Annotated in this window: 47 protein-coding genes and 1 pseudogene (1 of these 48 only partly in view); 29 read left to right on the top strand and 19 right to left on the bottom strand. The window is 72.8% G+C overall.

Going from position 1 to position 57,671, the window contains the following annotated elements; all coding sequences use genetic code 11:
* The 7 genes and pseudogenes from AB0M79_RS00590 to AB0M79_RS00560 form a co-directional block, all read left to right on the top strand.
* Positions 1 to 1,189, top strand: the 3' portion of a protein-coding gene (locus tag AB0M79_RS00590; protein WP_364206365.1) for a discoidin domain-containing protein. The gene continues 1,460 nt to the left of window position 1, outside the view; 1,189 of the gene's 2,649 nt are visible here — the last part of the coding sequence; its start codon lies beyond the left edge, outside the window; the stop codon is at positions 1,187 to 1,189.
* Positions 1,190 to 1,276: 87 nt separating this feature from the next.
* On the top strand, positions 1,277 to 2,188 hold the full coding sequence (locus AB0M79_RS00585; RefSeq protein WP_364206363.1) for a bifunctional helix-turn-helix transcriptional regulator/GNAT family N-acetyltransferase: 912 nt from the start codon (positions 1,277 to 1,279) through the stop codon (positions 2,186 to 2,188).
* A 14-nt stretch (positions 2,189 to 2,202) separates the two neighbouring features.
* Positions 2,203 to 2,910, top strand: coding sequence for an RraA family protein (locus tag AB0M79_RS00580; RefSeq protein ID WP_364206361.1), 708 nt, complete (start codon positions 2,203 to 2,205; stop codon positions 2,908 to 2,910).
* Between the two features lie 25 nt (positions 2,911 to 2,935).
* Positions 2,936 to 3,472: a hypothetical protein gene (locus AB0M79_RS00575; RefSeq protein ID WP_364206359.1), complete on the top strand. Its 537-nt coding sequence runs from the start codon at positions 2,936 to 2,938 to the stop codon at positions 3,470 to 3,472.
* A gap of 83 nt (positions 3,473 to 3,555) precedes the next feature.
* Positions 3,556 to 4,410 (top strand): S1 family peptidase, encoded by an 855-nt coding sequence (locus AB0M79_RS00570; protein ID WP_364206357.1) that lies wholly within the window; start codon positions 3,556 to 3,558, stop codon positions 4,408 to 4,410.
* Between the two features lie 65 nt (positions 4,411 to 4,475).
* Positions 4,476 to 4,586, top strand: a pseudogene (locus AB0M79_RS00565) (restriction endonuclease); the annotation flags it as partial.
* 113 nt (positions 4,587 to 4,699) lie between these two features.
* A complete protein-coding gene (locus AB0M79_RS00560) occupies positions 4,700 to 5,728 on the top strand; it encodes a VOC family protein (protein ID WP_364206355.1) in 1,029 nt (342 codons plus the stop codon).
* 89 nt (positions 5,729 to 5,817) lie between these two features.
* Here AB0M79_RS00560 and AB0M79_RS00555 read toward each other — a convergent pair whose 3' ends face one another.
* The gene (locus AB0M79_RS00555; RefSeq protein ID WP_364206353.1) at positions 5,818 to 7,221 is read right to left on the bottom strand and encodes a GH1 family beta-glucosidase; all 1,404 of its coding nucleotides are present in this window, start codon (positions 7,219 to 7,221) and stop codon (positions 5,818 to 5,820) included.
* Positions 7,222 to 7,493: 272 nt separating this feature from the next.
* Here AB0M79_RS00555 and AB0M79_RS00550 point away from each other — a divergent pair, with 272 nt between their 5' ends.
* The 3 genes from AB0M79_RS00550 to AB0M79_RS00540 all read left to right on the top strand — a co-directional run bounded on the left by AB0M79_RS00550 (position 7,494) and on the right by AB0M79_RS00540 (position 12,997).
* Positions 7,494 to 10,967: a discoidin domain-containing protein gene (locus AB0M79_RS00550; RefSeq protein ID WP_364206351.1), complete on the top strand. Its 3,474-nt coding sequence runs from the start codon at positions 7,494 to 7,496 to the stop codon at positions 10,965 to 10,967.
* A 124-nt stretch (positions 10,968 to 11,091) separates the two neighbouring features.
* Positions 11,092 to 12,153 carry a LacI family DNA-binding transcriptional regulator gene (locus AB0M79_RS00545; protein WP_364206349.1) on the top strand — a complete coding sequence of 354 codons (1,062 nt, stop codon included), beginning with the start codon at positions 11,092 to 11,094 and terminating at the stop codon, positions 12,151 to 12,153.
* Between the two features lie 58 nt (positions 12,154 to 12,211).
* Entirely contained in the window at positions 12,212 to 12,997 is a 786-nt protein-coding gene (locus AB0M79_RS00540; RefSeq protein WP_364207582.1) for a methyltransferase domain-containing protein, read from the top strand.
* Between the two features lie 9 nt (positions 12,998 to 13,006).
* On the opposite strand, the gene AB0M79_RS00535 is transcribed toward AB0M79_RS00540, so the two are convergent.
* Positions 13,007 to 13,615, bottom strand: a complete 609-nt coding sequence (locus AB0M79_RS00535) for a TetR/AcrR family transcriptional regulator (protein ID WP_364206347.1) — start codon at positions 13,613 to 13,615, stop codon at positions 13,007 to 13,009.
* 72 nt (positions 13,616 to 13,687) lie between these two features.
* Here AB0M79_RS00535 and AB0M79_RS00530 point away from each other — a divergent pair, with 72 nt between their 5' ends.
* Positions 13,688 to 15,565 carry an ABC transporter ATP-binding protein gene (locus AB0M79_RS00530; protein WP_364206345.1) on the top strand — a complete coding sequence of 626 codons (1,878 nt, stop codon included), beginning with the start codon at positions 13,688 to 13,690 and terminating at the stop codon, positions 15,563 to 15,565.
* A 620-nt stretch (positions 15,566 to 16,185) separates the two neighbouring features.
* Here AB0M79_RS00530 and AB0M79_RS00525 read toward each other — a convergent pair.
* The 4 genes from AB0M79_RS00525 to AB0M79_RS00510 form a co-directional block, all read right to left on the bottom strand.
* Positions 16,186 to 17,598 carry a glycosyl hydrolase family 18 protein gene (locus tag AB0M79_RS00525; protein ID WP_364206343.1) on the bottom strand — a complete coding sequence of 471 codons (1,413 nt, stop codon included), beginning with the start codon at positions 17,596 to 17,598 and terminating at the stop codon, positions 16,186 to 16,188.
* A 175-nt stretch (positions 17,599 to 17,773) separates the two neighbouring features.
* Positions 17,774 to 18,589: an SGNH/GDSL hydrolase family protein gene (locus tag AB0M79_RS00520; RefSeq protein WP_364206341.1), complete on the bottom strand. Its 816-nt coding sequence runs from the start codon at positions 18,587 to 18,589 to the stop codon at positions 17,774 to 17,776.
* Positions 18,590 to 18,685: 96 nt separating this feature from the next.
* Positions 18,686 to 19,528 carry a peptidoglycan DD-metalloendopeptidase family protein gene (locus AB0M79_RS00515; RefSeq protein WP_364206339.1) on the bottom strand — a complete coding sequence of 281 codons (843 nt, stop codon included), beginning with the start codon at positions 19,526 to 19,528 and terminating at the stop codon, positions 18,686 to 18,688.
* 153 nt (positions 19,529 to 19,681) lie between these two features.
* The gene (locus AB0M79_RS00510) at positions 19,682 to 20,428 is read right to left on the bottom strand and encodes a VWA domain-containing protein (protein ID WP_364206337.1); all 747 of its coding nucleotides are present in this window, start codon (positions 20,426 to 20,428) and stop codon (positions 19,682 to 19,684) included.
* A 490-nt stretch (positions 20,429 to 20,918) separates the two neighbouring features.
* On the opposite strand from AB0M79_RS00510, the gene AB0M79_RS00505 reads away from it, so the two are divergent.
* The 3 genes from AB0M79_RS00505 (at position 20,919) to AB0M79_RS00495 (ending at position 23,989) form a co-directional block, all read left to right on the top strand.
* The gene (locus AB0M79_RS00505) at positions 20,919 to 22,142 is read left to right on the top strand and encodes a biotin carboxylase (protein ID WP_364206334.1); all 1,224 of its coding nucleotides are present in this window, start codon (positions 20,919 to 20,921) and stop codon (positions 22,140 to 22,142) included.
* Between the two features lie 93 nt (positions 22,143 to 22,235).
* On the top strand, positions 22,236 to 22,979 hold the full coding sequence (locus AB0M79_RS00500) for a GNAT family N-acetyltransferase (RefSeq protein ID WP_364206331.1): 744 nt from the start codon (positions 22,236 to 22,238) through the stop codon (positions 22,977 to 22,979).
* Between the two features lie 47 nt (positions 22,980 to 23,026).
* A complete protein-coding gene (locus AB0M79_RS00495) occupies positions 23,027 to 23,989 on the top strand; it encodes a quinone oxidoreductase (RefSeq protein WP_364206328.1) in 963 nt (320 codons plus the stop codon).
* A 66-nt stretch (positions 23,990 to 24,055) separates the two neighbouring features.
* On the opposite strand, the gene AB0M79_RS00490 is transcribed toward AB0M79_RS00495, so the two are convergent.
* Entirely contained in the window at positions 24,056 to 28,354 is a 4,299-nt protein-coding gene (locus AB0M79_RS00490; protein WP_364206325.1) for a discoidin domain-containing protein, read from the bottom strand.
* Between the two features lie 518 nt (positions 28,355 to 28,872).
* Between AB0M79_RS00490 and AB0M79_RS00485 the strand changes: the two genes are divergently transcribed.
* From AB0M79_RS00485 to AB0M79_RS00475, 3 genes are all read left to right on the top strand, one after another.
* Positions 28,873 to 29,739 carry an ATP-grasp domain-containing protein gene (locus tag AB0M79_RS00485; protein ID WP_364206322.1) on the top strand — a complete coding sequence of 289 codons (867 nt, stop codon included), beginning with the start codon at positions 28,873 to 28,875 and terminating at the stop codon, positions 29,737 to 29,739.
* A gap of 120 nt (positions 29,740 to 29,859) precedes the next feature.
* Positions 29,860 to 30,171 carry an STAS domain-containing protein gene (locus AB0M79_RS00480; RefSeq protein ID WP_357537329.1) on the top strand — a complete coding sequence of 104 codons (312 nt, stop codon included), beginning with the start codon at positions 29,860 to 29,862 and terminating at the stop codon, positions 30,169 to 30,171.
* 13 nt (positions 30,172 to 30,184) lie between these two features.
* Positions 30,185 to 30,631: a response regulator gene (locus tag AB0M79_RS00475; RefSeq protein WP_357537327.1), complete on the top strand. Its 447-nt coding sequence runs from the start codon at positions 30,185 to 30,187 to the stop codon at positions 30,629 to 30,631.
* Here AB0M79_RS00475 and AB0M79_RS00470 read toward each other — a convergent pair.
* Positions 30,625 to 31,974, bottom strand: a complete 1,350-nt coding sequence (locus AB0M79_RS00470) for an ATP-binding protein (RefSeq protein WP_364206318.1) — start codon at positions 31,972 to 31,974, stop codon at positions 30,625 to 30,627. The two genes, AB0M79_RS00475 and AB0M79_RS00470, sit on opposite strands and share 7 nt — an antisense overlap.
* Positions 31,971 to 32,663, bottom strand: coding sequence for a response regulator transcription factor (locus AB0M79_RS00465; RefSeq protein WP_364206315.1), 693 nt, complete (start codon positions 32,661 to 32,663; stop codon positions 31,971 to 31,973). The genes AB0M79_RS00470 and AB0M79_RS00465 overlap by 4 nt, the downstream gene beginning before the upstream one ends.
* Positions 32,664 to 32,698: 35 nt before the next feature.
* Here AB0M79_RS00465 and AB0M79_RS00460 point away from each other — a divergent pair, with 35 nt between their 5' ends.
* Positions 32,699 to 33,304, top strand: coding sequence for a hypothetical protein (locus AB0M79_RS00460; protein WP_364206312.1), 606 nt, complete (start codon positions 32,699 to 32,701; stop codon positions 33,302 to 33,304).
* Positions 33,305 to 33,314: 10 nt separating this feature from the next.
* On the opposite strand, the gene AB0M79_RS00455 is transcribed toward AB0M79_RS00460, so the two are convergent.
* On the bottom strand, positions 33,315 to 34,091 hold the full coding sequence (locus AB0M79_RS00455) for an ABC transporter permease (RefSeq protein WP_364206309.1): 777 nt from the start codon (positions 34,089 to 34,091) through the stop codon (positions 33,315 to 33,317).
* A complete protein-coding gene (locus tag AB0M79_RS00450; protein WP_364206306.1) occupies positions 34,088 to 35,095 on the bottom strand; it encodes an ATP-binding cassette domain-containing protein in 1,008 nt (335 codons plus the stop codon). Before AB0M79_RS00450 ends, AB0M79_RS00455 begins: the two co-directional genes overlap by 4 nt.
* Positions 35,096 to 35,200: 105 nt before the next feature.
* On the opposite strand from AB0M79_RS00450, the gene AB0M79_RS00445 reads away from it, so the two are divergent.
* Together AB0M79_RS00445 and AB0M79_RS00440 are read left to right on the top strand one after the other, a co-directional pair.
* Positions 35,201 to 35,971 (top strand): TetR/AcrR family transcriptional regulator, encoded by a 771-nt coding sequence (locus tag AB0M79_RS00445; protein ID WP_364206303.1) that lies wholly within the window; start codon positions 35,201 to 35,203, stop codon positions 35,969 to 35,971.
* 48 nt (positions 35,972 to 36,019) lie between these two features.
* Positions 36,020 to 36,667, top strand: coding sequence for a hypothetical protein (locus AB0M79_RS00440; protein ID WP_364206300.1), 648 nt, complete (start codon positions 36,020 to 36,022; stop codon positions 36,665 to 36,667).
* Here AB0M79_RS00440 and AB0M79_RS00435 read toward each other — a convergent pair.
* Both AB0M79_RS00435 and AB0M79_RS00430 read right to left on the bottom strand, forming a co-directional pair.
* The gene (locus AB0M79_RS00435; protein ID WP_364206297.1) at positions 36,610 to 37,752 is read right to left on the bottom strand and encodes a glycosyltransferase family 9 protein; all 1,143 of its coding nucleotides are present in this window, start codon (positions 37,750 to 37,752) and stop codon (positions 36,610 to 36,612) included. The two genes, AB0M79_RS00440 and AB0M79_RS00435, sit on opposite strands and share 58 nt — an antisense overlap.
* Entirely contained in the window at positions 37,745 to 38,917 is a 1,173-nt protein-coding gene (locus tag AB0M79_RS00430) for a glycosyltransferase family 4 protein (RefSeq protein ID WP_364206294.1), read from the bottom strand. The genes AB0M79_RS00435 and AB0M79_RS00430 overlap by 8 nt, the downstream gene beginning before the upstream one ends.
* Positions 38,918 to 39,090: 173 nt before the next feature.
* Between AB0M79_RS00430 and AB0M79_RS00425 the strand changes: the two genes are divergently transcribed.
* Positions 39,091 to 39,861 (top strand): enoyl-CoA hydratase/isomerase family protein, encoded by a 771-nt coding sequence (locus AB0M79_RS00425; protein WP_357537308.1) that lies wholly within the window; start codon positions 39,091 to 39,093, stop codon positions 39,859 to 39,861.
* A 9-nt stretch (positions 39,862 to 39,870) separates the two neighbouring features.
* Here the strand turns inward: AB0M79_RS00425 and AB0M79_RS00420 are convergent, their stop codons facing one another.
* Both AB0M79_RS00420 and AB0M79_RS00415 read right to left on the bottom strand, forming a co-directional pair.
* Entirely contained in the window at positions 39,871 to 40,494 is a 624-nt protein-coding gene (locus AB0M79_RS00420; RefSeq protein ID WP_364206290.1) for a LysE family translocator, read from the bottom strand.
* A gap of 70 nt (positions 40,495 to 40,564) precedes the next feature.
* Complete coding sequence (locus AB0M79_RS00415; RefSeq protein WP_364206287.1) at positions 40,565 to 43,687, bottom strand: amino acid adenylation domain-containing protein; 3,123 nt, start codon at positions 43,685 to 43,687, stop codon at positions 40,565 to 40,567.
* Between the two features lie 211 nt (positions 43,688 to 43,898).
* Between AB0M79_RS00415 and AB0M79_RS00410 the strand changes: the two genes are divergently transcribed.
* From AB0M79_RS00410 to AB0M79_RS00400, 3 genes are read left to right on the top strand one after another with little or no spacing between them, the layout of a single operon-like run.
* Entirely contained in the window at positions 43,899 to 45,077 is a 1,179-nt protein-coding gene (locus AB0M79_RS00410) for an argininosuccinate synthase domain-containing protein (RefSeq protein ID WP_364206284.1), read from the top strand.
* Positions 45,078 to 45,130: 53 nt separating this feature from the next.
* Positions 45,131 to 46,114: an aldo/keto reductase gene (locus AB0M79_RS00405; protein WP_364206281.1), complete on the top strand. Its 984-nt coding sequence runs from the start codon at positions 45,131 to 45,133 to the stop codon at positions 46,112 to 46,114.
* Positions 46,111 to 46,863 (top strand): hypothetical protein, encoded by a 753-nt coding sequence (locus tag AB0M79_RS00400; protein ID WP_364206278.1) that lies wholly within the window; start codon positions 46,111 to 46,113, stop codon positions 46,861 to 46,863. The genes AB0M79_RS00405 and AB0M79_RS00400 overlap by 4 nt, the downstream gene beginning before the upstream one ends.
* A gap of 264 nt (positions 46,864 to 47,127) precedes the next feature.
* On the opposite strand, the gene AB0M79_RS00395 is transcribed toward AB0M79_RS00400, so the two are convergent.
* Entirely contained in the window at positions 47,128 to 48,015 is an 888-nt protein-coding gene (locus tag AB0M79_RS00395; RefSeq protein WP_364206275.1) for a universal stress protein, read from the bottom strand.
* Between the two features lie 207 nt (positions 48,016 to 48,222).
* On the opposite strand from AB0M79_RS00395, the gene AB0M79_RS00390 reads away from it, so the two are divergent.
* Positions 48,223 to 48,876: a CBS domain-containing protein gene (locus AB0M79_RS00390; RefSeq protein ID WP_364206272.1), complete on the top strand. Its 654-nt coding sequence runs from the start codon at positions 48,223 to 48,225 to the stop codon at positions 48,874 to 48,876.
* A 168-nt stretch (positions 48,877 to 49,044) separates the two neighbouring features.
* On the opposite strand, the gene AB0M79_RS00385 is transcribed toward AB0M79_RS00390, so the two are convergent.
* Together AB0M79_RS00385 and AB0M79_RS00380 are read right to left on the bottom strand one after the other, a co-directional pair.
* The gene (locus AB0M79_RS00385) at positions 49,045 to 49,926 is read right to left on the bottom strand and encodes a universal stress protein (protein ID WP_364206269.1); all 882 of its coding nucleotides are present in this window, start codon (positions 49,924 to 49,926) and stop codon (positions 49,045 to 49,047) included.
* 200 nt (positions 49,927 to 50,126) lie between these two features.
* Positions 50,127 to 50,324, bottom strand: coding sequence for a ferredoxin (locus AB0M79_RS00380; protein WP_357537293.1), 198 nt, complete (start codon positions 50,322 to 50,324; stop codon positions 50,127 to 50,129).
* 317 nt (positions 50,325 to 50,641) lie between these two features.
* On the opposite strand from AB0M79_RS00380, the gene AB0M79_RS00375 reads away from it, so the two are divergent.
* Both AB0M79_RS00375 and AB0M79_RS00370 read left to right on the top strand, forming a co-directional pair.
* Positions 50,642 to 51,586, top strand: coding sequence for a serine/threonine-protein kinase (locus AB0M79_RS00375; protein ID WP_364206266.1), 945 nt, complete (start codon positions 50,642 to 50,644; stop codon positions 51,584 to 51,586).
* Positions 51,587 to 51,874: 288 nt separating this feature from the next.
* Positions 51,875 to 54,022, top strand: coding sequence for a fibronectin type III domain-containing protein (locus tag AB0M79_RS00370; RefSeq protein WP_364206263.1), 2,148 nt, complete (start codon positions 51,875 to 51,877; stop codon positions 54,020 to 54,022).
* 91 nt (positions 54,023 to 54,113) lie between these two features.
* On the opposite strand, the gene AB0M79_RS00365 is transcribed toward AB0M79_RS00370, so the two are convergent.
* Complete coding sequence (locus tag AB0M79_RS00365; protein WP_364206260.1) at positions 54,114 to 54,407, bottom strand: hypothetical protein; 294 nt, start codon at positions 54,405 to 54,407, stop codon at positions 54,114 to 54,116.
* A gap of 370 nt (positions 54,408 to 54,777) precedes the next feature.
* Between AB0M79_RS00365 and AB0M79_RS00360 the strand changes: the two genes are divergently transcribed.
* Both AB0M79_RS00360 and AB0M79_RS00355 read left to right on the top strand, forming a co-directional pair.
* Positions 54,778 to 56,568: a carbohydrate-binding module family 20 domain-containing protein gene (locus AB0M79_RS00360; RefSeq protein ID WP_364206257.1), complete on the top strand. Its 1,791-nt coding sequence runs from the start codon at positions 54,778 to 54,780 to the stop codon at positions 56,566 to 56,568.
* Between the two features lie 180 nt (positions 56,569 to 56,748).
* Entirely contained in the window at positions 56,749 to 57,564 is an 816-nt protein-coding gene (locus AB0M79_RS00355; RefSeq protein WP_364206254.1) for a hypothetical protein, read from the top strand.
* The last annotated feature ends 107 nt before the right edge of the window (positions 57,565 to 57,671 follow it).

Genomic DNA, 57,671 nt, shown 5'->3' with positions numbered 1-57,671 from the left:
GGTGGTCTCCGGTTCGCAGCAGCAGTGGTTCTCCCGCAACAGCGAGTTCGGCGCCTGGACCGGATCGGTCTGGAACATGGTCTTCACCGGGGTCACCGGCGCCCCGCCGCCGCACTTCCCGAACCCCTCGCACACCGTGATCAACCAGACCCCGGTCGTACGGGAGAAGCCGTTCCTCTACGTCGACGGCACCGGTGAGTACCGGGTCTTCGTGCCGGGGCTGCGTACCAACTCGCAGGGCACGAGCTGGTACGGCAAGACCCCGGTCGGTACGTCCATCTCGCTGAGCCAGTTCTTCATCGTCCGGCCCGGCACCGCCGCGGCGACCGTGAACGCGGCCCTGGCCCAGGGGAAGAACCTGCTCTTCACCCCCGGCGTGCACCGGGTCGACCAGACCATCCAGATCAACCGCGCCGACACCGTCGTACTCGGACTCGGCCTGGCCACCCTGCAGCCGCAGGGCGGCGTCGTGCCGATGAAGGTCGCCGACGTCGGCGGGGTCAAGGTGGCCGGCATCATGTTCGAGGCCGACCAGGTCAACTCGCCGATGCTGATGGAGGTCGGGCCGCCCGGCTCGTCCGCCGACAACTCGGCGAACCCGATCTCGCTGCACGACGTCTTCTTCCGGATCGGCGGCCCGGGCGTCGGCCGGGCCACGACCACGCTGACCATCAACAGCGACGACGTGATCGGCGACCACCTGTGGCTGTGGCGGGCCGACCACGGCGCGGGCGTCGGCTGGACCGTCAACACCGCCGACACCGGACTGATCGTCAACGGTGACGACGTCACCATGTACGGCCTCTTCGTCGAGCACTACCAGAAGTACCAGACCATCTGGAACGGCAACCGTGGCCGGACCTACTTCTACCAGAACGAGATGCCGTACGACCCGCCGAACCAGGCGGCCTGGATGAACGGTTCGTCGCGCGGCTACGCCGCGTACAAGGTGGCCGACACCGTCGACACCCACCAGGCGTGGGGCCTCGGCAGCTACTGCGTCTTCACCTCCGACGCGTCCATCGTGGCCGACCGTGCCTTCGAGGTGCCCAACCGGCCCGGCGTCCGCTTCACCAACATGGTGACCGTGTCGCTGGGTGGCGTGGGCACCATCAACCGGATCATCAACGACACCGGTCCGACGGCGAACTCGACGACACCCACGGTCTACCTGACCAACTATCCGTAGCCGTACCCGATCGTCCGCCCGGGACCGTGACGCGGTCCCGGGCGGACACCGTTGATCCGGCCGACATTCTCTGACTAGAGTCAGAGAATGCACGCTGAGTGGATCGAACAGGTCCGGCGCTTCAACCGGACCGTCACCCAACGCGTCGGCGCCCTCGACGACGCCTTTCTCTCCCGCGACCGGCCGCTCGGCCAGGCCCGGCTGCTCTGGGAGATCGGCACCGGCGCCAGCGAGGTACGCGACCTGCGCGCCCGCCTCGACCTCGATTCCGGCTACCTCAGCCGGCTGCTGCGCGCACTACAGGCCGACGGGCTGGTCGTCGTCGAGGCGGCCGACGCCGACGGCCGCGTACGCGAGGTCCGGCTCACCGCCGACGGCCGGACCGAACTGGCCGAACTGGACCGGCGCTCCGACGAACTCGCCGCCTCGATACTCCAGCCGCTCAACGAGCACCAGCGCGACCGCCTCGTCACCGCCATGGCCGATGTCGAGCGCCTGCTCACCGCCTCCATGGTCCGCATCGACCCCGTCGACCCCGGCCACCCGGCCGTGCGGCACTGCCTCCAGGCGTTCTTCGCCGAACTCGCCGGCCGCTTCGAGGAGGGCTTCGACCCCGGCGTCAGCCGCACCGCCGACCACACCCAGATCACCCCGCCGGCCGGGCTGCTGCTCGTCGCCACCCTGCACGACGAGCCGGTCGGCTGCGGCGCGTTCCGGCTGCGCCCGGGGCCGCCCGGCACCGTGCCGCCCGGGCCCGACGGGTACGCCGAACTGAAGCACATGTGGGTGTCACCCGCCGTACGGGGGCTGGGACTCGGTCGTCGCCTCATCGCCGAACTGGAGGCCCACGCCGCCGCGGCCGGGGTGCGTACGGTCCGGCTCGACACCCACCGTGCCCTGGTCGAGGCGGTCGGCCTCTACAAGGCGGCTGGATACCGCGAGATCGACGCGTACAACGACGAGCCGTACGCCGACCACTGGTTCGAGAAGACCCTCTGAAAGGAGCGGGTGGCATGGACCACCAGGAACTCCAGCGCCGGTTCGCGACCCTGACCAGCGCGCACGTCGCCGACGCCTGCATCCGGGCCCAGGTCCCGGTACGGTGCGCGCCGGCCGCCGTGCGGGCCGTCGACCCCGGCAGCCGGGTGGCCGGACGGGTGCTGCCGACCCGGCACGCCGGCAGCGTCGACATCTTCCTCGAGGCGTTCGAGAGCGCCGCGACCGGTGACGTCCTCGTGGTCGACAACGGCGGCCGGCTCGACGAGAGTTGCGTCGGCGACCTGGTGGTGCTGGAGGCCGCGAGCGCCGGCCTGTCCGGCGTCGTCATCTGGGGGCTGCACCGCGACACCGTCGACATCCGGGCGATCGGGCTGCCCGTCTTCAGCGTCGGCACGACCCCGACCGGCCCGCAACGGCTCGACGACCGGCCGTACGACGCCCTGAAGTCCGCGACGGTCGGCGAGTGGACGGTCGACGGTGCCGACCTCGTCCTCGGCGACGACGACGGGGTGCTGTTCGTGCCGGCCAGCAGTGCCGGCGACGTCCTTGCCCTGGCCGAGAAGATCCGGGACACCGAACGCCGCCAGGCCGACCGGATCCGGGCCGGGGTGTCGCTGCGCGAGCAGGTACGGTTCGCCGACTACCTCGCCGACCGCCGGGAGACGCCGACCCGGACGTTCCGCGACCACCTGCGCGCCGTCGGCGGCGCCATCGAGGAATGACGCACCCGGCCGCTATGGTGCCGGGGTGCGCGACGACGAACTGCTCGGCCTGATCCGCGACACCCCCTGGATCGCCGACCTGCTGGCCCGCTTCGACTTCGACACCGGCCGGGTGGAGAACGGTCCACCCGAGCCGGTGCGCCTGCCGAACGGCGCCCCGCTCGAGATGGTCGCCGGTGACGCCTCGGGCGGGGCGTTCCTGCTCGCCGGCACCGGCGACCGGCGGCCGGTGGTCTACGCCGGCTCCGAGGGGCAGGGTGGCCTCGTCGCGGCCGGCCTGCGCGACGCGCTCGCCCTGGTCGTCGGGCTTCCCAGCATCCACGACGCGCTCGGCGTCCCCGTCGGCGAGGACGGCGGCCGGAAGCTGCGGGCCTGGCTGGCGGAGGCCGACGACGAGATCCGCGAGGACCTGCCCGACCTCGACGCCGACCGGGCCCGGTTGCGTGCCGCGCTCGATCTTCCGGAGGCCGACGGCCTGCTCGAGGCGCTGCACGCCGCCGCGGCCGACGAGGCATACCGGCCGGTCAGCGACCGCGGCGATCGTTACGAATCGATGCTCTGACCGGCGCGGCGGGTGTTTGAAAGCTGGTCGATGCAGGTGGATGCTGTATTGCATCTATCTACATCGATCAGTCGGAGGTCCGTATGCGCCGTCTCCCGATCCTCGCCCTTCTCGCGGTGGTGTTGCTCGCCGTCCCGACCGCGGCCCACGCCAGACCGACCGCACCCGATCCGGCCCGCGCCACGGCGATCCTCGCCGAGGTGCGCACCGCCGGCACGGCCTGGCTCCTCGATCCCGCCACCGGGCGGATGACCCTCACCGTCGACGACACGGTCGGTGCCGCGCGGCTCGCCGTGCTGCGGGCGGCCGCCGGCCGGGCCGGCGCCGTCGTACGCCACGAGCCCGGCCGCCTCACCACCCTCATCGCCGGCGGGGAAGCCATCTACACACCCCCGGCCGGGCGGTGCTCGCTCGGCGCGAACGTCAGCCGCGGCGGCGTGGCCTACTTCGTGACCGCCGGACACTGCACCGCGGTCGGCAGCACCTGGTACGCGGCCGGAGATCCGATGCCCCAGCTCGGCACCCGTGTCGGGAGCAGCTTCCCGGTCGACGACTACGGTCTGGTCCGCTACACCAACACCGCCGTGCCGCACCCGAGCGCCGTCCACACCTACCCGGGGCAGCTCACCCTCACCGGGGCCGGCGGCGCCTACGTCGGCCAGCGCGTGTGCCGCAGCGGCTCCACGACCGGGGTCCGGTGCGGGACGGTCACCGGCCTGAACGTGACCGTGCACTACGCCCAGGGCTCGGTGTACGGACTGATCCGCACCAACATCTGCGCCGAGCCGGGCGACAGCGGCGGGCCGCTCTACGACCCGGCCACCGGCAAGCTGCTCGGCATCCTCTCCGGCGGCAGCGGGAACTGCACCTCCGGTGGCACCACCTACTACCAGCCGATCCTGGAGGTCCTTGCCGCGTACGGCGTGACCGTCCCCTGACCGCACCGCCGCCCCGGTCCCGCCGCCCCGGTCCGCCCGGACCGGGGCGGCGCAAGGCCGTGTGCGACGTGCACGGCGTCCCGCTCGGCGCCCGGCCGGGGATCCGGATGCCGGCCGCCGACCACCTGCGCTGGCATCGCCGCTGGGTCTTCAAGGGTGAGGCGCTGGCCGCGTAGCCGGGCGGACGCGCCTCGTCGTGATCGTGTTCCCGCGACTTAGTTGTACGCTCAACTACAGGCGCGGGTCGCGCGCCGCCCGACGCCCTGCCGCGACGAAGGGATCACACCCCGTGCCCAAAGCCACCCGCCGTCCGCCGGCCAGAACCTCCGCCGCCCGCCGACCCCGCCGACGCGACCGGAAACGGTCCTGGATCTCCGGTGCCGCCGTGCTCGTGGTGATCGGCGTCGTGGCCGCGCTCGGGTGGCACCTCACCCGCCCCGGCGCCGCCGACGAGGGCACGCGGCCACCGGTGAGCGCGCTCGGCGCCGGCACCCGGATGGGGCCGGTGGAACTGCGTACCGCCGACCTCGACGCGCTGCGCGGGTTCTACACCGAGGGCGTCGGGCTCAGCGTGGTCAGCCAGGACGACCGGGAGGTGATCCTCGGCGTCGACGGGAGCCGGCTGCTGCGGCTCGTCGCCGCGGAGGCGCCCGCCGACGACCCCGGGCAGGCCGGCCTCTACCACTCGGCGTTCCTCTTCCCGGACGAGGCGGCCCTCGCCGAGGCCCTCCTGCGTACCGCCCGGGTGGCGCCCACCGCCTTCCAGGGCGCCTCCGACCACCGCGTCAGCCAGGCGTTCTACTTCGCCGACCCGGAGGGCAACGGCGTCGAACTCTACGTCGACCGGCCGCGCGAGCAGTGGCGCTGGCAGGACGGGCTCGTGGTCATGGGCAGTGCCGCCATCGACCCGAACGCGTTCGTCGCCGAGCACCGGGGCCGGGGCGCCACCGGGCCGGACGCGGGCGCCGTGACGATGGGGCACGTCCACCTGCGCGGCGGCGACCTGGCACAGGCCGAATCCTTCTACGCCGACACCCTCGGCTTCGCCGTCACCGCCCGCAGCGACGGCGCGCTGTTCCTCGCCGCCGACGGATACCACCACCATCTGGCGGTCAACACCTGGTCGTCGGCCGGGGCCGGCACCCGGCCGGACTCGCTCGGGCTCGGGTCGGTGGCCGTCCACGTCGCCGGGAGCGGCGAACTCGACGCGCTGGAGCGGCGGCTGACCGGCGCCGGGGTGGCGTACGAGCGCGGCGACGGGTCCGTCGTCGTCCACGATCCGTGGGGCACCCGGGTGACGGTCAGCGTGGCCGGCTGACCGGTGGGTGGCCCGGCCGCCGTGGGAAGCGGCCGGGCCACCGGGCGGGTGCCGCTCGCCCTTTCACGGCACCCTGCGAAGCCGCCCGCCTACCGGTGGGGGAGACCGCCGGCCGCGATCACGTCCCGGTACCAGTGGGCGCTGTCCTTCAGCGTCCGTACCTGGGTGTCGTAGTCGACGTGGACGATGCCGAACCGCTTGCTGTAGCCGTACGCCCATTCGAAGTTGTCCAGCAGCGACCAGACGAAGTAGCCGCGCAGGTCGACGCCGGCGGCGATCGCCTCGTGCGCGGCGGCCAGGTGTGCGCGCAGGTAGGCGACGCGGTCCGGGTCGGCGACCCGGCCGTCCGGGCCGACCTCGTCGGGGAACGAGGCGCCGTTCTCGGTGACGTACACCGGCAGGTCGCCGTAGTCGCGCCGGAACCGCAGCAGCAGGTCGCGCAGCCCGGTCGGGTCGATCGACCAGCCCATGCCGGTGGTCGGCCCGGGCGTGGGGTGGAACGCGACGTCCTCGCCGGTCGGGTACGGCGTGCCGGCGTCGACCCGGCCGGCGGGGGCGGCCCCGACCAGGTCGGGCTGGTAGTAGTTGACGCCCAGCGCGTCGACCGGGGCGGCGATGACGGCGAGATCGCCGTCGTGGACGTACGACCAGTCGGTGAGTGTCGCGGTGTCGGCCTGGATGTCGGCGGGATAGCCACCCCGGAAGATCGGGTCGAGGAAGAGCCGGTTGAGCAGGCCGTCGATCCGCCGGGCGGCGTCGAGGTCGGCGGGCGCGTCGCTGACCGGGCGGACGGCACCGGCGTTGAGCGCGATCGAGACCTGGGACCCGGGGGCGGCGGCCCGCAGGGCCTGGACGGCGCGGCCGTGGGCGAGCAGCAGGTGGTGCGCGGCGGTCAGCGCCTGCCGGTGACCCCGCCGGCCGGGGGCGTGGCCACCGGAGCCGTAGCCGAGGAACGCCGAGCACCAGGGCTCGTTGAGCGTGTTCCACATCGACACCCGGTCGCCGAGCCGGCCGGCGACGGCGGCGGCGTAGTCGGCGAACCGGCCGGCGGTGTCGCGGTTGGTCCAGCCGCCGGTGTCCTCGAGTTCCTGCGGCAGGTCCCAGTGGTAGAGCGTGGCGACCGGGCGGATGCCGGCGGCGAGCAGGGCGTCGACCAGGCGTTCGTAGAAGTCGAGGCCGGCCGGGTTGATCCCGCCGCCGGCCGCCCGGACCCGGGGCCAGGCGATGGAGAACCGGTAGGCCGCCAGCCCGATCCGGGTCATCAGGCCGATGTCCTCGGGGTATCGGTGGTAGTGGTCGGCGGCGCGTTCCCCGGTGTCGCCGCGGTCGGTGCGGCCGGGGGTGGCGGCGAACGTGTCCCAGATGGACGGGGTACGGCCGTCGGCGGCCACCGCGCCCTCGATCTGGTAGGCGGCGGTCGCCGCACCCCACCAGAACCCGGGCGGGAACCGCATCTCGGCAGCCTGTGCCGCCGGCACCGCCAGCGTGCTCATCCGATCACACCACTTTCCTTGTCCGACGGAGCCTTGGACGGGCCGGGTGGGAGAGCGCTCTCCAGCCAGCCTCCAGATTGCCGGGCGGACGGAACCCGTGTCAAGGAGGCGTTCCGGGCCGGCCGGCGCCCGCGAGGGCGGGCGGTCGCGTACATCGATGCTCTTGACATGTCTGAAAAGTGGGCGTAACACTTCCTGCAACTATGGAGAGCGCTCTCCGACTCCGGTCGCCGCCTCCCCGCCCGCGTCGTCGCACAGGCAGGAGTACCCCCGTGAAACCGGCATCCCCGCATACCGCCTGGCCACGCCAGGCCCGGTCACCGTCCCTGCCCCGCGGGTGGCGGGCCCTGATCCCGGTCGTCGCCCTCGCGGTCGCGGCCGTCTACGCGCTGGTCGCGCCGCCGCGCGCGGTCGCCGCGGATACGTTGTTGTCGTTGGATCGGCCGGCGTTGGCGTCGTCGGTGCAGGGTGTGGATCTGGCGGCGTCGAATGCGTTCGATGGTGATCCGGGTTCGCGGTGGGGTTCGGTGTGGGCTGATCCGCAGTGGGTTCGGGTTGATCTGGGATCGTCGGCGTCGGTGTCGCGGGTGGTGTTGCGGTGGGAGGGTGCGTTCGCGCGGTCGTTCCAGGTTCAGACGTCGGATGACGGCACCACCTGGACGTCGATCTACTCGACGACGTCGGGTGTGGGTGGTGTGCAGTCGCTTGATGTCAGCGGCACGGGTCGGTATGTGCGGATGTATGGCACGGTGCGGTCGTCGGGGTACGGCTACTCGCTTTACGAGTTCGAGGTGTACGGCACGCTCGGCGGCGGCCCGACCCCGACCCCGACGCCGAACCCGGGCGCGTGCGGGACCACCAACGTCGCGCAGGGGCGGCCGGCCACGGCCTCCTCGGCGGAGGCCGGTGACACCCAGGCCGGTGCCGCGGTCGACGGCAACACCGGCACCCGCTGGTCGAGCCAGTACGCCGACCCGCAGTGGCTGCGCGTCGACCTCGGCCAGACCCGCACCATCTGCCAGGTGGTTCTCGCGTGGGAGGGGGCGTACGGCCGCGCCTTCCAGATCCAGACCTCGAACGACGGCAACACCTGGACGAGCATCTACTCCACCACCACCGGCACCGGCGGCACCCAGACCCTGAACGTGTCAGGGAGCGGCCGCTACATCCGCATGTACGGCACCGCGCGGGGCACCGGATACGGCTATTCACTGTGGGAGTTCCGGGTCTTCGCCACCGGCGGCCCCGGCCCCGGCCCGACCGACCCGCCCGGCAACTGGCAGATCGTCTGGAGCGACGACTTCACCGGCGCCGCCGGCACCTCGCCGTCGGCCGCCAACTGGCTGCTGCGCACCGGCACCCAGTACCCCGGCGGCGCCGCCAACTGGGGCACCGGCTCGGTCGAGACCGCGACCGCGTCGACGAACAACGTCTACCTCGACGGCGGCGGCCGGCTCAACATCCGCGCCATCCGCGACGGCGCCGGCAACTGGACCTCCGGCCGGATCGAGACGCAACGCGCCGACTTCACCCCGCAACGCGGCGAAATGCTGAAGTTCAGCGCCGTCGTGAAGCAGCCGGACGTCGCCAACCAACTCGGCTACTGGCCGGCGTTCCGGGCCACCGGCGCGGCGTTCCGGGGCAACTTCAACAACTGGCCGACGATCGGCGAGACCGACATCCTCAGCGGCGTCAACGGCCGCAACCAACTCTCCCAGACCCTGCACTGCGGCACCGCCCCCGGCGGGGTCTGCAACGAGTACGACGGACGGACCAGCGGCCTGGCCACCTGCTCCGGCTGCCAGACCGGATACCGCGAGTACAGCCAGGTGATCGACCGGACCAAGACCGACGAGGAGATCCGCTTCTACCTCGACGGCCGGCAGACCTGGGTCGTCCGGCAGAGCCAGGTCGGCGTCGCCGCCTGGCAGGCGGCCGTACACCACGGCTTCTACCTGCGGTTCGACCTGGCGATCGGCGGCCTCTACCCGAGCGGCGTCGCCGGGTTCACGGTGCCCACCCCGGACACCACCTCCGGCGGCATCCTGAGCATCGACTCCGTCTCGGTCGCCCGCGCCACCGGCACCACCGCGCCGGCGATGACCGACCCGCCGGTGCCGGCCGGACCGAGCGTCGTACGGGTCACCGGCGGCCAGGGCAACTGGCAGCTCCAGGTCAACGGCGCGCCGTACGAGGTCAAGGGGTTGACCTGGGGGCCGCCGCAGAACGCCGGCGACGGCTACCTGCGCGACCTGGCGAACATGGGCGTCAACACGATCCGCACCTGGGGCGTCGACGACGCGCAGACCCCGGCGCTGCTCGACACCGCCGCCCGGCACGGCATCAAGGTCATCGTCGGGCACTGGCTCAACCAGGGGGCCGACTACGTCAACGACACCGCGTACAAGACGTCGGTGAAGAACGAGATCGTGGCCCGGGTCAACGCGCTCAAGGGCCGCCAGGGCGTGCTGATGTGGGACGTCGGCAACGAGGTCATCCTCACCATGCAGGACCACGGGCTGTCGGCCGCCGAGGTCGAGGCGCGCCGGGTCGCGTACGCGCGGTTCGTCAACGAGGTCACGCTGGCCATCCAGGCGGCCGACCCGAACCACCCGGTCACCTCCACCGACGCCTACACCCACGCGTGGACGTACTACAAGGCGCACTCGCCGGCGCTGAACCTGCTGGCGGTCAACTCGTACGGGGCGATCGGGACCGTGAAACCGGACTGGATCGCCGGCGGCCACACCAGGCCGTACATCGTGACCGAGGCCGGGCCGGACGGCGAGTGGGAGGTGCCGAACGACGTCAACGGCGTGCCGACCGAGCCGACCGACCTGCAGAAGCGGGACATGTACACCGCGAGCTGGAACGCCGTGAAGTCGCACCCCGGCGTGGCGCTCGGTGCCACCGAGTTCCACTACGGACTGGAGAACGACTTCGGCGGCGTCTGGCTCAACGTGACGACCGGCGGCTGGCGCCGGCACGGCTACCACTCGCTCAAGCGCGCCTACAGTGGACAGACCTCGGCCAACACGCCACCGGAGATCACGAGCATGACGGTCGGCTCGCAGACCGCGGTGCCGGCCGGGGGAGAGTTCACCGTCTCGGTGAACGCCACCGACCCGCAGGCCGACCTGATCCGCTACAACCTGATGTTCAGCGACAAGCACGTGACCGGCAACCGCGGCTTCTCCAACGTCACGTTCACCCAGACCGGCGACGGCCAGTTCCGGGTCCGCGCACCCGAGCAGCTCGGCGTGTGGAAGGTCTACGTCTACGCGTACGACGGCCACGGCAACGTCGGCATCGAGCAACGGTCGTTCCGGGTGGTGCCGCCGACCCCGCCGGGCACCAACGTGGCCCGCGGCCGGCCGGTCACCGCGTCGTCGTACCAGCCGACCGGGACCAACGGCCCGCAACTGCCGGCGTACGCCGTCGACGGCGACCACAACACCCGGTGGGCCAGCGAGTGGGTGCCGACCGCGTGGTTGCAGGTCGACCTCGGCGCGGTCACCAGCTTCAACCACGTGCAGCTCGCGTGGGAGGGCGCGTACGCCAGGGCGTACCAGGTCCAGACGTCGAACGACGGCAGCACCTGGACCACCGTCTACGGCACGACGTCCGGCAACGGCGGGTTCGACAGCCTGAACGTCACCGGCTCCGGCCGGTACGTGCGGGTCAACGGCACCGAACGCGCCACGACGTACGGCTACTCGCTGTGGGAGTTCGGCGTCTACCGCTGAGGTCCACGTCTCCGTCTCCGGTCCGCCCGCGCCGGGCGGGCCGGAGACGTGTGGCGCGGCGGTTCAACCGGCCGGGCGATGACATAGGAGAGCGCTCTCCTTACCGCGTGCTATAAATGCCGCCATGAGCAGTGGGGGGACGAGTAACGCCACGCCCGGACAGCGGCTGCCCACCCTCGAGGACGTCGCCGCCGTCGCCGGCGTCTCGCGGGCCACCGTCTCCCGGGTCATCAACGGCATCCGCAACGTCGACCCGCAACTGCACGAGGTCGTCTGGAACGCCGTCGCCCAGACCGGGTACCTACCCAACCGCGCCGCCCGGTCCCTGGTCACCCGGCGCACCGGCACCGTCGCACTGGTCGTCTCCGACTCCGAGACCCACGACGACGATCCGTTCATGAGCCGGTTCTTCGCCGACCCCTACTTCGGCCGGGTCGTCGGCGGCCTGATGAGCGTGCTGCGTCCTAAGGGGATCCAGCTCGCCCTGCTGATGGTCGGCACCCCCGACGCCCACGCCCGGCTCGTCGGCGACCTGCGCCAGGGCCAGCTCGACGGCGCCGTGCTGCTGTCCATGTACGCCGAGGACACCCTGCCACGGTTGCTCGCCGACGCCGGTGTCGCCGCCGTCATGATCGGCCGTCCGGCCCGGCCGATGCCGCTCAGCTACGTCGACCTCGCCAACGACGCCGGCGGCGCGCTCGCCGCCGGCCACCTGGTCGCCCGCGGCTGCCAGCGGATCGGCATGATCTCCGGCCCGGTCGACGTACCCGCCAGCCACGACCGCAGCACCGGCTTCCGGCAGGCCCTCGCCCGCCACGGCCACGCCTACATCCCGTCGGTCGCCGGCAACTTCACCCACGACAGCGGCGAGCAGGCAATGCGCCAGCTCCTCGCCGGGAACCCCGGCCTCGACGGCGTCTTCGTCGCCAACGACCTGATGGCCACCGGGGCGCTCGCCGCGCTGCGCGAGGCCGACCTGCGGGTGCCCGACGACATCGCCGTGGTCGGCTTCGACGACAGCAGCGCCGCGCTGGCCGCCCGGCCGCCGCTGACCACCATCCGGCACCCGCTGGAGGACATGGCCGCGCAGGGCGCCCGGCTGCTGCTGGCCCGCGTCGACGACCCCGACCTGCGGGTCACCTCGGCCATCTTCGAGCCGACCCTGGTCGTCCGCGGCTCCGCCTAGCGTCCGCCGCCCGCTCCGGCGGCTAGCATCCGGGGAATGCGGCACGCGGAGTTCACCGATCCGCGGGACCGGCCGGCTGGCACTCCGCCTCGCCGCCGCCGGCCACCGCGTCACCGGGGCCGATCCGGCCCACGCGTCCCTGGCCGCCGCCCGGGCCAAGCCGGGCGCCGACCGGGTGACCTGGATCGAGGGTACGGCCGCCGTCCTGCCCCGGCGGGCGTTCGACGTCGCGGTCATGACCAGCCACGTCGCGCAGTTCCTCGTCACCGACGCGCAGTGGCGGGACACCATCGGGGCCGTGGCCGGGGCGCTGGTCCCGGGCGGGCGGCTGCTCTTCGACTCGCGCGACCCGGCGGCCCGGGAGTGGGAGCGGTGGAACCCGGTCGACTTTCGCCGCCGGGTGTCGCTGCCCGACGGTTCCCGGGTCGGGATCTGGACCGAGGTCACCGCCGTACGAGACGGGGTGGTCAGCTTCACCCGGCACTACACCCTGCCGCACGCCGTGCTGCGGAGCACCGCGACGCTGCGGTTCCGGACCGAGGACGAGCTGCGGTCCACACTGGAGGCGGCCGGGCTGGTGGTAGAACGCGTCCACGGCGGCTGGGAGCGGCAGCCGGTGGGCGCCGGCGACGGGGAGTTCATCGTCGTCGCCCGCCGGTCCGCCGGGTCGCGCAACGGTGACCGGCGCGGCCGGTGGGTCGTGTGGCGCCAGGACGACAACGGCAACCGCTACGAGGTCGCCCGCCGGGAACTGCGCGCCGACGCCGACGACCTGGCCGCCGCGATGGAGGCGCGTGGGCACAAGCAGACGTACTGGGTGGCGGCCGCCGACCGGCCGGGGTAGGGGCGCCGGTCAGCGCGGGCCGGCGAGTGCTCCCTCGAAGGTGCGCAGGGTCAGCCGCAGCACCTCGTACCGCGCCAGGTTGCCCTGCGTCGTCACGCTCCACGCGGTGTAGAGATGCGCCCACAGGATGCTCTCCAGCCAGTACGCCGGCAGGCCGGGATCGATCGATCCGTCGTGCTGGCCCCGCCGTACGGCGGCCTCGAGCGCCGGGGTGCACTGACCGGCCGGCTCGGACCCGCCGGCGCCCGTAGCCGGCTCGTCAGGCCCGGGGCAGGGCACCTCTGCCGTCCCCTGCAGTTCGTCGAACACCAGCGAGAGCAGGTCGCCGAGTTCGAAGTACTCCTGACAGAGCCGGAGCAGCGCCTCGGCGCCGGTGCCCTCGTCGAGACGGGCCCGGGTGATCGCCTGTTCGAGCCGGAGTTCGCCCTCGGCGTCGATCGCCGCGATCAGTTCGGCGCGGTCGGCGAAGTAGCGGTGCAGCGTCGTCCGGCCCACGCCGGCGGCGGTGGCGATCTCCCCGAGGGTTGCCGCGCGGTCCTGCGCGAGCAGCCCGATCGCGGCGTCGATGATCGCCTGCCGGGTGCGGGCGCGGGTGGCGGACTGCTGCTGATCACTCACGTGATGAGCGTATAACGTTCCTATCCGGTAATCCACTTGACCGTAGTGGAACATCTGTGTTCCAGTTGGGCAGTGACTGATACCGCGCCTCCCGTACCGTCAGCTCCGACCGCACCACCCGACGCCGGCGGCCGGTTCCCCCGGCTGCGGCTGCTCGCCTCGTTCGTCGCCCCGCACTGGCGGGTGCTGCTGCTCGGCCTGGTGCTCGGCCTGATCGCCAACGCCGCCGGCCTGGCCACCCCGATGGTCACCAAGTGGGTCCTCGACTCCCTCGGCGCCTCCGCGTCGATGACCGGCCCGATCAGCGTGCTGCTGGTCCTCGTCGTGGTCGGCGCCGCCATCTCGCTCTGGCAGTGGATCCTGCTCGGCACGCTCGCCGAACGGGTCGTGCTCGACGCCCGCACCTCGATCGTCCGGCGCTACTTCGCCGCCCGGATCGGTGCCCTCACCCGGCGCCCGACCGGTGAACTCGTCACCCGGGTCACCTCCGACACCGGGCTGCTGCACGAGGCGTCCAGCAGCATCGTCGGCCTGGTCAACGGCGCCCTGGCCCTGGTCGGCACCCTCGTCCTGATGGGCGTGCTCGACCTGGTCCTGCTCGGCTGCACCATCGCCGCCGTCATCGTCGTCGGCATCATCATGGCCACCCTCATGCCCTCGATCGCCAAGGCCCAGGAGCAGGCGCAGGAGTCGGTCGGCAAGCTCGGCGGCGCGCTCGAGGGAGCCCTGCGCGCCATCCGTACGGTCAAGGCCAGCCGCGCCGAGGCCCGCCAGGGCGACAAGATCATCACCACCGCCCGGGAGTCCGCCAGCCACGCCGTCCGCGCCGCCCGGCGTACGGCCCAGGTCTGGACCATCGCCTGGACCGGCATCCAACTGTCGATCATCGTGATCCTCGGCATCGGAGCCTGGCGCGCCGAACTCGGCCTGCTGGAGATCTCCAGCCTGATCGCGTTCCTCCTCTACGCCTTCCAGCTCATGGGCCCGATCACCGAACTGACCCAGAACGTCACCGCGCTCCAGGCCGGCATCGCCGCCGCCGCCCGCATCCGCGAGATCGAGGCGATCGAACTCGAACACCGCGACCCGGTCCGGCCCGCCGGCCCGGCCGCCGCCGAACCCGCCCGCCCCGACGGGCCCGTGCTCGCCCTCCGGGACGTCTCCGCCCGGTACGGCCCCGACAGCCCGCACGTCGTCCGCGACGTCACGCTCGAGGTGCCACGACGCGGCCACATCGCGATCGTCGGCCCCTCCGGCGCCGGCAAGACCACCCTGTTCTCCCTCCTGCTGCGCTTCCTCGAACCGGAGCACGGCGAAATCCAGCTCGACGGCCGGCCGTACGCCAGCTACACCAACGACGAGATCCGGGCCCGGCTCGCGTACGTCGAACAGGAAACCCCGGTCGTGCCCGGCACCATCCGCGACAACCTGCTCTTCACCCACCCCGACGCCAGCGACGACGAACTGCGCGCCGTACTGGCCGCCGTGCAACTCGACGAGAAGGTCGCCGCGCTCGACGACGGCCTCGACACCGACCTGACCACCAGCCAGGTCTCCGGCGGGCAGCGGCAACGCATCGCCCTGGCCCGGGCCATCCTGCGCACCCCGGACGTGCTCCTGCTCGACGAGGCGACCGCCCAGGTCGACGGCCTGACCGAGGCGGCACTGCACCGGTGCATCCAGGAACGGGCCGCGACCGGCGCCGTCGTCACCATCGCCCACCGGCTGTCCACCGTGCTCGACGCCGACCAGATCGCGGTCATGGAGGGCGGGCAGATCCGGGCCCGGGGCACCCACGCCGAGCTGTACGCCACCGACGACCTCTACCGCCAGCTCATCGAGGCCCTGCGGATCGCCGCCGACGGCGGCAAGCCACCGGCCCACGTCCCCGCGGAACGCATCACACCCGTCGCCGACCCCGTCATTCATCCCGACCCCGCCCTGGCTTGATGGCCGGCCCCGCCTCCGGCGGGGTTGGTTCGCTCCAAGTTGGCTGGTCCTGCGTCCAGCTGGGCCCGCTCGCTTATCCGTCGCCGGTTAGGTGGCTGGCGCCCAGATCACAACGAACGACGCAGCGCGCACCCACATCGGCCCTCGTTCGACGGCCCGGCCGAGGGACCGCACGGCAGGAAGAACGCTGATCTGAGCAGCAGGGACCTTACCCGTCCGAGATAAGGTCTCTCCCGCCCAGATCAACAGATGGCACGACGATCCCGACCAGCCTGACACCTGACGATCAGGCCAGTGCGCTACCAACGGCCACGATCGGCGGAGCAAGCGGCGGACCGCGGTAGACCGCGCCACAGTCGCGAGTCGACCGAGCGCCGCCGCACCGTCTGGAGCCCGGGAACACGCGGCGAAGCCGTCATGCCCGCAGAGCGAAGACGGTGCATCAGGCGGCGCGAAGCGGAGCGAGCCGGCCCCGCCGGGGGCGAGGTCGGCCAACTCCGGGCGGGGACCAGCCAACTCGGAGCGATGCAGCCCTGCCGGAGGCGGGACCAGCCAACTTGGAGCGAGCCGGCCCCGCCGGGGGGCGGGGCCGGCCAGCTCAGCCGAGGAGGCCAGCAAGGTCAGCTTGGCAACACCCAGCGTTGGTTGGCGCCGGCGAAGCAGTCCCAGATCTGCAGGCGGGTGCCGTCGGCGGAGCTGTTGTTGGAGGCGTCCAGGCACTTGTTGGACTGCGGGTTGCGCAGGGTGCCGTTGGACTGGGCCTGCCAGACCTGCGCACCGGTGCCGTTGCAGTCCCAGAGTTGGACGAGCGCGCCGTTGGCGGTGGAGCCGCTGGCGACGTCGGCGCACTTGCTCAGCGCCCGCAGGGTGCCGTCGGTGCCGACGGTCCAGCGTTGCGCGTTGGTGCCGTTGCAGGTCCAGAGCTGGATGGCGGTGCCGTTGGCGGTGGCGGCGGAGGCGACGTCGACGCACTTGCCGGCGATGCCGGTGATCTGGCCGGTCCGGCCGCCGGGCGGGTTGCCGCCCATGATGGTTTCGTAGATGGCGCTGACCAGCGACGTCGAGTTGTTGGTGTCCTGGGACAGTTCCCAGTTCATCATGCCGCCGGCGTTGGCCAGGGCCCACTGGGTCTTGCGCCGGATCGTCGGCAGGCCGTTGTAGCACTGCTGGGCGCCGTTGACGGTGGTGCAGTCGCGGTTGGCGTTGGCCGGGTCCATCGCGACGAGGCTGGCGTAGGTGTGGTAGCCGGGGCGGCTGTAGAACGGCACGCCGAGGACGGCCTTGCCGGCCGGGAGGCCGCGGGACTTCCAGAAGTTGACGCTGTTGATCGACCAGTCGTAGTTGGCGTGTGGGCTGCCGCCGTCGTACGCCATGATGTTGAGCCAGTCGACGTAGCCGAAGACGGCGGGCTGTACGCCGTTGGCGGTGCCGCCCTCGGAGACGACGGCGGCGGTCAGGAGTTTGCCCTGGGGGCGCAGCGCGTTGCTGAGCTGCTGCATGAGCAGTGTGAAGTTGTTGGCCGAGGTGCCGGGGTCGGGATACTCCCAGTCCATGTCGACGCCGTCGAGGCCGTACTGGTTGACGAAGCTCACGACGCTGTTGACGAAGGTGGTGCGGGTGCCGGCGCTGCTGGCGAGGGCTTCGAAGGCGGAGTCGTCGCCGTTGTTCCAGCCGCCGATGGCGATCGACACCTTGACGTTGTTGGCGCGGCCGAGCGACACCAGTTGGGTCAGCTTCGACGGGTTCTCCACCGGCCGCAGGGTGCCGTTGGCGTTGGGGAGGACGAACGCGTAGTTGATGTGGGTGAGTTTGCCGTACTGCACGCTGTTGACGTTGCCGGCCCAGGACGGCATGTAGCCGACGCTCTTGAAGCCGTTGGGGAGGACGACGGCTTCGGCGGGGGCGGCCGGGGCCAGCGCGGTGAGTGCGCCGGTGGCGGCCGTCAGCAGCGCGACCGCGCCGGCCAGGAGTCGGGTACGGGACGGGCGCGGCCGGTGTGGGGCGGCGCCGCCTGGGTGCGTGGATCCGGACATCGGCGATCCCTTCAGGGACGGGAAGAGGGAACTGGCTGGGCGTACGCCGATCGCCGCATCGGTCGTACTCGATTGATCCCAGAAATATTAGGAAAGTTAACTATTGAAGTCAATGTGTGCCGGGCGCGCGAAAGGGGCGCCGACCGGTGGCCGGCGCCCCTGCGGTGGTGGATCGTCAGCTCTTCGCGGCGAGGGTCGCGGCGCTCCGGAAGACCGGCAGGTAGCCGCCGGACTGCCCGTTGGCGGTCGGGTGGTAGGAGACGCCGATGTCGGCGAAGTTGACCGCGTGCAGCCACTTGTCGCCACTGCACAGCTGGTGGCCGATGAAGCGCGGCCGTACGTCGCCGAAGGTGAAGCCGTGCCGGGCGGCCGCCGCCGAGATGATGTCGTTGGCCAGGTTGATGCCCGAGTTGATCTTCGCGCGGGACTGCTCGCTCAGGCCGAGGCAGATCGGGGTACCGAGCTGGTAGAAGGTCGGGTAGCCGAGCACCACCACGTCGGCGTTCGGGGCCCGGTTCTTGATTCCGTTGTAGACGTTGTCGAGCCAGCCCGGCAGTGAGGTGCGGGCCAGGTTCTCCGCGTTGGTCACCGCGGCGAGGCAGGCGTTGGTGCCGGCCAGCGCGCAGGTCGTCATGATGTTGGCGAACCCGACGTCGTTGCCGCCGATGACCACGCTGACCAGCGTGGTGGTCGCGCTGAGCGCGGAGAGTTGGTTGTTGACGACGTCGCCGGTCTTGGCGCCGGAGCAGGCGACCGAGCGGTACGAGGCGGGGGCGTTCGTGTTGGCCCAGAGTTGGGGGAACGCGTTGAGGCTGCGCTTGCAGCCGCCGCTCTCGGCGGTGTAGCTGCCGGCGCCGACGCCGGAGGCGTACGAGTCGCCGAGGGAGACGTAGTGCTCGCCGGCGGCCTGGGCGGGGGTCGCCAGTCCGAGCGCGACGACGGCGCCGGCCACGAGACCGGCGAGCAGTGTGGCGGTGCGGGTACGGGCCATGTGTTTCTCCTGGTCTGGGTGGGGGACGGCGGTGGTTATTTCATAGCATTTGACCGATGGATTGGGAAGCATCCCATTTGGGATATTCCATTGAGGTCAGTCCCAGCGGTCCTCGTTGAGGAACCGCGCCACGCCGCGCCAGGAGTTCGGTCCCATCACCCCGTCGATCGGGCCGGTGTAGCCGTAGCGCGCGGCCAGGCGCTGCAGTGCCGCCCAGGTGTTGGGCCCGGGTACGCCGTCGATCGGTCCGGTGTAGCCGTGATGGTCACGCAGTTCGCGCTGCATGGCGGCGTACGTGTTGACGCCCGGTACGCCGTCGATCGGCCCGGTGTAGCCGGCCTCGATCCGCAGCCAGTTCTGCGCCCGCTTCCAGAAGATGGTGCCGGGGATGCCGTCCTGGGCGGTCGACGTCTTCGGCAGCCGGCCACCGCCGCCGAGCCCGGCCAGATAGTCGAGCGGGTTGATCCGCTGGCCGCTCGGGTTGATCATGTGCCAGTGCACGTGCGGTCCGGTCGATGACCCCGACCCGGGCGCCCCGGCGGCGCCGCCGGAGCGTCCGACGACCACGCCGGCACCCACCACCGCGCCGTTGCCGAGGACGAAGGCCGACAGGTGCATGTACTGGCTGCGGTAGCCGTTGGGATGGTGGATCGTGACGGTGTGCCCGCCGGTGCCGTTGTTCGGGATGTTCTGTATCGAGCCACCACCGCAGGCGGGCAGGTTGGTGCCGACCGGCATCGGGTAGTCGATGCCGCCCAGCGACCCGCGGTTGAGGTGCGCCTGCCAACCGTCGGAGATCGGCCGGCCGGCGAACGGGTTGTAGAAGTTCGAGGCGTGCGCCGGGGTGGCGACGGCCAGGCCACCGCCGACGACGGCGATGCCCGCGGCCGTGCCCCGGAAGAGGGTGCGTCGGCTGAATCCGGGGGTCGGTCCGGCCATGCTGCGCTCCTGTCGGTCGTGGCCTCCCCGTCACGGCCAACCAGGGCTGTGCCAGCCCTGAACGAGCGCTAACCTTATCGATATGTATGAGTGTGGATCAACCCTTTGGCTATCCCCGACCGGCTGGATATCCGGTGGGAGCGCTCCGGGCGGTCAGGTCGTGGGGAGTACGCCCGCGGCGCGGGCCGACACCAGCCACTGCGGGAACTCACCCATCAGCTGGTCGTAGAGTGAGCCGGCGGGGATCGACCGCGGCTCGGTGCCGGCGGCGAAGAACCCGGCGTTGTCGACGATCCGCTTCCCCGGCACCGGCAGGTCGTCGAGCCGGCGCAGGAACGTGAACTCGTCGTCGCCGAAGCCGATGAACTGCCAGAAGATCGGGAGCCGGGCGGCGTCGCACAGCGTACGGGTGGCGGCCGTGCGCGACGTCGGCGATCCGTCGGTCTGGAAGACCACGAACGCCGGTGCCCGGCTGCCCGACGCCCGGTAGTGCGCGATCACCGCCTGCATCGCGGCGGCATAGTCGGTCCGGCCCATCGGGCCGATGCCGGCCCGGATCCGGTCGACGGCGCCGGCGTGGTCGCCCACCGACACCTCGACCGGCCGGTGCGCCACGGTGTCGAAGAAGACGACCGGCACCGAGCCGTCGTCGTCGAAGTGGGCGGCGAGGGCGAGGACCTGTTCGGCGAGCCCCTGCACCGAGCCGTCGCGGAAGTACGGGCGCATCGACCCCGAGTGGTCGATGACCAGGTAGACGGCGGCCCGCTGGCCGGTGAGCCGGAACTTGTCCAGACTCACCCGCGCGCTCTTGTAGAGGTCGACCAGGGCCGGGGCGGCGGCCTGGAACTTGTCGAGGCTGATCGCCGGTCCGCTCGTGGTCTTGTCGTGGTCGATCGGCATGCTGTCCTCCGGGGGCGGCTGCGGTCCGCCCATCATGCGCGAGGGCCGGTGCGACCGCGGCCACCCGGCCGTCCGGCGTGTCGGTCGCCCGGGTCCGCCCGGCGCATGTCCGTCCAATCTGGTCAATTGCCGACGGTGAATGTCTGCGAGTGATCGTGGATTCGTCTGTCGTTAACCGCAGAGATTCCCACCTAACAATGTTTACATTATGTCCTGTCAATGTGTATGTATCTGGCATGAGGGTCGTGAAATTGCATCGGAGTCTGGTCTGAGCGCTTCCCAGGGCGGTTATCGGCTCGGTACCATCTGCGACGCCGAATGCTTGCCGCGAATGCGTCCGACCGGTCACCGACCAAGCGGTATCCGCCGACCATCGCCCTCCCCGGGCGAGCTGTGGAGGTTTCGTCATGCCTGCTCGCATCCAGCACGCCGCAGCGGCCCGGCGGCCCGATCCGAAACGCCGGCCGGCCGCGGGCACCGGGGTCGCCGGATGACCACCCTCCTCATCGGGCACGCCCCGCAACTGCTGCGCGACCATCACCATCCGCCCCGCTCTGTGCTGCTGGTGGAGACGCCGCAGACCATCGCCCGCCGCGGCCTCTACCGGGCGCCCGCCGACCACGCCGCCGTCGCGGCCGTGGTGCCGGTGCGCCGGCTGGAGACCGAGACCGTCCTGTCCGCGCTGACCGCCTTCGCGCCCGATGCCGCCGTCGACCGGGTGGTGCCCGGCACCGAGGCCGGGGTGCTCGCCGCCGCCGGGGTGGCCCGGTTCCTGAGCCTGCCCGGGGCCGGCCTGCGGGCCGCCACCGTGTTCCGCGACAAGATCGCGTTGCGCGAGACGGCCGTCGAGGCGGGACTGTGCCAGCCGGCGTGGGCCGAGGTCACCCCCGCCACCGACCTCCGCGCGGTCTGCGCCGAACTCGGCGGCGACGGGTTCGTGCTCAAGCCCGCCGCGGCGGCCGACCGGGTCGGCGTCACGTACTTCGACCCGGCCGCCGACCCGGCCGCCGCCTGGCACGAGACGACCACCGCCGTGCCGCCGGGGAACGGCCGGCGCCGGACCCGCTACCTGGTCGAGCAGCGGCTGACCGGCGCCGGGGTCGGCGTCCAGTGCCTGGTCCACGACGGCGAGATCGTCTTCACCGCCGTCACCGACCGGCACCGCCAGCCGGGTGGGCATCCGGCCGAGATCGGCCACCAGGTGCCCGGCCCGCGCGGCTCGGCCCAGCGGGACCGGCTGACGACGTCGATGCGGCGCCTGGTCGAGGCGGCCGGGCTGGGGTACGGGATCCTGCACGGCGACTGGATCCTCACCGACCACGGGCCGGCCCTGCTCGGCTGCGCCGCCCGCATCCCCGGCGACCGGATCATGGAACTGCTCGAACTCGCCTACGAGAGCCCGCTGACCGCCCACTACCTCGAACTCATGGCGGGCAACCGCCCGACGCCGCCCCGCGACGCCACGCGCGGCGCCGCCATCCGCTACCTGACCGCCGATCCGGGCACCGTCCGCGAGGTGATCGGCGCCACCGACGCCGGCGGGCTGGCCGGCGTACACGGGCTGGTCGTCGACGCCACGTACGGCCGGCGGATCGGCCCGGCCCGGCCGGCCGGGAACCGGGTCGGATACGTCGTCACCACCGGTCCCGGTGCCGACGACGCCTGGGACCTCGCGGGTCAGGCCGCCGGGCTGGTGAAGATCGCGGTACGGTGATCGACGGCCGGAGCCGACCGGCGGCACCGCGACAGGAGCACCACTGATGCGAGCGAACGGCGTCACCCGCGCCGACCGGCCGGCGGGTGTCCGGTGAGCGGTCCCGGCGTCCTGGTCGACGGGGCGGCGTCCGGCGCCGACGGTGTCCATCCGCTGGACAACCCGGTGTGGTCGGCGCTGACCGGCCCGCACGCCCCGCTGGCCACGGCGCACGGCCGGGCGGCGGCCTACCCGGCCGAGATCACGCCGTTCGTCGGCCTCGCCGACGCCCGCGACCCCGCCGCCTGGGCCGACCTGGCGGCCCTGCTCGCCCCCGGCGTGCGCGTCCTGCTGCCCAGTGTCGACGCGGTCGTACCGGCCGGCTGGGAGATCGCCCGCGAACTCGGCGTGCAACTGGTCGACGTGGCCCTGGCCACCGCCGAGGAGCCGGAAGCGGTGGCACTCGGCGTCGACGACGTACCGGAGATGCTGGCGCTGGTGGCCCGGACCAAGCCCGGCCCGTTCCTGGCCCGGACCGTCGAGACCGGCCGCTACCTCGGCATCCGCCGCGGCGGCAGGCTGGTGGCGATGGCCGGCGAACGGATGCGGCTGCCCGGCTGGACGGAGATCAGCGCCGTCTGCACCGACCCGGACCACCGTGGCGCGGGGCTGGCGACCCGGCTGGTGCGGGCGGTCGCGGCCGGCATCCGCGCCCGTGGCGAGGTGCCGTTCCTGCACGCCGCCGCCAGCAACACGGGCGCGGTCCGGCTCTACGAGCACCTCGGCTTCCGGCTGCGCGGCACGATGACCTTCCACCTGTTGACCCGGCCGGACGACGGTCCCGCACCGCCCGGCTGAGCCGGCCCGGCCTACGATTGCGGGCGGTCGTGGCGGAGGGAGTGACGATGGACGTGATCCGGGTCTCGCGGACCGGTGACGCCGGGGTGCTGACCCCGCAGCGCCTCGACCCGCCCGAGCCGGGCCCCGGTGAGGTGCTCGTCCGGCTCGCCGCCGTCGGCGTCAACTACATCGAGGTCTACCACCGCACCGGGCTCTACCCGATGCCGCTCCCGTTCACCCCGGGCAGCGAGGGCGCCGGTACGGTCGTCGCGGTCGGTGCCGGCGTGACCACACCCGCCGTCGGTGACCGGGTCGCCGGAGCCGACTTCGCCGGCGCCTACGCCGGGTACGCGCTCGCCCCGGCCGACCGGGTCGTACCGGTCCCGGACGGTGTCGACGACGAGGTCGCCGCCGCCGCCCTGCTGCAGGGGCTGACCGCCCACTACCTGGTCTTCGACGCCTACCCGCCGCGGCCCGGCGACATCGTGCTGGTGCACGCCGCCGCCGGTGGCGTCGGGCTGCTGCTCACCCAGCTCGCCACCGCGCTCGGCGGCCGCGTCGTCGCCACGGCGTCCACCGAGGACAAGCGCCGGCTGGCCACCGACGCGGGCGCCGAGTGGACCGTCGGGTACGACGAGTTCCCCGACCGGGTCCGGGAGCTGACCGGGGGAGCGGGCGTCCCGGCCGTCTACGACAGCGTCGGGCAGGCCACCTTCGACGCGAGCCTGGCCAGCCTGCGCCGGCGCGGCACGCTGGTCCTGTACGGCCAGTCCAGCGGCCCGGTGCCGCCGTTCGACCTGTCCCGCCTCGCCGCCGGCGGATCGCTCTACGTGACCCGCCCGACGCTGGGCAGTTTCGTGGCGACCCGCGACGAACTCGTCACCCGGACCGACGACCTGTTCCGGCGGATCGCGGACGGGTCGCTGCGGATCACGATCGGCGGCCGCTACCCGCTGACCGAGGCGGCCCGCGCCCACACCGACCTCGAGTCCCGCCGGACCACCGGCAAGCTCCTGCTGATCCCGTAGCCGGGCCCGGACACGACGGTGCCGCCGGGAGGGGCGTCCTCCCGGCGGCACCCATCGACCGCGCGGTTACGGGTTGATGTTGATGGTGAACGTGCTCGTGGTGTTCCTGATGTTGGTGTGGTTGTTGCTGAACCGCAGGTTGTTGAAGGTCACCGAGCCGACCGCCGGCCCCTGACCCGGTTCGGGCATCTCGTTGGCCCACAGGCCGAACCCGGACTTGGCGTCGAACGCGTCACCGCTCTTCTGCGCCCCGGAGATGGAGATGTTGGTCAGCACGGTGTCGGTGATCGGGTTCTCCGGCTGGCTGCCGTTGTACTTGGTCTGGAACATGATGCCGGAGTACGTCGGATCGACGATGTCCACATCGGAGACCCGGATGCCGCGGAACTCCTTCGAAGCGGAGAACATCCAGATCGCGCCGAAGGTCTGCTGACCCCAGAAATGGCCACCCGCCCGGATCAGCGAGATGTTCTGGAAGTGGGTCAGACCAGGCCCGAACCCGACGAACGCGTACCCGAAGTCCAGCGAGCTGATGGTCAGCCCGGAGTACGTCAGCATGTCCGCGATGTAGAGGTTGCGGAACGTGTTGTTGTAACCGCCGTACACCGCGACGCCGGCGGCCCGCCAGGTCAGGGTGGCGTTCAGGTTCTCGAACACGTTGCCGTTGTTGGCGCCCCCACCGCCCTGGTCGACGGCGGAGAACAGCGCGAACGCGTCGTCGCCGTTGCCCCGGCCCTCGGAGTTGGTGATGGTGTTGTTGGTGCTGCCGTTGGTCAGGTTGACCGCGTCGGCGAACGTGTTGCGGAACCGGCTGTCCTTGATGGTCAGGCCGCTGACGCTCACGCCCCAGTACGCGCACACGGTGTGCTCGACCCAGACGTTGTCGATCGTCATGTTGTCGACGTCCTTCAACTCGCCCCAGACCTTGCCGGGCCCGTCGATACGCGACACGTAGTTGCCGAAGAACGCCAGGTGCGAGAAGGACGACCCGCTGGCCGAGGACTGCACCCCGAAGCCGGCGTCGGTGTTCTCCTGGCTGGTCGGCGTCTGGAACCTCGTGTACCAGATGCCCGCGCCGACGACCTTGACCGGCTTGCCGTAGATCTGGAACTTCTGCGCGGTCTCGTACGTGCCCGCCGGCAGGTAGACGCCCTCGAGGTTGCCGGTGGTGTCCATCCGCACCCGGTCCAGGGCGTTCTGCACGTCGGAGTGGGTGAAGCCGGTCGGCACCGCGTACCGGGCCGGGTTCGGGTTGGCCCGCGGCGACACCAGCTCGGTGTTGACGAAGTCGACGGCGTACGTGGTGCTGTTCGCCGGGTCCTTCTGCAGGCGGATGGTGCTGCCGGCCGGGATCGTCGAGTTCAGCATCACGTTGGCCTCGTCGTAGATGTGGCGCGGGCCGCCGGCACCGGGGGAGTTGCCCGGGGCCGCCTCGTTGCCGTAGAGCCACGAGTACTTCGAGGTCACGTTGAGCGCCTTGTGGAAGGTGCCGTTGACGTAGATGTTCAGCGTCGAGTCGATCCCGCCGCCGCCGGGCGCGTCCGGGATCGAGACCCGGGCGACCAGGGTGTTCGTCGCCGCCCTGGTGGTCCACTGCACGTAGGAGCCGGTGCTGTTCAGCGTCACCGCGCGCCGGCCGGACGCCTCGCCGGCGATGTCGCCGATGGTCCGGTTCGGGCCGACGATCTGCGCGCCGCCGCCGACCGTGCCGTCCTCCGCCTCGTACATGTCGTACGGGAGGTTGGCGCCGCGGCCGACGAACAGGGCCTGCTCGCTGGTGTTGTTCTCCCGCTTGACCGGCAGTTCGTTGCCGTCGGCGGCGAGCACCACCCGGACGGTGTGCCGGCCGTTGGCCGCCGTCCAGGTGCCCAGGTTCACCGGCGCGGTGGTGGCACCGGCGGCGATCGTGCCGGTGTACGAGCCGGTGAGGGTGCGTACGGCGGTGCCGGCGTCGTTGAGCACGGTCAGCGTGATGCCGTGCGCGCCGCCGGTCGAGGCGACCGTGCCCTGGTTCCTGATCGTCACCGAGAAGTTGACCGTGTTGCCGGCCGACGGGGTGCCCGGCGACCAGGTCACCGCGCCGGCGACCAGGTCGGAGCTGTCGACCGGCCGGACCGTCAGCGGCGTCGGGCTGGTGAACTCGTTGTTCGCGTCGTTCTGCTCGACGACCGTGTTGGCCTCGTCGACCCGGCCGACGACCTGGTACGTGCCGGCGTTGCGGGCGCCGATGTTGGCCGTCACGGTGGTCTGTGCCCCGGCGGCGAGCCCGCCGACCGCGGCGGTGCCGACCCGGGTCGTACCCAGGTAGAAGTTGACGTTCGTGGCGCCGGCCGCCGCGGTGCCCGCGTTGCGGACGGTGGCGGACAGCGTCACCGCGTCGGTCTCGACCGGCGACGCCGGCGAGGCCGTGATGCCGGTGATCGTCAGGTCCGGGTTCGGCGCCGGTGTGCCGATCACCTGCAACTCGGCGACCTGACCGTTCGACGACCCGCTGTTCGCGGTGAACTGGAGCCGGACGTCGGCGGCGGTGGCCGAGACCGGGATCGTCACGATGTTGCTCGACGCCGGGTTGAAGGTGTACGGCGCCGAGGCGACCAGGCTGGTGAACGACGAGGAACTCTGCTCCCGGCCGAGCACCTGCAACGTCTGGGTACGGGTGGCCCACGCCGTGGACGGGCTGAGCTTCAGCACGACCGCGGTGATGCCGGCGTTGGCGCCGAGCGAGACGGTCAGCGTGCTCGGGTAGGCGCCGGGGGCACCCTCCCAGTAGGTGTTCACGTCGTCGTCGTTGGCGTTGGCGGCGTTGAACACGTGCACGGTGGACGACGCGGTGATCGGCTTGCCGACCGCCAGGTTCGACCCGGGCGGGTTGCTGCCGGTGCGGGTGACGGTGTTGCTGTTGGCCGACTGGTTGCCGGCGGCGTCCTTGGCCCGTACGTGGTAGGAGACGGTGGCGCTGGCGGGCTGGTTGTCGGTGTACGCCAGCACGTTGCCGGCCACACTGCCACGCAGGCTGCCGTTGGCGTAGATGTCGTAGCCGGTGACGCCGACGTTGTCGGTGGCGGCGTTCCAGGTGAGCCGGATCTGGCCGGTGGCGGGCTGGGTGTAGGCGAGGTTCGTCGGCGCGGTCGGCGCCTGCGTGTCCCCGGTCGACCCGGTACGGGTGACGGTGTTGCTGTTCGTCGACTGGTTGCCGGCGGCGTCCTTGGCCCGTACGTAGTACGAGACCGTCGCGCTGGCCGGCTGGTTGTCGGTGTAGGTCAGTACGTTGCCGGCGACGCTGGTGCGCAGGGTGCCGTTGGCGTAGATGTCGTAGCCGGTGACGCCGACGTTGTCGGTGGCGGCGTTCCAGGCCAGCCGGATCTGGCCGGTGGCCGGCTGGGTGAAGGCGAGGTTCGTCGGGGCGGACGGCGGCTGGGTGTCCCCGGTCGTCGGGCCGTAGACCTCGAACTCCGACAGTTGCGCGGCCGGCCACACGTTGTTGGCCGTCACGTGCACCCGCAGGTAGCGCACCGTGGTGGTGTTGAAGTCGATCGTCACGGTGTTGTTGGCCGCCGGGTTGAAGACCCGCCCGGCCGACGCGGACACGGTGCTGAAGGTGCTGCCGTCGGTGCTGCCCTGCACGCTCAGCGTCTGGGTGCGGGTCTCCCAGCCGGCCGGCAGCTTGAGCACGGCCCGGTTGACGGCGACGGCGGCGCCGAGGTCGACGCGGAGCCACTGCGGGAAGGCGTTGTTCGCGCTCTCCCAGTAGCTGGCCTGGTTGCCGTCACCGGCGTTGCCCGGCCCGTACGGCGCGTTGCTGCTGCTCGATGTCAGCGGCCGGCCCTGGGCCAGGTTGCCGCTGCCGCCGGTGGTGGCGCCGTAGACCTCCAGTTCGGCGATCTGCGCGGCCGGCCACCCGGTGTTGGCGGTGACGTGCAGCCGTACGAAGCGGGTGCTGGTCGCCGGGAAGTCGATCGTCACCGTGTTGCCGTTGGCGGGGGTGAAGGCGTACCCGGTCGAGCCGACGATGGTGGCGAAGCTGGTCCCGTCCGGGCTGCCCTGCACGGCCAGGGTCTGCGTCCGGCTCTCCCACCCCGCCGGGAGCTTGAGCACCACCTGGTCGATGCCGGTGCTGGTGCCCAGGTCGATCTGGGCCCACTGCGGGAAGGCGTTGTTGGCGCTCTCCCAGTAGGTGCCCGGGTTACCGTCGTTGATCCGGTTGGCGGTGTGCTCGGCGTTGGAACTGCTGGCCGTGGCCGCCTTTCCCGCCGCCAGGTTGGGGCCGCCGGCCGCCGCGGCCGGCAGGGCCGGTGCCGCCGACACGGCGAGCCCGGTCGCGAGCGCCGCCGCGATCAGCCGCCACGCTGCATGTTTCCTTCTCATTCGTTCCTCAAGCTCTCATGGTCTCGGGGGTGTGCGAGGAGCCGGGACCTGGTCGGGTGGTGGCCGGGCGTCGCCGGTCGGGCCGACCGTCTGATGCGGTTCGCCGTGGCGCGGATCGTGGCGGCCGGGGGAGTGCCACGTGGTGTCGGGGGCGGTGCCCACGGTGGGCCCCGGTCGCGCGGCGGGTTCGTCATCGCGGGCCTCCCGGTGACGGTCCTGTCCGGACGTGAACATGGATGGTGAGCCTGTCCAGAAGTTGCGGACAGAAGTTCGATGTCAAACATGTCCTTGCCGCAATTTTGCGGAGGGTCGGCCAAATGTTTCAGACGCGCGACGGTCGCGTCAACGGTTGAAGTCGATGGATGTAGTCCTGGCCGGGCCGTGGCGGCGATTCATGGTGATACGTCCCGATCGACACCACCCACCCCGCCGGCACCTCGCCGGACCCGTCGGCACCGAGCAGGTAGGGATGGCCCCGCCGGCCCGGCCCGGTGGCCTTCCTGCGGCACGATGTGCCGGTGATCCTGCTGCTGCCCGCCGACCCGATGCGCCCGCGCCGACCCGACGAACACTTCGCCGCCGAGGCGGCGGCAGCCCGCGACCTGGGCTTCGACGTCGTCCTCGTCGACCACGACGCGCTGGCCCGGCCCGCCGACCCCGAAGGGCCGGCGCCCGTCCGTACCGTGGCCCGCACCACCGCGACCGGCGCCGCCTTCTACCGGGGCTGGATGCTGCGCGCCGGACGGTACGCCGCCCTCGCCGCCGTGCTACGCGAGCGGGACATCGCCCTGCGCACCACGCCGGAGCAGTACCGCCGGGCACACGAGTTGCCCGGCTGGTACGCCGACCTGGCCGACGTCACGCCGTACTCGGTCTGGACCACCGGCGCCGACCGGGCCGGCTTCGACCGGGCCCGCGCCGCGTTCGGGTCCGGTCCGGCGGTGCTGCGCGACTACACCAAGTCGATGAAGCACCACTTCGACGAGGCGGCCTACATCGCCGACGTCGCCGACGCCGACGCCGCGTGGCGGGTCGCGTCCCGGTTCCTGGAACTGCGCGACGACGAGTTCGTCGGCGGGCTGGTGCTGCGCCGCTTCGAGCGGTTCGTCTCGGCCGAGGTGCGCACCTGGTGGGTCGACGGGCGGCCGGCGCTGGTCACCGCCCACCCGGACACCCCGGGCCGGCCGGTGCCGGCGGACGTCGACCTGTCCGAGGTCGCGCCGCTGGTCGCCGCCCTCCGGCTGCCGTTCGTCACGGCCGACCTGGTCCTGCGCGACGACGGCCGGTGGCGGGTCGTCGAACTCGGCGACGGTCAGGTCAGCGACCGCCCGGCCGGCACCGACCCGGCCGACCTGCTCGCCGCCCTGCGGCCCGCCGTCCGCTAGCCGGCGTCGAACCGGGCCACCGGCCGCCCGGGCGTACGGCAGGCCGACCGCCCGTCGATGCGGTGGTCGGCGGCGCGTACGCTTGCCCCACAGCAACTATCGGGACGAGGGAGAGCGGTCTTGACGCTGGCCATCACGCGCGGTGAGTCCGACGGCACGGCCGTACTGCGCCTGTCCGGCGAACTGGACATGGCCACCGTGCCCGTGCTCAACTCCGGTGTCGACGAACTGCTGGGCGACGGTCGGCACCACATCCTTCTCGATCTGGAGGGGTTGGCGTTCTGCGACTCCGCCGGCATGGCCAGCTTCGTCCGGGGCGACAACGAGTGCGCCGCACGTGGCGGCTGGCTGCGGCTGACCGGCTTCACCGGTCCGGTCGAGCGGGTCCTGCGGGTCACCGGGCTGGTCGAAGTCCTCAACTACGAACACTAGGCAGGTAGCAACGATGGTCGAAGCCCCCGCCACCCCCGTCCGGATTCTCGTCGTCGACGACGACGCCGGCGACGTGCTGATGATCGAGGAGGCGCTGGCGGACTCCGGTATCGACAAGACCATCGACATCGTCGGCGACGGCGAGGAGGCCATGGAGTTCCTGCGCCGCGAGGGCCGCCACCACGACGCCCAGCGGCCGGACATGATCCTGCTGGACCTCAACATGCCCCGGATGGACGGCCGTCAGGTGCTGACCCAGGTCAAGAGCGACGAGAGCCTGCGGACCATCCCGATTGTCGTGCTCACCACGTCCAGCGCCGACAACGACATCCTCGGCAGCTACACGCTCCAGGCCAACGCCTACGTCACCAAGCCGATCGACCTCGACGAGTTCAACGAGGTCGTACGGCACATCGACCAGTTCTTCGGCCGGATCGTGGTGCTGCCCCGGCGTCAGTGACCCGGCGCGCCGCGCGCCGGCTCCGGCCGACCCCGGCGGAACCGCCGCCCCCGGCCGTCCGCCGGGGGCGCGGCAACCGGGCGGTACGACATCTCCACCCGCGCCCCACCCAGCACGTCACCACGGTCGATGACCAGCCGCCCGCCCGCCTCGGCGGCGACCCGGCGCACGATGTCCAGCCCCAGCCCGGTCGACCGGGCCCCGCTGACCCCGCGCCGTACGGCCGACGCCGAGTCGGCGATCCCCGGCCCGCCGTCCTCGACGGTGAGCGCGTCGCGGGTCAGCGTGATCCGGAACGGCGTGCCGGCGGCGGTGTGCCGGAAGACGTTGCCGAGCAGGGCGTCGACCGCGCCGATGACGTCGGCCCGGCCGGCCGCCAGCCACACCGGCTCGGACCCGCCCCGCACCTCCCACCGCCGGCGCTGGTGGGTCGCCGGCACCGTCCAGAACGCCAGCCGGTCGGCCAGCACCTCGGTCAGGTCGGTCACCTCCGGTTCCGCGCCGGGCAGCGGCCGGCGGGCGCTGAGGATGATCGCGTCGATCTCCGCGTCGAGCGCGTCGACCGACTCGCGTACCCGGTCGGCCGCCCCGCCGGGCGGTAGCGCGTCGGCGTCCAGCCGCAACGCGGTCAACGGCGTACGCAGCCGGTGCGACAGGTCGGCCGCCCGCTCCCGTTCGGCGTCGACCAGCGACACGATCCGGTCCGCCATCGTGTTGAACGCCGTACCCGCCTCGGCCAGCTCGACCGGGCCCGCGGGGCGTACCCGGGTGGTCAGGTCCTCGGCGCCGAACCGGCGGGCGGCGCCGGACAGTTCGCGGGCCGCGGTCACGACCCGGGCGCCGAGCCGGTCGGCGAGCGCCACCGATCCGGCCACCAGGACCGCGGCCAGCCCGGCCATCGCCAGCCACGCCGTGCCGACCCCGCGCCGCAGGTCGGCCGTCGGCACGAACACCTCGACGACCGCGGTCCGGCCGCCGTCGAGCGCCGTCGGCTGCAGGTAGGCGAGCCCGCCCGGGACGTGCGCGGTCACCGGGTGGCGGCGGTCGCGGACCAGGGCCACGTCGGCGGTCGCGGCCCGGGGCGTGCCGACCGGTTGCTGGTCCGGCAGGTGCAGGACCAGCCGGTCGTCGGCGCCGGCGGCGGTCGTGGCGGCGGCGCGGGCCAGCACCGCCCGGTCGTCGGTGACCGCGATCGCGGCGACGATCGCGGTGGCCTGCTGCCGGGCGTCGGCCAGCGCCCGGTCGTGCGCGATCTGCTGCGCCAGCAGGGCCAGCGGCAGCAGGAACGCCAGCGCCACCATCGACGTCGCCGCGAGCGCGCCGCGGACCAGCGCCGACCTCACGACGGACCGACGAGCATGATCCCCACGCCGCGTACGGTGCGCAGCAGCCGGGGCTGCGCCGCCGTCTCGCCCAGCTTGCGGCGCAGCAGCGAGATGTGCGCGTCGAGGGTCTGGTCGCCGCCGACGAACGGCTGCCGCCACACGTTGACGAACAACTCGTCGCGCGGCACCACCCGGCCGGCCCGCTCGCCGAGGTACGTCAGCAGGTCGAACTCCTTGCGGGCCAGCGGCAGCGGCTGCCCGTGCAGGGTCGCGGTGCGGGTGTTCGGGTCCAGCCGCAGCGGCCCCACCTCGACCGGCGGCGGCAGCTCCGACCCGGCCGGCACCGGCCGGCCCCGGCGCAGCACCGCCGCGATCCGGGCCTGCACGTGCGCGGCCGAGAACGGCTTGGTCACGTAGTCGTCGGCGCCGGCGTTGAGCAGCCTGATCACGTCGTTCTCGCCGCGCCGGGCCGTCGCCACGATGATCGGCACGTCGCTGACCGCCCGGATCATGACGAGGGCGTCGGCACCGTCCATGTCGGGCAGTCCCAGGTCGAGGATGACGACCGCCGGTGGCCGGGCGGTCACCTCACGCAGCGCCGCGAGGGCACTGTCCACCGGGCAGACCGCGTAACCGGCCTCGGACAGCGCGTGGGTCAGCGCGCGCCGGATCGCCGGGTCGTCTTCGACCAGGAGCACGAGGGGCATGGTGGCACCGTACCGACGTTGACAAGATGGGCGGCATGGGTGGATGGCGGGCGGTGGGTCGGTTCGCGGCGTGGGCGACGGCCACCGCGCTCAGCGCCGGGCTGGTCTGGCTCGGCCTCCAGCCGGTGTTGCGGACCGCCGTACCCGACCGGGTCGAGGTCGAGACCGGCGCCGCGCTGCGCGGTGCCGGCGACGGGGTGACCGCGCCGCCCACCCCGACGCCGCCGGTGCCGGTCACGCCGCCGACCGGCACCGCGTCGCCCGGACCGGCCACCCCCACCGCGACCGGTCCGGGCACCCCGACGCCGCGCCCGTCCGGCTCCCGGTCGCCGGAGCCGACGGTGGTGCGTACCACCGCGCCCGCGGCCACCGTGGACGGCTGGACGGTGATCACCGAGCGCGACGGGAGCACGTCCTACCTGCGCCAGTTCGACGTGCCCGGCGGCACGACCACGATCCGGATGACACCGGGGCGGGTGCACCTGGTCTCGGCCACGCCGCGTCCGGGGTACACGATGGACACCCTCCAGGGGCAGCCGGACCGGCTGGTCGTCCGGTTCTGGACCAGCGACCGCATCCACACCGTCGACGCCATCTGGTGGAACGACCGGCCGTACGCCGAGGTCTCCGACAACACCTGAGCCGGTCCGGCTACCGGGGCCGGCGGTGTCGGAAGAGGACGCTGGACGCGGCGTAGCCGACCACGAGGAGGCCGCCGAACCAGGCGACCGCCGCCGGGACCGGGTTGTCGACCGGTACGTCGGTCAGCAGCCCCCGGATCGCCTCGATCATCGGCGTGATCGGCTGGTGCTCGGCGAACCCGCGCAGGAACCCCGGCATCGTGGCGGTCGGCACGAAGCCGCTGCTCAGGTACGGCAGGAAGAGCACCACGAAGGTGAACGCGCTGGCCGACTCGACCGAGCCGGCGAGCATGCCGAGGAAGACCGACACCCAGGACATCGCGAGCATGAACAGCACCAGCAGCCCGATCGCGGCCAGCCATTCCAGCGGCCCGGCGGTGGGCCGGAAGCCGGACGCGAACGCCACCGCCAGCACCAGCACGGTGGCGAACAGGTTGCGGGTGACGCTGGCGACGACGTGGCCGGTCAGCACCGAGGAGCTGAGGATGGGCAGCGACCGGAACCGGTCGACGATGCCGTTGACCATGTCGGCCGCGACGGCGACCGCGGTGTTGGCCGACCCGTAGCCGGCGCAGAGCAGGATCACCCCGGGCACCACGTACGTGACGTAGGCGGTGCCGGTGTCGATCGCGCCGCCGAAGATGTGCACGAACATCAGCATCAGCATGGTCGGCAGGAACGCGCCGAGCAGCAGCGTGTCGACACTGCGTACGGTGTGCCGCAGGCTGCGCCCGATCATGACCAGCGAGTCGCTGGCCGCCCAGTAGAGGCGGGCGTGGGTGCTCATCGGTTCTCCTTGACGGCGGTGGATGCGCCGCCGCCGGTCCGGGCCGGGGCGGTGGCGGGGGTCGGCCCGGCGGTGGCGGTGCCGGTCAGGGCCAGGAACGCGTCGTCGAGGGTCGGGCGGTGCAGTTCCACCCGGGTGACGGCGACGTCCCGGGCCGCCATCGCGTCGAGCAGGGCGCGGAGTTGGGCGGCGCTGCCGTCGGTGGGCACGCTCACGGTGCGGCTGTCGCGGTCGGGGCGTACGGCCCGGTCGCCGAGGTCGCGTACGGCCCGGTCGAAGTCGTCCAGGCCGGCCAGCCGCAGCTCCACCCGCTCGTCACCGACCTGCGCCTTGAGCTGTTCGGCGGTGCCCTCGGCGATCACCCGGCCGCCGTCGACCAGGGTGATCCGGTCGGCGAGCCGGTCGGCCTCCTCCAGGTACTGGGTGGTCAGCAGCACGGTGACGGCGGTGGCGGCGAGTTCGCGGACCATGTCCCACATCGCCTGGCGGCTGCGCGGGTCGAGGCCGGTGGTCGGCTCGTCGAGGAAGATCAGCGGCGGTTCGGTGACCAGGCTCGCGGCGAGGTCGAGCCGGCGGCGCATCCCGCCGGAGTAGGTGCGGACGATCCGCCGCCGGGCGTCGGTGAGGTCGAAGCGTTCCAGCAGTTCGACGGCGCGCCGCCGGGCGGCCCGGCCGCCGAGGCGCCCGAGCCGGCCCATCATCACCAGGTTCTCCTCGCCGGTGAGCAGTTCGTCGACGGCGGCGTACTGGCCGGTGAGGCTGATCGAGGCGCGTACCCGGTCGGGGTGGCGCAGCAGGTCGTGGCCGGCGACGGTCGCGTCGCCGCCGTCGGGGCGCAGCAGGGTGCTCAGGATCCGGACCATCGTCGTCTTGCCCGCCCCGTTGGGGCCGAGCAGGGCGTGGATGCTGCCCCGGGCGACGGCGAGGTCGACGCCGCGAAGCGCGGTGAACTTTCCGAAGGACTTCGTGATCCCGCTGGCCCGGATGATCGGGTCGTCGGTCATGGCAACCTCTCAGGAGCGAAACTGTGTATGTCGTACACGTATCTGTGTAGGTTATACGCAGTTTTAGGATGGGGGTCAAGTGCCGACCGACCGACGCGGGTGACGATGGACGACAACGCCATGACCGAGCTGCCGCCGACCCTCGAACTGCTCTGGGGGCGGCGCGAGCGGCCCCGCCGCGGTCCCAAACCCGGGCTCAGCCTGGAGCGCATCGTGGCCGCCGCCGTCGAGATCGCCGACCGCGAGGGACTCGCGGCGGTGTCGATGAGCCGGGTCGCCGAAGAGGTCGGGTTCACCACGATGTCGCTCTACCGGTACGTCGCCAGCAAGGACGAACTGCTCGCCCTGATGGCTGAGACCGCGATGGGATCGCCGCCCGCACCGCCACCGGCCGAACAGGGCTGGCGGGCCGGCCTCGCCGGCTGGGCGCGGGCGCTCATGGCCGGATACGAGCAGCACCCGTGGTTCCTGCAGGTCCCGATCAGCGGCCCGCCGCTCGGCCCGGTCCAACTGTCCTGGCTGGAGAGCGGCCTGCAGATCCTCGCCCCGACCCGACTGGAGGACTACGAACGGGTCGCCGTCATGCAACTGCTCAGCGGCTTCGTACGTAACGAGGCGCAACTGCGGATCGACCTCGTCCGGGCGGCGACCGCCGCCGCCGCGCAGGAGGGCGGCCCGCCCCCGTCGTACGGGCAGATGCTGCGCCTGCTCGTCGACGCGCGGCGGTATCCGGAACTGTCCCGGATCACCACCGCCGGAAGTTTCGACGACGCCGGGGGATACTCGGACGAGGAGTCGGAGTTCGGCCTCCAGCGCATCCTCGACGGCATCGCCGCCCTGGTCGACGCCCGCGAGCGCGAGCCGGCCGCCGGCTGAGGGCGGCGCGCGGCCGCCGTGTCGCACCGCACCGCTAGCCTGGCCGGCGTGTCGAACCGGTCATACCTGTGCGTGAGCACCTACCCGAGCATCTATCCCGCCTTCGCCAAGTCCGACTACGACCCGAAGCTGAACACCGTGGCCGCCGACGTCAACTGCGTACCGCTGCTGTGGCTGGCCATGTTCCGCGCCGCCGACCTGCGGACCGAGACCTTCGAGGTGACCGAGGGCAGGCACACCGAGAAGGTGGTGGCCACCGCGCCGGTCGCCCCGGTCGAGCGGGCCCTGACCCAGCTCGACGCGGCGGTGCCGGTGTTGGAACGGCTGTTCGGCGAGCCGCTGGCGGCATACGCCGCGCTGCTCGGTGCCGGCGTACGGGCCGGCGAGGGCGACCACGTCACCATCGAGCTGGAGGAGATCGCCGTCCTCGAGGGCGACGAGGAGGGCTACTACGACAAGCTCCGGCTGGCACTGGCCAGCCTCGACCGGCCGGGCGACGCCACCGCCGACCGGGACCGGCTGGCCGATCTGGCCCAGCTCGGCCCGGCCCGGCCGTTCCCGCCGGCCCGCCTCCTGCTCGACGACATGGACGCGACCGACGACGACTACCGGAACCACTGCCGGCTGATCGGGGCGAGCTACCTGCGCCCGGTGCCCTGGGAGACCGAGTCCGCCGGACGGCCGGGCCGGGCCTGACCCCGGTCCGGCCCGGCCGTCCGGCGGACCGCGGCGGCGACCGTGCCGGGGTCGATGTCGGCCATGCACGCCGGCCCGGCCGGCGACAGCGGGCAGTCCGCGGTCCACCAGCAGCTCTGCTCGCTGATCGTGGTCGGCTGCCGGTGCGGGCAGTCCGGCCGGCCCTGCAGGTCGACCGGCAGGCCGCCGGGCGACGCCGGGCCGGTTCGCGCGGGGTTGGCCGGCGCCCCCGTGCCGGCCGCCACCGGGGCGGCGGCGGCCAGGCCGTACCGGCGGGCGTCGGTCGGGCCGAACAGGGCCACCGTGCCGGCCCCGGCCGCTGCCGCCACCCGCACCGGTCCGGTGTCGGCGCCGACGACCACCCCGCCGCGCCGGCCGGCGGCGGCGAACAGCGCGGCCAGCCGGCGCAGGCCGGTCCGGGGCAGCAGCGGGCACGGCGGCGGCCGGCCGTCCGGGCCGCCGACCGCGAGCACCGGGTAACCGTCGTGGCGCAGCAGCCGCACCAGTGCCTGCCAGTGCCGCCGCGGCCAGCGCTTGACCCCCATCCCGGCGTCGACCACGAGCAGCACCGGCGGCCGGCGGTTCTCCCGGGGCAGCCACGACGCCATCATCAGCTCGCCGGCGTCGAGTTCCTCGGGGCGTAGCCGCAGGCGGGGGCGGGCACCGACGTCGGCGGCGTCGATCAGCCCCTCGGCGTACAGGATCCGCAGGTAGCGCTCGCCGACCGGCTGGTCCGGCGGCGGCCGGCGCCACAGGTCGGTCACCGCCCGCCCGGCACCGTCCTCGAGCAGGGCGGGGATGGCGTCGTACCGGGTGGTCGTCACCGCCAGGTCGGGCCGGTGCAGCGCCAGCGCGTCGACCACCGCGGCCCGCTCGGCCCCGGAGTGCCCCTGACCGATAGTGATCACTTCGGTGACCGCCGGGTCGCCGCGCAGCAGGTCGCCGCCCGGCTCGTGGGTCAGCACCCGCAGCGCCGCCGCCGGATGCCGCCGGGCCAGGGCGTGCACCGCCGGGAGCAGCATCACCAGGTCGCCGAGGCCGCCGAGCAGGTCGACGACCAGGATCTCCCGGTACGGCTCAGTCATCGCCGACCCCCAGCAGACGCTCGTACGCGGCCCGGTGCGCCGCGGCGATGCCCGGCCAGGAACGGCGGGTCGCCACCAGCCGCCCGGCGCGGGCCAGCCGCCCGCGCAGCGCCGGATCGGACAGCAGCCGGTCGGTGGCGCGGGCCACCGCGGCCGCGTCCCGCCGCCGGTCGATAACCGCCACCGTCACGCCGTCGACCAGGTCCGGGTCACCCGCCGGCGCCGTGGTGACCGCCGTCGGCAGCCCGTGCGCCAGCGCCGCCACCAGCGCCCCGCTCTTGGTCGTCACCCCCTCGCAGAACGGCAGTACGGCGCCGTCCGCCGCGTGCAGCGCCTCCGACACCTCCGGCGCCGGCAGGTAGCCGGTGAACGTGACCGCGTCGCCGACGCCGTGCGCGGCCGCGATCCCGGCCAGCTCGGCCCGGAAGGCGTCGGCCTGCGGCTCCGGCAACGCCCGCGACGTGAAGCCGCCGACCACCGCCAGGTGCAGCGCCGGATGCCGGGCCCGCAGCCGGGGCAGCGCCTCCAGCAGGTAGCGCACCCCCTTGACCGGATGCACGAACCCGAAGAACACCAGCAGTACGGTGTCGGCGGGAAGCCCCAGCCGGCGGCGGAACCGGCGCCGGGCACCGGTCGCCGCACCGTGGTCGTCGACGTTCGCCGGCACCGGCACCCGCAGCGGGCGGCGGCCGGTCCGCTCGGTCACCACCGCCGCGTGCGCGTCGTTGGTGACCAGCACCAGCTCGCTGCCGGGCACCAGCCGCCCGCTCTCCCGGTCGACCCGGGCGGCGCGCTCCAGCCGCCGCCACACCCGGTCGGGCAGCCACGACGGCGCCGCCCACGAGCCGTACTCGTGCAGGGTCGTCACCAGCGGGACCGAACGGGGGAGCAGCGGCGGCAGCAGCAGGCCGGGGCGGCCGGAGAACCGGAACGCCGACGGGGCGAACTGCACGTGCACCAGATCCGGGGCCAGCCGGCGGACACTCCTCGCGGCCCCCCGTACGGCGCCGAGCCAGCCCTCGGCCCGGCCCGGTGCGACGGACACCCGCGACACGTGCACGTCGACCTCGCGCAGGGCCACCTCGAGCCGGCGGGTGTAGTCGGCGACCCCGTCGAGGGTCGGGTCGCCCGCCCCGCACACCATCGCCACCCGGACCGGTCGCACGCCACCCCCGTCCACCGGCGCCGGCTTCCCGTACCGGGGCCCGGCAAACCACCCCGGGGACGCGCCGAACCTCCGACAGGGCCGCCTCGGTGGTCGCGCTACTCGATGTACTGGCGTACGTTGGCGACGCGGCAGCCTGGGTGGGCCGCGCACCAACGGACCTCGGAGACCACGTGAACGGACCGGACGACTCGGTGACACTGCGACGTGACGGGAGGCTGGCCAGCGTCATCCTCAACCGTCCCGCGCGCCGCAACAGCTTCGATCTGGCGATGCTCGGTCGCTTCGAGGAGGTGTTGCACGAACTGGGCCGGGACTCCCGGGTGGAGGTGGTGGTGCTCACCGGCGCCGGCACCGAGTTCTGCGGCGGCACCGACCTCGACGCGCTGGCGACCCTGGACGTGGCCACCACGATGCACGTGCAGCGGCGCACCGCCGAGCTGGTGGAGCGGTGGTTCCGCCTGGAGCAGACGACGGTGACGGCCTTCAACGGGCCGGCGAGCGGGGCGGGGGCCGTGCTCGGGCTGGCCAGCGACCTGCGGGTCGCCGCCGACACCTGCTTCTTCACCTTCCCGGAGGTGACCTTCGGCGCCCCGCTCACGTGGAGCGGGATGGCGATCCTCGCCGACCTGGTCGGTGCCGACCGGGCCAAGCGCTGGCTGCTGCTCGGCGACCGGATCGAGCCGGCCGGGATGCTGCGCTACGACCTGGTGACCGAGGTGGTGCCGGCCGAGCGGCTGGCGGTGACGGCGGCGGTGCTGACCGACCGGCTGCTCGGGGTGTCGCCGGTGGGCCGTTCCATGATCAAGCGGGCGGCGCGGCTGGCCGGTCCGCGCTTCGAGGCGTCGGCGGCCGACTCCTACCTGGGCGCGCTCAGCCTGGCGCTGCTGCCCGCCGGTGAGAACGGCCACGAGGTGGTGACCCACCGGCGGGCAGCCGGGTGACGGCCGGCCTCAGGTGATGACCAGCCGGGCGGCCAGCGCGAGGAAGACCGTGCCGGCGATGCGGTTGAGCAGCTTGTCGACCTGCCTGCGGCGCAGCAGGAACGCGCTCGCCTTGCCGGCGACCAGCGCGATCAGCGCGTCGATGACGAAGCCGACGATGACGAACAGCAGGCCGAGCACCAGCAGCTGCACGCCGGTGCCGCCCCGCTCGCGGTCGACGAACTGGGGCAGGAACGCCAGGTAGAACAGCACGATCTTGGGGTTGAGCAGGTTGGTGACGGTGGCCCGCCAGAGCACCGTACGCAGCGGGACCCGGGGGCGGTCACCCACCACCGGGGGCTTGCCGCTGTCGATCCAGGACCTGATTCCGATGTAGACCAGGTAGGCCGCGCCGGCCCATTTGATGATGTCGAAGAGCACGGGTGCCGCCGCCATCAGGGTGGCCAGCCCCAGGGTGACGGCGAGGGTGTGCACGAGCATGCCGACCGCCATGCCCGCCGACGCGACGACCCCGGCCATCGGCCCCTGACTGATCGCGTGCGCCAGCACGTAGATCATGTCCGGCCCCGGGGTCAGGCAGATGACGACGATGGCGACGACGAAGATTGCCAGGACCCCGGGGTCGATGGGCATGAGTTGAACACCGTTTCACTGGGCGGGTCGGGCGGACGCGCGGCGCTGTGCCGGCGGCCGGCGGGTGATGTTATCGATGTATCACCTCGTCGGCCAGCCCCTCGACGAACGCGGTGAGATCGTCCAGCGGCGAACCGGTGAGCAGCGTGACGCCGGTGGCGGCGTGGTCGTCGGCCCGGCGCACCGTGAACCTACCCGAACTGTCGGTGAAAAGTGTGTCCACGGCGGCCGGCGTCTCGTCGCCGTCGCCGTCCGGCGCGGGCAGCAGCATGGCCACCCGGACCAGCCGCTGGTCGGCGCCGTGCCGCTCGACCAGATCGGTCAGCCGCTCGTGGAACAGCGCGTAGCCGCCCCACCGGGCGCCGGTGCGTTCGACCAGCCGGTCGAAGAGGTCGCCGAAGCGCAGCGACACCGGCCGCAGCAGGTGGACCCGGTCGCCGCCGGGCCGCCGGCCGCAGGCGGCCTCGGCCAGGAAGCGGCCGATCAGGTCGGCCGGCAGGTGGTCGATCACCGCCGAGGTCGGGAAGACGATCCCGGTACGGGCACACGCGTAGACCAGCGACTGGGCCAGCGAGGCCGGGTTGGCCACCCCGGTGCGCCGCGACGGCCAGACCTCGCCCAGCCGGTAGACGACCGAGTCCAGCCCCTGCGCCCGGGCGTTGTCCAGCAGTTGCTCCATCACGTACTTGGACTGGCTGTAGCCGTCGGACGGCAGCAGTTCCGGCACCGGTGCCTGGTCCTCGTCGAACCGGCCGGCGGCGTCCGGAACGTGCCCGGCGGCGAGCGCGGAGAACGTCGACACCGCGTGCACCCGGCAGCCCCGCCCGCGGGCCGCCAGCCGCAGCAGCTCCCGCGTGCCGAGCACGTTGGGGGCCCGGTGGTCGGCGTAGTCGTGCAGGAAGTTGACCAGCGCGCCGGCGTGGACGATGCCGTCGGTCCGCTCGGCGATCCGGTCGAACGCCTCCGGCGCCAGGCCGAGCCCGGGCGTGGCCAGGTCGCCGGCGAGCACCCGCAGCCGGTCCTCGGCGAACGCCTTCTCGGCGTGGGCGAGCGCGTCGAACAGCCCGTAGTCACGCAGCGCGGCGGTCAGCCGGTGCCGGGCCGCCTCGTCGTCGCGGGCGCGGACCAGGCAGGTCAGGTCGACGTCGGGCCGGCCGAGCAGGTCGGCGAGCAGGTGCGCGCCGACGAACCCGGTCACCCCGGTGACCAGCAGCCGCCGCGACCGGTCCGGCGGCCTGGGCAGGCCGGTGGCCGGCGGCGGGTCGGGCAGCGCGTCGCGGGCCAGCGCGGCCGGGTCCAGTTGCGCGCGGACCGGTGCCCCGCCGGCGACGAGTTCGGCCTGGGCCCGGACGGTGTCGGCGGCGAGCAGGTCGGCGATCGCGACGGGCCGGCCGAGCCGTACGCCCAGCAGCGCGCCGAGCCGGTGCGTGAGCAGGGAGGTGCCGCCCTGGTCGGCGAACCGTTCGGTGACCGACACCCGGTCGCGGCCCAGCACCTCGCGCCAGACCGCGGCGACCAGTTCCTCCTCGGGCGACCCGGGCGGGGTGTACGGCAGGTCGGGCGCCTCGGTGTCCGCGTCGGCCCGTAGCGCCAGCGCGCGCCGGTCCACCTTGCCGTTGGGGGTCAGCGGCATCCGGTCGAGGATGGTGAGTCGTTTCGGGACGGTCTCGGCAGGCAGGTGCTTGCCGGCGCTCAGCAGCAGTTCGGCGGTGTCGACCGGGGGCTCGCCGGCGCGCAGGGTCACGTACGCGACCAGGGCCCGGCTGTCCTGGTCGCCACGGGCCACCACGACCGCGTCGCGGACCGTCTCGTGCTCGCGCAGCGCCCGCTCGATCTCGGCCAGCTCGACCCGTACCCCGCCGATCTTGACCTGGTCGTCGCGCCGGCCGCCGAACATCAGCAGGCCGTCCGCGGTGACGTGGCCGAGGTCGCCGGTGCGGTAGATCAGCGGCCCGGTGATCTGGGGGAACGGGTTGGGCACGAAGACCTGGTCGGTACGGGCCGGGTCGCGCAGGTAGCCGGCGCCGACGCACTCGCCGCCGATCCAGATCTCGCCGCTGACGCCGGGGGCGACCGGGCGGAGCTGGTCGTCGAGGACGACGGCGGCGGTGTTGGGGATCGGCCGGCCGAGCGGGACCGGATCGTGGTCCGGTCCGATGTCGTGGAAGACCGACCCGATCGAGCACTCGGTCGGACCGTACGTGTTGGTGATCCGCAGGTGCGGCACGAGCTGCTGGAGGCGGCTCAGTACGGGCAGGGTGGCCGCCTCGCCGCCGACCAGCATCCGGCGCAGCGGGGCGAGTTCGGCCCGCAGGTCGGGGCGGACCTCGATCAGCGTGACCAGCGCGCTGAGCACCGACGGTACGAAGTCGGTGATGGTGACGCCGTAGCGGCCGATGGTGCGGCAGGTGCCATCGAGGTCGAGGATGCCGTCGCGGTCGGGCAGGACGACGGTGCCGCCGGTGACCATCGGCCACAGGATCTGCCACATCGAGGAGTCGAAGGTGGGCCGGCTGTTCTGCAGGACGATCTGTTCCCGGCCGTCGCCGAAGTGGCCGGACATCGCGGTGAGCCGGTTGACCAGACCGCGGTGCCGGTTCAGCGCGCATTTCGGGGTGCCGGTGGAACCTGAGGTGAAATAGCCGTAGATCAGGTCGTGCGGGGCGGGGCGGGGCACGTCCGGCCGCTCGGCGTCGAGGGTGCGCAGCGGCTCGCCGGCCGGGGTGACGCCCTCGTGGTCGAGCAGGACGGTCCGGTCGCCGAGGTCGAGCGCGCGCAGCGTGTCGAGGGTCGGCGGGACCGCCAGTACGGCCCGGGGGACCAACTGCGAAAAGATGACCTCGAGCCGTTCTATCGGCCAACCTGGATCGATTGGAACGAATGCTGCGCCGAGTTTGACTGTCGCGAGTAGACCGGCGACGAAGTCGGGTCCGTCGGCGATGAACAGTGGGACGAGGTCGCCGCGGCGAACGCCGATTCGGTCCAGTCGTTGTGAATATAGGTTGGCAATGTTGTTAATTTCACGGAAGGTCAGTTGTAGGTCCCGGTAGCGGACCGCGATCCGGTCGGGATTCGTGGTGACCTGCTGTTCGAACAGGTCAAGGACGGTCAGGTGGCCGGGGAAGTCGCGTTTTGTGCCAATTCCCGAGCGCAGTACGCCCTCGTAAGGCGTATCGGGCAAATGAACATCCATGCCTCATACCTCGGCTATTGTTAAATGTCCTCTAGGTGGCACGTGCTATCGCTGATGATGGGCGGCGCGGACCTTCGAACAGTAGATATGTATCTATGTTGATTGCAATATTGACATCCGGCTATGGCGCTGTTAGCGTGGCGCAGCAGTGATTCCGGCACGCCCTGACGCGTGTCCTATTTGTCAGCTCGAAGTGCGGAGGCGTCCGGCTGTGATCATCGAGGATCTCGCCGCCCAGCGGGTGGGCGTCGTCCAGGGCGGAGGGCTGTCCAGCCTCGCGCTCGGGCTCTGGCTGCGCGAGCGGGGCGTCGACGCCCATCACTACGTCGCCGACATCGGCCAGGGCGGTCCGGACGACCTCGCCGCCCTCGTCGACTCGCTGCGCGGCGCCGGCCTTCCGGCCACCCTCGTCGACCTGCGCCCGGCGATGGCCGAACTCGGCCTCGACCTGCTGCGCTACCAGGCCCGCCACGACGGCGGCTACTGGAACACCACCGGCGCGTCCCGGCTGGTCCTGGTCGAGCGGCTCGCCCCCGTGCTGCGGGCCGACGGCCGCACCGTGCTCGCCCACGGCTGCGTCGGCGGCGGCAACGACCAGCGCCGCTTCGCCCGCTACGGCGCCCGGCTCGCCCCCGACCTCGGCGTCTACGCGCCCTGGACCGACCCGGCCGCGCTGGCCCGGTTCCCGAACCGCGCCGCCATGTACGCCGCCGTCACCGGCGCCGGCCTGTGGCTCGACCCCGGCAGCGACGCCGACCGCTCCACCGACGCCAACCTGGCCGGCGCCTCGCACGAGTCGACCGAGCTCGAAGACCTCGCCACCCCGGTCGCCCCGAAGACCCTCGCCCCGCGCTGGAGCGCCTGGCCCGCCGACGCGCCGGCCGACGGCGGATCCGTCACGGTCACCATCGAGGCCGGCCGGGTCACCGACGTCGACGGTCAGGGGCCCGACCCGGTCGCCGTGCTGACCGCCGCCAACACCCTCGGCGCGACGCACGGGAGCTGGCTGCGCGACGTCGTCGAGCGCCGCATCATCGGCACCCGCTGCCGCGGCGTCTACGAGGCTCCCGGCCTGGAGGTGCTCGACGTCGCCTGGCACAAGGCGCTCGAGGTCACCCTCGACCCCTACTCCCGCACCCTCTACGAGCAGCTTGCCGGCGCCCTCGGCGCCGCGGTCTACGAGGCCCGCTACCGCGACCCGGTCGCCGCCGCGGCCCGGGCCGCCCTCGACGCGCTGACCGGATCGGTCAGCGCCACCGTCGAGCTGACCCTGCGCGGCGGTGCCGTCACCGCGGCCGGGGTGCACACCCCCGGCGGTGACGCCGACCGGCAGACCCGGTTCGGCACCGGCGGCCACCAGTGGCGGAACCTCGCCCCGGCCGCCGCCTGACAACCTCTCACCGGGCGACCCCCGGAAACACTTCCACGGCACGGAGGCGATGCATGCGTTACCGCAGGTTCGGGCGGCTCGGCTGGTCGGTCGGCGAGGTCGGCTACGGGATGTGGGGGATCGCCGGCGGCGAGGGCGGCTGGAGCGGCGCCGACGACGAGACCGGCAACGCCGCCCTGCGCGCGGCCGTCGAACTCGGCTGCAACTTCTTCGACACCGCCTGGATCTACGGGCGGGGCCACAGCGAGGAACTTCTCGGCGACCTCCTGCGGGCGGAACCCGACCGCCGGCTCTACGTCGCCACCAAGATCCCGCCGAAGGACCGGCGCTGGCCGTCCACCCGCGAGTCCCGCCTCGAGGACGTCTTCCCGTCCGACCACATCCACGAATACGTCCACAAGAGCCTCGCCAACCTCGGCGTCGAGCGGATCGACCTGCTCCAGTTCCACGTCTGGGAGGACGCCTGGGCCGACGACCCCAGTTGGCAGAAGGCCGTCGCCGACCTGCGCGACCAGGGCCTGGTGGAAGGGATCGGGATCAGCATCAACCGGTGGGAGCCGACCAACGTGGTCAAGGCCCTGCGCACCGGGCTGATCGACGCCGTCCAGGTCATCTACAACATCTTCGATCAGGCGCCCGAGGACGAGCTCTTCGGCGTCTGCGACGAACTCGACATCGCGGTGATCGCCCGGGTGCCCTTCGACGAGGGCACGCTCACCGGCACCCTGACTCTCGACAGCACCTGGCCCGAGGGCGACTGGCGCAACAGCTACTTCGTACCGGAGAACCTGGCCGCCAGCGTGGCCCGCGCCGAGGCGCTCGCCAAGGACGTACCCGACGGCTGGACCATGCCCGAACTCGCGCTGCGCTTCATCCTCCAGCACCCGACGGTGAGCACCGTCATCCCGGGCATGCGCAGCCTGCGTCACGTCCGCGCCAACCTTGCCACCAGCGGCGCGGCGCCGCTCGACGACCAGCTCATGGCCACCATGCGCCAGCACCGCTGGGACCGCGAACCGACGGAGTGGTCGCAGTGACCGACCCCGTCATCGCCCTCTGGGCGGCACCCCGCACCAGGTCGACCGCCTTCCTGCGCATGATCATCGAACGCGGTGACCTCGTCGTCGTGCACGAGCCGCTGTCCAACCTGGCCGCCCTCGGCACGGTCGACATCGGCGGCACCCCGGCCACCTCCGAGACCGAGGTGCTCGACCTGCTGCTCGACCTCGCCGCCACCTCCGGCAAGCGGGTCTTCGTCAAGGAGACCACCGACTACCGCTACCCGGCCGTGCTCGCCGACCCCCGGCTGCACACCCACCTCGTCAACACGTTCATGATCCGTGACCCGGCCGCCGTCGTCGCCTCGCACTACGCGATGAACAAGTCGGTCGACCTCGACGAGATCGGCTTCGAGCGGCTGCACGAGATCTTCGAGGCGGTGCGCCTCCCGCTGGGCGAGGCCCCGGTCGTCATCGACGGCGACGACCTCGTCGCCGACCCGGAGGGCGTCGTCGCCGCGTTCTGCGCCCGCACCGGCCTGCCGTTCGACCCGGCCGCCCTGCGGTGGGAGCCGGCCCCACGCAAGGAGTGGGACCGCACCCGCGACTGGCACCAGGACGTCGAACGCAGCACCGGCTTCACCAGCCAGAGCACCGCGCACGCCGTACGCGTCGACAACGACCCCCGGCTGGCCGCGCTCGCCGCCCACCACCGGCCGTTCTACGAGCGGCTCCACGAGCACCGGCTGCCGCCGCGTGCCGCCGCCGGGCAGCCCGCCGGCTCCTGACCCGTACCGCCGGCCCGTCTCCCCGCGGGCCGGCGTCGCACGAGGCACCCCACCGACCGGTCACCGGTCCGTGGGGTGCCTCGCGGGTGCCGGAGGATCCGCCCGACCCGCCGATCCGTCCGGCCCCGTCGCGGGGTGATCGCTGGCCGCCGGGGTCGCCGGGGGCGTCGGACCGCGCGGCGGCCAACGATCACCAGGGCCCGACCTGGCCGTGCGGTCGGGCCGGGGTGGGGCGCCGGTCGGCAACCCGGCGCCGCCCACCCGTCACAGGTCGTCCGTCGCCCGCCCGCCGGGCAGTTCGCGTACGACCGCCACCGGGCAGTGGCTGTGGTGCAGGAGCTGCTGGCTGACCGAACCCATCAGCAGCCCACGGAAGCCGCCCCGGCCGCGCGAGCCGACCACGACCAGCTGGGCGTGCCGGGTCGCGTCGATCAGCGTCCGGCCGGGGGCGTCGGCGACCACCTCGCTGGTCACCCGCACCTGCGGCCAGCGGTCCTGCCAGCCGGCCAGCAGGTCGCGCAACTCGGCCCGCTCCAGGGCGCCGACCGCCTCGGGGTCGAAGGCGACCGGGGGCGCCTCCGTCGCCGGCGGCTTCCAGGCCCGCACCACGTGCAGCGGTACGTCCCGCCCGGCCGCCTGCGCGAACGCGTAGCCGAGCGCCAGCACCGAGCACGGTGAGCCGTCGACGCCGGTCACCACATGCCCGCCGGCGCGGGGGGCGGTGCCGCGGACGACCACCACCGGGCAGTGCGCGTGGGCGGTCACCGAGACCGTGGTCGAGCCGACCAGCAGGCCGGCGAAGCCGCCGTGCCCCCGGCTGCCCAGCACCACCAGCCCGGCCCGCCGGGACAGCTCCTGCAGCCGTACGCTCGGCGGCCCGTCGACGGTGCCGGCCCGTACGGTGACCGTCGGATGGCTGCCCGCGGCGGCCGCGACCGCCTCGTCCAGCATCGACGCGATCTCCTTGCGCGCGGTGTCGTCGGGCCACAGCAGTGGCGCCGGTGCCAGCGGCACGGAGGCGCCGAACGGCTCGAACGCGTACGTGGGGTGGACCGGCGCCCCGGTCCGGGTCGCCTCGTCCAGCGCCCACCGCAGCGCTTCCCGCGCACCGGGGGAGCCGTCGTAGCCGACGACGATCGGTCGGATCTCCATCACTGCCTCCTACCCGGGGAGCCTTCCGTGGTCACCTCCATCAGACGCCCCGGGCCGGGCGGCGGGGCAGAGGCGTACGGCCCGGCCGGTCCGGGCGCAGGTCCCGACCTCCCGCGGACCGCCGGCCCTGGGGCACCGGCCCGTCACCTGCGTAAAGTCGGGCAGTGGCCGGCAAAGCGGCCGGGCCACGGGACCGGGGAGATCGGGATGCGAACCTGGCAGGTGCGGGACGTGATGACCACCGACGTGGTCGCGGTGGCGGAGGAGGCCGGCTACCGGCGGATCGTCGACGCGGTGGCGGGTCGCCGGGTCAGCGGCGTGCCAGTGGTCGACCTGGACCGGCGGGTCGTCGGCGTGGTGTCCGAAAGTGATCTGCTGCACCGGGCCGGTGCCGGCCCGCGCCGGCCCTGGCGGGGCCGCCGCAAGCCCGCCGGCGCGCTCACCGCCCGCGACCTCATGACCGCCCCCGCGGTCACCACGTACGGCGACACCACGCTGGTCGACGCCGCCCGCCGGATGGACCGCGAGCGGGTCCGCCGGCTGCCGGTGGTCGACGACCTCGGCCGGCTGGTCGGCATCGTGACCCGCGGCGACCTGCTGCGGGTGCACCTGCGCCCCGACGAGGACATCCGCGTCGACGTGGTGCGCGAGGTGCTGCACCGCATCCTCGCCCTGCCCGACGTACGGGTCGAGGTGCGCGACGGGGTGGTGACGCTGGCCGGCCCGGTGCCGAGGCGGGCCAGCGCGGTGCATGCCGTGCGGCTGGCCGGCCAGGTCGGTGGCGTCGTACGCGTCGTCGACCGGCTGCACGCCGCCCCGGCGCCCGCGCCCGGCACGGCGGCGACACCGGTCACCGGCTGAGCCGGCCGGCCTGTCCGCCGGCCGCGCTGGTCACGCCGACGTACCCGCCGGTCGAGCCGTTCCGGCCGCCCGCAGCCCTCAGCCGAACCGGCCGGGCCGGCCCCCACCCTCAGCCGAACCGGCCTGGCCGGCCCGGCGGCCGCTCTGCCCGGTCGCCGGGCCGGCGGCTCAGGCGGCCGGCTCGGGCTGCCGCTCGTGTACGACCGCGACCGGGCACCGGGCGTGGTGCAGCATCTGCTGGCTCACCGAGCCGAGCAGCAGCCCGCGCAGCCCGCCGCGCCCCCGTGACCCGACCACCAGCAGTCGCGCCCCGGCACTGGCCTGCATCAGCGCGTGCGCGGGGGAGTCGGCGACGACCTCGGTGCGTACGGCCACCGCCGGGTGCCGGTGCCGGCGCTCCTCGACCAGTTGTTCGAGGGACCGCCGCTCGGTGGCGGCCATTTGTTCGACGTCGACACCCGGCGGCCGCCACGGCACCGACGGGATGTTCCAGGCACCGACCACGAGCAGCGGGGCGTCCCGTTCGGCGGCGGTGTCGAAGGCGAAGTCCAGCGCCGTCACCGAGCACGCGGACCCGTCGACCCCGACGACGACGTCACCGGTGGCGACCCCCGGCTCGTCGGGGCGTACGACGACCACCGGGCAGTGGGCGTGGGCGGTCACCGAGACCGAGGTCGAGCCGAGGAGCAGCCCGCTGAAACCGCCGTGTCCCCGGTTGCCGAGGACGGCCAGCGCGGCGTCGCGGGTCAGCTCGGTCAGCCGTTGGTTCGGCGGCCCGTCGGCCAGTACGCCGCGGACGACCACGCCGTCGCGGCGTTCGCTGGCCGCGGCCACGGCCGCGTCGAGCGCCTGCTGGGCGGCTTCGCGGGCCCGTTCGTCGGGCCACGGCTGGGCCCCGATGATCACCGGCGGGCTGATCGTGAGCCACTCCGAGGCGTGGGCGACCAGCACGGACCGGCCGGTCCGGGCGGCCTCGTCGAGCGCCCAGCCGAGCGCCGCCTCGCTGCCGGGGGAATGGTCGTATCCGACCAGGATCGGACGTTCCGCCACGGTTACCTCCTCCGCCGCCCGGATACCCCCATCCTGCGTGGCCTACGCCCCCGACGTGCGGCTTTCCCCGCCACTCCTCCGTCCGCCCGCGGTCCCACGCTCCGCGATCTTGCACTTGCCGCCCGACAAATCACAACGAAAGGGGGAGACAACCGCAAGATCGCCGGGAAAGGGGAGCGGGGGAGGGGAGGGGGAGCGGGTCAGTCGTCGGAGATGGAGATCGATCCGGAGGGGCAGGTCGTGGCCGCCTCGCGGGCGTCGTCGAGCTGCGACCCGTCGGGTTCCTCCCGGAGCAGGCGAACGATGCCCATCTGGTCCTGGTCGAACACCTCCGGCGCCAGGAACGCGCACTGGCCGGCGCCGATGCAACCGTCAACGTCCACAGTGACCTTTGCCATGCCCACTCCTACCAGCGGGGCCCACTCCGACCGGCGGGCCGTGACCGGGTGCACGCCGAACAACACGCATCGTACTTCAGCGGCGGCCCGGCGCCAGGGGCCGCGCGTGCCAGGGGCCGCGCGTCCGGCCGCCGCGCGTCCGGCCGCCGCCCGTCCGGCCGCCGACGGCCGGGGCGCGGGTACACGTTGGACCGTGCCCCCGCGCCGGTCCGGCCGCCCGCCGCAAGATCGAGTCGAACCGGTTTGCCCTGCGTGCGCCCAGGGTAGGGGCTTCGACGGCGGCCGTGTCGCCGGGCAGGAAGGCGGGGTGGGACCGGATGCGGACGTTGGGCGGGCGGTACCAGTTACGGCAGCGCATCGGTGTCGGCGGGATGTCGGAGGTCTGGCGCGGACACGACGAGGTGCTCGACCGGCCGGTCGCGGTCAAGCTCATCGCGCCCGGCGACCGCGACGACGGCACCGGTGTGGATCCCGTCGAGCGGGTCCGGGCGGAGGCCCGGTCGGCGGCGCGGCTGGCCCACCCCAACGTGACCGGCGTCCACGACTTCGGCCTGTCGACGCCGTACCCGGGCGCGCGGGCGCCGTACATCGTGATGGAACTGGTCGAGGGGGAGACGCTGGCCGACCGGCTCGCCGGTGGGCCGCTGCCGTGGCGCTTCGCGGTGCGGGTCTGCGCGCAGGTGAGTGCGGCGCTGGCCGCCGCGCACCTGCACGGCATCGTGCACCAGGACGTGAAACCGTCCAACGTGATGCTCACCCCGACCGGTGTGAAGGTCCTCGACTTCGGCATCGCGGCGTCGGCCGGCGAGTCCGATCCGCGACTCGACGGCATGCTGCTCGGCACCCCGGCCTTCCTGCCGCCGGAGCGGTTCGGCGGGGCCCCGCCGGCGCCGTCGAGCGACATGTACGCCATCGGCGTCCTGCTCTACCTCTGCCTGGCCGGCCGGCTGCCGTGGCCGGTCGATCCCGAGGTGTGGCGGCTGGAGCGGTACCGCGAGCCCGAGCCGCTGCCGCATATCGACGGCCTGCCGCCGGAGGTCGCCGACCTGTGCTTCGAGTGCCTGGCCGCAGACCCGGTGGCACGGCCGAGCAGTTTCGTCGCCGCACTGCTGCTCGGTGACGTGGTCGACGCCCGCGTGTACGTGCCGACGGTGGAGCCGACGGCCCTGCCGGGGCGGGTCTCGCCGTGGAACAGTCGGGCCGCGGCCGAGCCGACCGACGCCGTGGCGGTACCGGGGCACGTGGGTCGCCACCGCGCCTGACGCGGGGCGCAAGGCGTTTTCCGGGTGGTCGGCGGCGCCCGGTCCGGGTGTCCGGACGCCCCGCCATCTCGGCTTACCCGGTCGAGCCGGCCCGGGTGGGCCGGCGGTGCCGTCACCGACCCGACAGTCGGGTTGCGGCGCGCGAACTGTCGAGGAGCCGATTTCAGTCGCGGACCGTCCACCGGCCGTGCGACCTTCGTTCCGGACCCGCCGAACGTCCTAAATGGACATTGCGGGTGCCCGGGCGGCGCTGGGGGGTGCCGCCCTCTCCACGAGAGAGGAACAGCGTTGAAACGACGTATCCATGCCGCCGTCCTGGCGGTACTGGTCGCGAGCGTGGGGCTGGTGGCGCAGGCGAACCCCGCGCACGCCCGCCCCGACTGTGACGTGCCGGATCCGCCGCCGATCTGCGACGGCCCCGGCTCGCACGACCCGGAGGGCAACCTGACCGGGGCGACCCGGGTACCGGCCGGCGTGTCGGTCACCGGCTGGGCGACCGACCCCGACGGGGGCGCGGTCCGGGTGGACATCACCATCGGGGGCACCAAGGTCGCCACCCTGACCACCAGCGGCGGCAACTTCTCCGGCACCGTGCCGGCACGCGCCGGCGGCACCGTCTGCGCCAGGGCGATCAACAACGGTGCGGGGACCAGCAAGCTGATCGGCTGCGTCAACCTGGCCGTCGCGGTCGACCCGGTCGGCGCCTTCGACCGGATCGAGCGGTCCGGCACCAACCTGGTCCTGCACGGCTGGGCGATCGACGGCGACACGGTCGACGCGGTCTGGCTGCACGTCTACCAGGACGGCGTCTTCGCCACCGCCGCCCCGGCCGACCGGGCGCTGTCCGCGCCGCCCGCCGGCTACCCCGGCTACGGCACCGGCCACGGCTTCGCGGTCACCGTCCCGGAACGGCCCGGCGACGGCGAGCACAACGTCTGCGTCTACGCCATCAACGTCGGCGCGGGCAGCGTCAACACGGAGCTCGGCTGCCGTACGTACACGGTGCGGCACGACCCGACCGGCGCGCTCGACGAGGTGACCCGGACCGGGAACACCCTGCGGGTGCGGGGCTGGTCGGCCGATCCCGACGAGCCGCAGACGCCGACCGAGGTGCACATCTACGACAGCGGGGTCTTCGTCCGGTCGGTGACCGCGAACGGCCACCGGCCCGACCTGCCGGGCGAGTACGGCCCGACCCACGGGTACGACGTGACCGACCTGCCGGCGAACATGACGCCCGGGCCGCACACCGTCTGCGCGTACGCGATCAACCGCTCGCACGGCACCACCAACACGCAACTCGGCTGCCGGAACTACTCGGTGCCGGCCCCGGTGGCGGCCCCGACGATCGAGCCCTTCGACGAGTGGGACGTCTACTCCAACTCGATCCGGGTGGGCTGGACCGACAACTCGACCAGCGAGGACGGATACCGGGTGGAGCGCTCGGTGGCCGGCGGGCCGTGGCTGGAGATCTGGCGGCGCACGGACGCGGCCCGGTCGCTGACCGACAGCGGCCTGACCCCGAACACGCGGTACTGCTACCGGGTGATCGCGTTCAACGAGCTGACCGAGGCGGCGGCGGAGGTCTGCGCCACCACCAAGCACCCGGCCCTGCCCGAAGCGAGCGGGCTTACCGTGGTCGGCCGCACCGACACCACCATCACTGTGCGGTGGACCGACAACGCCGAGGGGGAGGACCACTACGTCTTCGGCTGGGGCCGGCCGAGCGACCAGATCCTGCCGCAGATCATCACGCTCCCGGCGAACCCGGGCACCGGCGAGATGACGTACACGATCACGGGCCTGGCGTCGTCGACCGACTACCGGATCGCGATGGCGCCACGGAAGGCGGGGCACGACGGGACGCGCGCCCTCGAGGCGGTCGCCTGGACCACCGGGGGGCCTGTCGTCAACGGCTTCACCTCGTCGGTCGGGGCGGTGCAGGCGTGTGCCCCCACCGAGGTCACCCTGAACTGGAAGACCACCGGGGCGACCCGGGTCGTGGTCAAGCGGGGCGCCACCACGCTGGCCGACCGGACCCAGTCCGGGCCGGGGGTCTGGGAGGGCTCGGTCTCCGGCGGCAGCCACGACGGCAACGTGCTCTACACCCTGACCGCGTACGCCGCCGACGGCCGCACCGCGACGGCGAACGTCACCGTGTACCGCTCCACCCCGTACCCGCTGGTCAAGAGCATCGAGTTCAACAACACCGGTTGGTACAGGCTGGAGGCCTGGTACTACGACCTCTACGACAACCGGCTCCAGAAGATCGGTGACGTGGCGTCGGGTGGGAAGATCAACATCACTCCGGGCCACTGCCAGTTGCGGCGGATCAAGGTGATCGACCCGAACACCGGGCGGGTCGCCTTCATGACCAACCCGCAGATCGTCCTCGGCCACAACGAGGGCGGCACCAGCCAGGTCGCCGCCGGCTGACCTGAACCGTACGCTCCGGCGGGTCGCGCGTGTCGCGGCCCGCCGGTCCCGTCGTGTCCGGTCGCCGTCCGTGGCGGCCGGTCGGCCCGGATCAGTCCAGGGTGAGGTTGCGGACGTCGCCGGACTGCGCAGACCAGCAGAAGACGTCGGCGTAGCCGGTGCCGAAGGTCGTCGTCGGGCTGGTCACCCAGCTGCCGTCGGCGCACTGGCCCTTGAGCTTCCACGGGATGTTGCCGGACCAGGTGCAGTGGGCGTGGGCGTGCCAGCCGATTACCACCGCCGAGCAGTTGCTGGGGATGTAGGCCTGGGCCGGGGCGGCGGCGGCGAGCGCGCCGGCCGTGCCGAGGACGGTGGCGGCGGCCAGGGCGAGGGTACGTCGGAACATCGGTCCTCCGGTGTCGTGCGGATGGGGTGCACCCATCCAAATATCAGTTAACAAACCTGTCGATAAGCGCTCACTCCTTGGGATCGACTGACGACCGCATGTGATCAACCCGTGCAAGTGCTTGCGGTGTTTGCGGTGGCCCGGTGGGTGATAGTGCCGCAATGTCGCATCTTGTGGACACGCTCCCATCTCTCGGCGAGGTCGATCTGCTGGTGTTCGCCCTGCTGTGCGGCCTGCGGGGAAGGTTCTTCTTGACTTAGGTGGGGGTCGATGTCTACCTTCCTTCGCAAGGATTTCCAGCAAGTTTCAAACTGCTTGCTGAAAGGTGTCCCGCGCATCCCTCGAACTCCCGTCCCCGAGGAGACCTGCCGTGATCGCAATCTCGCGCGCCCGCGACCGGGCCCGCCCCCGTCTCCGCACCCGGCTCGGTTCCGCCCTCGCCGTGGCCGCCCTCGCCCTCACCACCGGCCTCGCCGTCACCGGCGCGGTCACCGGGCCGCCCGCCCGGGCGGCCGCCCCCGGCGACAAGAAGGTCACCGCCGTCCTCTTCGAATGGCGGTTCGACTCGATCGCCCGCGAGTGCCGGGAGACCCTCGGCCCCAAGGGCTACGGCTACGTCCAGGTGTCCCCGCCCCAGGAGCACATCCAGGGCCACCAGTGGTGGACGTCCTACCAGCCGGTCAGTTACCGCATCGCCGGCCGGCTCGGCGACCGGGCCGCCTTCGCCAACATGGTCGCCGCCTGCCGGGGCGCCGGTGTCAAGGTCATCGTCGACGCGGTCGTCAACCATATGAGCGCCGGCTCGGGCACCGGCACCGGCGGCACCGCCTACACCAAGTACAACTACCCCGGCGTCTACCAGGTCCAGGACTTCCACTCCTGCCGGACCGCGATCAACAACTACCGCGACCGGTACGACGTGCAGAACTGCGAGCTGGTCGGGTTGTCCGACCTGGACACCGGCAGCGACTACGTCCGCGGCCGGATCGCCGGCTACCTCAACGACCTGCTGTCGCTCGGCGTCGACGGGTTCCGGATCGACGCCGCCAAGCACATGGCGGCCGGCGACCTCGCCGCGATCAGGTCCCGGATGTCCAACCCGAACGCCTACTGGGTGCAGGAGGCGATCCACGGCGCCGGCGAGGCGGTCAGCCCCAGCGAATACCTGGGCAACGGTGACGTACAGGAGTTCCGGTACGCCCGTGACCTCAAGCGGGTGTTCCAGAACGAACGGCTCGCGCACCTCGACAACTTCGGCGAGGGCTGGGGCTACCTGCCGGGCAACCAGGCCGGGGTCTTCGTCGACAACCACGACACCGAGCGCGGCGGCGACACGCTGAGCTACAAGAACGGCGCGCAGTACACGCTGGCCGGCGTCTTCATGCTCGCCTGGCCGTACGGGTCGCCGCACGTGCACTCCGGCTACGAGTTCACCGACCGCGACGCCGGCCCGCCGAACGGCGGCACGGTCAACGCCTGCTACGCCGACGGCTGGAAGTGCCAGCACAAATGGCAGCAGATCGCCAACATGGTCGGCTTCCGCAACGCCGCTGGCGACGCGGCCGTCACCAACTGGTGGGACAACGGAAACGACCAGATCGCGTTCGGGCGCGGCAACCGGGCGTACGTCGCGATCAACGCCGAGGGCGGCACGCTGACCCGTACGTTCCAGACCTCGCTGCCGGCCGGCACCTACTGCGACGTCCAGCACGGCGACCCGACCCCGGGCGGCGGCTGCACGGGTACGACGTACACGGTCAACTCGTCCGGCCAGTTCACCGCCAGCGTCCCGGCCAACGACGCGGTGGCGCTGTACGTCGGCGCGACCGGGCAGCCGAACCCGAACCCGACCACCCCGCCGCCGGCCGGCGCCAGCGGTGCGTCGTTCGCGGTGAACGCGACCACCTCCTGGGGGCAGGACATCTTCGTCGTCGGCAACGTGCCCGGCCTGGGCAACTGGAACCCGGCTGCGGCGCTGCCGCTGTCGTCGGCGACGTACCCGGTGTGGCGGCGCGACGTCGACCTGCCCGCCGGCACCGGCTTCCAGTACAAGTACATCCGCAAGCAGGGTGGCGCGGTCACCTGGGAGAGCGGCGGCAACCGCAGCGCCACCGTCCCGGCGTCGGGCCGGGTGAACCTGAACGACACCTGGCGCAACTGACCCCCACGCCACTCTGGTCGCCGGTCGGGTGCGGACCCGGCCGGCGACCGCGTTTACCGGGTGAGGCGCCGGGGACTCGACGCGGGATCGGCCGCGTGACACGGGGCGGCGTACCGCCCGGCGCGGCACCGGAGCCGGCGGTCCTCGGGCGTGCCGGCGGATCGGCCGCAGGGAGGACCTATGCGTGATCAACTAGCCATACCCCAGGTGGACATCCGCACCGACGTGAACAACGCGGTCGGCGACATCGTGCGATTCGTCCCGCGGGCGATCGCCTTCATCGCCATCCTGGTCATCGGGTGGATCATCGCCCGGCTGCTGGCCAGGGCCGTGAACGGCATCCTGGAGCGGGTCGGCTTCGACCGGGCCGTCGAGCGTGGCGGCATCAAGCGGGCGCTGGAACGCAGCAAGTACGACGCCTCGGACATCGTGGCCAAGCTCGTCTTCTACGCCGGTGTGCTGTTCACGCTGCAACTGGCGTTCGGGGTCTGGGGCCCGAACCCGGTCAGCAGCCTGATCAACAACATCGTCGGCTGGCTGCCACGCGCGGTCGTCGCCGTGATCATCATCGTCGTGGCGTCGGCCATCGCCAGCGCCGTACGCGACCTGCTGTCCAGCGCGCTGGGCGGGCTGTCGTACGGCCGCGTCCTGTCGGACGTGGCCGGCTGGTTCATCGTGGCGCTCGGTGTGATCGCCGCGCTCAACCAGATCGGGGTGGCGACCACCGTCACGACTCCGGTGCTGGTCGCGGTGCTGGCCACCGTCGGCGGTGTGATCGTGGTCGGCGTCGGCGGCGGACTGATCCGGCCCATGCAGACCCGGCTGGAGCGGGCGCTGCAGAAGACCGAGCAGGAGGCCGGCCGCGGCGGCGCACAGCAGGGCCGTGGCGGCATGCGGCAGCCCGAGCCGGCCGGCGCACCCGCCGGCCGGGGCGACGGCCAGCACGCCGGCGACGGGATGCGGCGGCCGCATTCCCAGCCGGCCGGGCGGCACTGAGTCGCACCCCGGCCCAGTGGGGTCGGGGCGGTAACCCGGTCGGGGGGGGGGGGGGCGGGCCCCCCCCCCCCGGCGGGGGGGCGGGGGGGGGCGGGCAAGGGCGGGCG

Source organism: Polymorphospora sp. NPDC051019 (genome assembly GCF_040683055.1).
In the GTDB taxonomy this organism is placed as follows: domain Bacteria; phylum Actinomycetota; class Actinomycetes; order Mycobacteriales; family Micromonosporaceae; genus Polymorphospora; species Polymorphospora lycopeni.
This window is presented reverse-complemented; position numbering and strand designations above follow the sequence as displayed.

Coding starts and splice junctions, on each gene's coding strand:
- AB0M79_RS00555 (WP_364206353.1), bottom strand. CDS start 7,221: ATGAGCACGCTGGCGGTGCCGGCGGCACAGGCTGCCGAGATGCGGTTC.
- AB0M79_RS00415 (WP_364206287.1), bottom strand. CDS start 43,687: ATGGATGTTCATTTGCCCGATACGCCTTACGAGGGCGTACTGCGCTCG.
- AB0M79_RS00355 (WP_364206254.1), top strand. CDS start 56,749: ATGCGTGATCAACTAGCCATACCCCAGGTGGACATCCGCACCGACGTG.
- AB0M79_RS00465 (WP_364206315.1), bottom strand. CDS start 32,663: ATGCCCCTCGTGCTCCTGGTCGAAGACGACCCGGCGATCCGGCGCGCG.
- AB0M79_RS00450 (WP_364206306.1), bottom strand. CDS start 35,095: ATGACCGACGACCCGATCATCCGGGCCAGCGGGATCACGAAGTCCTTC.
- AB0M79_RS00390 (WP_364206272.1), top strand. CDS start 48,223: ATGCGAACCTGGCAGGTGCGGGACGTGATGACCACCGACGTGGTCGCG.
- AB0M79_RS00475 (WP_357537327.1), top strand. CDS start 30,185: ATGGTCGAAGCCCCCGCCACCCCCGTCCGGATTCTCGTCGTCGACGAC.
- AB0M79_RS00455 (WP_364206309.1), bottom strand. CDS start 34,091: ATGAGCACCCACGCCCGCCTCTACTGGGCGGCCAGCGACTCGCTGGTC.
- AB0M79_RS00435 (WP_364206297.1), bottom strand. CDS start 37,752: ATGACTGAGCCGTACCGGGAGATCCTGGTCGTCGACCTGCTCGGCGGC.
- AB0M79_RS00495 (WP_364206328.1), top strand. CDS start 23,027: ATGGACGTGATCCGGGTCTCGCGGACCGGTGACGCCGGGGTGCTGACC.
- AB0M79_RS00580 (WP_364206361.1), top strand. CDS start 2,203: ATGGACCACCAGGAACTCCAGCGCCGGTTCGCGACCCTGACCAGCGCG.
- AB0M79_RS00510 (WP_364206337.1), bottom strand. CDS start 20,428: ATGCCGATCGACCACGACAAGACCACGAGCGGACCGGCGATCAGCCTC.
- AB0M79_RS00570 (WP_364206357.1), top strand. CDS start 3,556: ATGCGCCGTCTCCCGATCCTCGCCCTTCTCGCGGTGGTGTTGCTCGCC.
- AB0M79_RS00505 (WP_364206334.1), top strand. CDS start 20,919: ATGACCACCCTCCTCATCGGGCACGCCCCGCAACTGCTGCGCGACCAT.
- AB0M79_RS00490 (WP_364206325.1), bottom strand. CDS start 28,354: ATGAGAAGGAAACATGCAGCGTGGCGGCTGATCGCGGCGGCGCTCGCG.
- AB0M79_RS00460 (WP_364206312.1), top strand. CDS start 32,699: ATGGGTGGATGGCGGGCGGTGGGTCGGTTCGCGGCGTGGGCGACGGCC.
- AB0M79_RS00420 (WP_364206290.1), bottom strand. CDS start 40,494: ATGCCCATCGACCCCGGGGTCCTGGCAATCTTCGTCGTCGCCATCGTC.
- AB0M79_RS00375 (WP_364206266.1), top strand. CDS start 50,642: ATGCGGACGTTGGGCGGGCGGTACCAGTTACGGCAGCGCATCGGTGTC.
- AB0M79_RS00525 (WP_364206343.1), bottom strand. CDS start 17,598: ATGTCCGGATCCACGCACCCAGGCGGCGCCGCCCCACACCGGCCGCGC.
- AB0M79_RS00545 (WP_364206349.1), top strand. CDS start 11,092: ATGAGCAGTGGGGGGACGAGTAACGCCACGCCCGGACAGCGGCTGCCC.
- AB0M79_RS00365 (WP_364206260.1), bottom strand. CDS start 54,407: ATGTTCCGACGTACCCTCGCCCTGGCCGCCGCCACCGTCCTCGGCACG.
- AB0M79_RS00380 (WP_357537293.1), bottom strand. CDS start 50,324: ATGGCAAAGGTCACTGTGGACGTTGACGGTTGCATCGGCGCCGGCCAG.
- AB0M79_RS00520 (WP_364206341.1), bottom strand. CDS start 18,589: ATGGCCCGTACCCGCACCGCCACACTGCTCGCCGGTCTCGTGGCCGGC.
- AB0M79_RS00405 (WP_364206281.1), top strand. CDS start 45,131: ATGCGTTACCGCAGGTTCGGGCGGCTCGGCTGGTCGGTCGGCGAGGTC.
- AB0M79_RS00445 (WP_364206303.1), top strand. CDS start 35,201: ATGGACGACAACGCCATGACCGAGCTGCCGCCGACCCTCGAACTGCTC.
- AB0M79_RS00395 (WP_364206275.1), bottom strand. CDS start 48,015: ATGGAGATCCGACCGATCGTCGTCGGCTACGACGGCTCCCCCGGTGCG.
- AB0M79_RS00515 (WP_364206339.1), bottom strand. CDS start 19,528: ATGGCCGGACCGACCCCCGGATTCAGCCGACGCACCCTCTTCCGGGGC.
- AB0M79_RS00585 (WP_364206363.1), top strand. CDS start 1,277: ATGCACGCTGAGTGGATCGAACAGGTCCGGCGCTTCAACCGGACCGTC.